This is a genomic window from Uliginosibacterium sp. 31-16 (assembly GCF_030730865.1).
Taxonomy (GTDB): Bacteria; Pseudomonadota; Gammaproteobacteria; order Burkholderiales; family Rhodocyclaceae; genus Uliginosibacterium.
This window is the reverse complement of sequence record NZ_JAVALZ010000005.1, coordinates 1-56280: the sequence shown is the minus strand read 5'-3', so window position 1 is coordinate 56280 and position 56280 is coordinate 1. Positions and strand designations below refer to the sequence as shown.

At 60.9% G+C, this 56280-nt stretch carries 55 protein-coding genes (1 of these 55 only partly in view); 39 read left to right on the top strand and 16 right to left on the bottom strand.

The features are described from left to right. Positions 1 to 2013 carry the beginning of a carboxypeptidase regulatory-like domain-containing protein gene (locus Q9Q94_RS16390; RefSeq protein ID WP_305981210.1) on the bottom strand. The gene continues 5757 nt to the left of window position 1, outside the view, so only the first 2013 of its 7770 coding nucleotides appear in the window; it begins with the start codon at positions 2011 to 2013; its stop codon lies off the left edge, out of view. A gap of 341 nt (positions 2014 to 2354) precedes the next feature. Here Q9Q94_RS16390 and gspG point away from each other — a divergent pair, with 341 nt between their 5' ends. The 3 genes from gspG to Q9Q94_RS16375 are packed head-to-tail and all read left to right on the top strand — an operon-like array spanning position 2355 to position 5629. Next, positions 2355 to 2780: a type II secretion system major pseudopilin GspG gene (gene gspG / locus Q9Q94_RS16385; RefSeq protein WP_305981209.1), complete on the top strand. Its 426-nt coding sequence runs from the start codon at positions 2355 to 2357 to the stop codon at positions 2778 to 2780. A 12-nt stretch (positions 2781 to 2792) separates the two neighbouring features. Then, the gene (locus Q9Q94_RS16380; RefSeq protein WP_305981208.1) at positions 2793 to 3974 is read left to right on the top strand and encodes a type II secretion system F family protein; all 1182 of its coding nucleotides are present in this window, start codon (positions 2793 to 2795) and stop codon (positions 3972 to 3974) included. Further along, positions 3971 to 5629 carry a GspE/PulE family protein gene (locus Q9Q94_RS16375; protein ID WP_305981207.1) on the top strand — a complete coding sequence of 553 codons (1659 nt, stop codon included), beginning with the start codon at positions 3971 to 3973 and terminating at the stop codon, positions 5627 to 5629. The genes Q9Q94_RS16380 and Q9Q94_RS16375 overlap by 4 nt, the downstream gene beginning before the upstream one ends. A gap of 82 nt (positions 5630 to 5711) precedes the next feature. Here the strand turns inward: Q9Q94_RS16375 and Q9Q94_RS16370 are convergent, their stop codons facing one another. Next, positions 5712 to 5879 carry a hypothetical protein gene (locus Q9Q94_RS16370; protein ID WP_305981206.1) on the bottom strand — a complete coding sequence of 56 codons (168 nt, stop codon included), beginning with the start codon at positions 5877 to 5879 and terminating at the stop codon, positions 5712 to 5714. 455 nt (positions 5880 to 6334) lie between these two features. Between Q9Q94_RS16370 and Q9Q94_RS16365 the strand changes: the two genes are divergently transcribed. The 6 genes from Q9Q94_RS16365 to Q9Q94_RS16340 all read left to right on the top strand — a co-directional run bounded on the left by Q9Q94_RS16365 (position 6335) and on the right by Q9Q94_RS16340 (position 11346). Then, positions 6335 to 6910 carry a hypothetical protein gene (locus Q9Q94_RS16365; protein ID WP_305981205.1) on the top strand — a complete coding sequence of 192 codons (576 nt, stop codon included), beginning with the start codon at positions 6335 to 6337 and terminating at the stop codon, positions 6908 to 6910. 41 nt (positions 6911 to 6951) lie between these two features. Further along, positions 6952 to 7506: a hypothetical protein gene (locus Q9Q94_RS16360; protein ID WP_305981204.1), complete on the top strand. Its 555-nt coding sequence runs from the start codon at positions 6952 to 6954 to the stop codon at positions 7504 to 7506. Then, positions 7503 to 8030 (top strand): hypothetical protein, encoded by a 528-nt coding sequence (locus Q9Q94_RS16355; protein WP_305981203.1) that lies wholly within the window; start codon positions 7503 to 7505, stop codon positions 8028 to 8030. Before Q9Q94_RS16360 ends, Q9Q94_RS16355 begins: the two co-directional genes overlap by 4 nt. A gap of 1 nt (position 8031) precedes the next feature. Then, positions 8032 to 10320, top strand: a complete 2289-nt coding sequence (locus Q9Q94_RS16350; protein ID WP_305981202.1) for a secretin N-terminal domain-containing protein — start codon at positions 8032 to 8034, stop codon at positions 10318 to 10320. A gap of 1 nt (position 10321) precedes the next feature. Beyond that, positions 10322 to 10801, top strand: a complete 480-nt coding sequence (locus Q9Q94_RS16345) for a type II secretion system protein (protein WP_305981201.1) — start codon at positions 10322 to 10324, stop codon at positions 10799 to 10801. Positions 10802 to 10881: 80 nt separating this feature from the next. Next, positions 10882 to 11346, top strand: coding sequence for a type II secretion system protein (locus Q9Q94_RS16340; RefSeq protein WP_305981200.1), 465 nt, complete (start codon positions 10882 to 10884; stop codon positions 11344 to 11346). A 1010-nt stretch (positions 11347 to 12356) separates the two neighbouring features. Here Q9Q94_RS16340 and Q9Q94_RS16335 read toward each other — a convergent pair. Further along, positions 12357 to 12491 carry a hypothetical protein gene (locus Q9Q94_RS16335; RefSeq protein ID WP_305981199.1) on the bottom strand — a complete coding sequence of 45 codons (135 nt, stop codon included), beginning with the start codon at positions 12489 to 12491 and terminating at the stop codon, positions 12357 to 12359. A 26-nt stretch (positions 12492 to 12517) separates the two neighbouring features. Here Q9Q94_RS16335 and Q9Q94_RS16330 point away from each other — a divergent pair, with 26 nt between their 5' ends. Both Q9Q94_RS16330 and Q9Q94_RS16325 read left to right on the top strand, forming a co-directional pair. Further along, entirely contained in the window at positions 12518 to 13315 is a 798-nt protein-coding gene (locus Q9Q94_RS16330; RefSeq protein ID WP_305981198.1) for an endonuclease, read from the top strand. 807 nt (positions 13316 to 14122) lie between these two features. After that, positions 14123 to 14527: a TnsA endonuclease N-terminal domain-containing protein gene (locus Q9Q94_RS16325; RefSeq protein WP_305981197.1), complete on the top strand. Its 405-nt coding sequence runs from the start codon at positions 14123 to 14125 to the stop codon at positions 14525 to 14527. Between the two features lie 350 nt (positions 14528 to 14877). On the opposite strand, the gene glmS is transcribed toward Q9Q94_RS16325, so the two are convergent. Then, a complete protein-coding gene (gene glmS / locus Q9Q94_RS16320; RefSeq protein WP_305981196.1) occupies positions 14878 to 16704 on the bottom strand; it encodes a glutamine--fructose-6-phosphate transaminase (isomerizing) in 1827 nt (608 codons plus the stop codon). A 429-nt stretch (positions 16705 to 17133) separates the two neighbouring features. Here glmS and Q9Q94_RS16315 point away from each other — a divergent pair, with 429 nt between their 5' ends. The 11 genes from Q9Q94_RS16315 (at position 17134) to Q9Q94_RS16265 (ending at position 24693) form a co-directional block, all read left to right on the top strand. Beyond that, on the top strand, positions 17134 to 17553 hold the full coding sequence (locus Q9Q94_RS16315; protein WP_305981195.1) for a ribonuclease E inhibitor RraB: 420 nt from the start codon (positions 17134 to 17136) through the stop codon (positions 17551 to 17553). Positions 17554 to 17686: 133 nt separating this feature from the next. Then, a complete protein-coding gene (locus Q9Q94_RS16310; protein ID WP_305981194.1) occupies positions 17687 to 18073 on the top strand; it encodes a hypothetical protein in 387 nt (128 codons plus the stop codon). Between the two features lie 99 nt (positions 18074 to 18172). Beyond that, positions 18173 to 18670, top strand: a complete 498-nt coding sequence (locus Q9Q94_RS16305; protein WP_305981193.1) for a hypothetical protein — start codon at positions 18173 to 18175, stop codon at positions 18668 to 18670. A 7-nt stretch (positions 18671 to 18677) separates the two neighbouring features. Then, complete coding sequence (locus Q9Q94_RS16300) at positions 18678 to 18932, top strand: hypothetical protein (protein WP_305981192.1); 255 nt, start codon at positions 18678 to 18680, stop codon at positions 18930 to 18932. 18 nt (positions 18933 to 18950) lie between these two features. Then, positions 18951 to 19580, top strand: a complete 630-nt coding sequence (locus Q9Q94_RS16295) for a chloramphenicol acetyltransferase (protein WP_305981191.1) — start codon at positions 18951 to 18953, stop codon at positions 19578 to 19580. Positions 19581 to 19686: 106 nt separating this feature from the next. Then, positions 19687 to 20364 carry a dihydrodipicolinate reductase C-terminal domain-containing protein gene (locus tag Q9Q94_RS16290; RefSeq protein ID WP_305981190.1) on the top strand — a complete coding sequence of 226 codons (678 nt, stop codon included), beginning with the start codon at positions 19687 to 19689 and terminating at the stop codon, positions 20362 to 20364. Beyond that, positions 20364 to 20840 carry a hypothetical protein gene (locus Q9Q94_RS16285; RefSeq protein WP_305981189.1) on the top strand — a complete coding sequence of 159 codons (477 nt, stop codon included), beginning with the start codon at positions 20364 to 20366 and terminating at the stop codon, positions 20838 to 20840. Before Q9Q94_RS16290 ends, Q9Q94_RS16285 begins: the two co-directional genes overlap by 1 nt. Positions 20841 to 20851: 11 nt before the next feature. After that, positions 20852 to 21316 carry an Lrp/AsnC family transcriptional regulator gene (locus Q9Q94_RS16280; protein WP_305981188.1) on the top strand — a complete coding sequence of 155 codons (465 nt, stop codon included), beginning with the start codon at positions 20852 to 20854 and terminating at the stop codon, positions 21314 to 21316. A 130-nt stretch (positions 21317 to 21446) separates the two neighbouring features. Beyond that, positions 21447 to 22247 (top strand): hypothetical protein, encoded by an 801-nt coding sequence (locus Q9Q94_RS16275; protein WP_305981187.1) that lies wholly within the window; start codon positions 21447 to 21449, stop codon positions 22245 to 22247. Positions 22248 to 22543: 296 nt separating this feature from the next. Further along, positions 22544 to 24463 (top strand): radical SAM protein, encoded by a 1920-nt coding sequence (locus Q9Q94_RS16270; protein ID WP_305981186.1) that lies wholly within the window; start codon positions 22544 to 22546, stop codon positions 24461 to 24463. Then, positions 24460 to 24693, top strand: coding sequence for a DUF3820 family protein (locus Q9Q94_RS16265; protein ID WP_305981185.1), 234 nt, complete (start codon positions 24460 to 24462; stop codon positions 24691 to 24693). Before Q9Q94_RS16270 ends, Q9Q94_RS16265 begins: the two co-directional genes overlap by 4 nt. Before the next feature lie 111 nt (positions 24694 to 24804). Here the strand turns inward: Q9Q94_RS16265 and Q9Q94_RS16260 are convergent, their stop codons facing one another. After that, positions 24805 to 25434 (bottom strand): HEAT repeat domain-containing protein, encoded by a 630-nt coding sequence (locus Q9Q94_RS16260; protein WP_305981184.1) that lies wholly within the window; start codon positions 25432 to 25434, stop codon positions 24805 to 24807. 133 nt (positions 25435 to 25567) lie between these two features. On the opposite strand from Q9Q94_RS16260, the gene Q9Q94_RS16255 reads away from it, so the two are divergent. Beyond that, a complete protein-coding gene (locus Q9Q94_RS16255) occupies positions 25568 to 26959 on the top strand; it encodes an MATE family efflux transporter (RefSeq protein ID WP_305981183.1) in 1392 nt (463 codons plus the stop codon). Between the two features lie 10 nt (positions 26960 to 26969). After that, on the top strand, positions 26970 to 27353 hold the full coding sequence (locus Q9Q94_RS16250) for a VOC family protein (protein ID WP_305981182.1): 384 nt from the start codon (positions 26970 to 26972) through the stop codon (positions 27351 to 27353). Between the two features lie 24 nt (positions 27354 to 27377). Here Q9Q94_RS16250 and Q9Q94_RS16245 read toward each other — a convergent pair whose 3' ends face one another. The 4 genes from Q9Q94_RS16245 to Q9Q94_RS16230 form a co-directional block, all read right to left on the bottom strand. Continuing rightward, positions 27378 to 28733, bottom strand: a complete 1356-nt coding sequence (locus tag Q9Q94_RS16245; protein ID WP_305981181.1) for a DEAD/DEAH box helicase — start codon at positions 28731 to 28733, stop codon at positions 27378 to 27380. Between the two features lie 224 nt (positions 28734 to 28957). Next, positions 28958 to 29314, bottom strand: coding sequence for a translation initiation factor Sui1 (locus tag Q9Q94_RS16240; protein WP_305981180.1), 357 nt, complete (start codon positions 29312 to 29314; stop codon positions 28958 to 28960). Positions 29315 to 29525: 211 nt separating this feature from the next. Next, positions 29526 to 29852: a hypothetical protein gene (locus Q9Q94_RS16235; RefSeq protein ID WP_305981179.1), complete on the bottom strand. Its 327-nt coding sequence runs from the start codon at positions 29850 to 29852 to the stop codon at positions 29526 to 29528. 3 nt (positions 29853 to 29855) lie between these two features. Continuing rightward, the gene (locus Q9Q94_RS16230; RefSeq protein ID WP_305981178.1) at positions 29856 to 31508 is read right to left on the bottom strand and encodes a fatty acid--CoA ligase; all 1653 of its coding nucleotides are present in this window, start codon (positions 31506 to 31508) and stop codon (positions 29856 to 29858) included. A 193-nt stretch (positions 31509 to 31701) separates the two neighbouring features. Here Q9Q94_RS16230 and Q9Q94_RS16225 point away from each other — a divergent pair, with 193 nt between their 5' ends. Next, the gene (locus Q9Q94_RS16225; protein WP_305981177.1) at positions 31702 to 32139 is read left to right on the top strand and encodes a PilZ domain-containing protein; all 438 of its coding nucleotides are present in this window, start codon (positions 31702 to 31704) and stop codon (positions 32137 to 32139) included. Between the two features lie 121 nt (positions 32140 to 32260). Here the strand turns inward: Q9Q94_RS16225 and glmU are convergent, their stop codons facing one another. Next, the gene (glmU, locus tag Q9Q94_RS16220) at positions 32261 to 33631 is read right to left on the bottom strand and encodes a bifunctional UDP-N-acetylglucosamine diphosphorylase/glucosamine-1-phosphate N-acetyltransferase GlmU (RefSeq protein ID WP_305981176.1); all 1371 of its coding nucleotides are present in this window, start codon (positions 33629 to 33631) and stop codon (positions 32261 to 32263) included. A gap of 184 nt (positions 33632 to 33815) precedes the next feature. Between glmU and Q9Q94_RS16215 the strand changes: the two genes are divergently transcribed. The 3 genes from Q9Q94_RS16215 to Q9Q94_RS16205 all read left to right on the top strand — a co-directional run bounded on the left by Q9Q94_RS16215 (position 33816) and on the right by Q9Q94_RS16205 (position 37584). After that, positions 33816 to 35234 (top strand): bifunctional enoyl-CoA hydratase/phosphate acetyltransferase, encoded by a 1419-nt coding sequence (locus tag Q9Q94_RS16215; RefSeq protein ID WP_305981175.1) that lies wholly within the window; start codon positions 33816 to 33818, stop codon positions 35232 to 35234. A 22-nt stretch (positions 35235 to 35256) separates the two neighbouring features. Next, positions 35257 to 36450: an acetate/propionate family kinase gene (locus tag Q9Q94_RS16210; RefSeq protein WP_305981174.1), complete on the top strand. Its 1194-nt coding sequence runs from the start codon at positions 35257 to 35259 to the stop codon at positions 36448 to 36450. Positions 36451 to 36540: 90 nt separating this feature from the next. Next, positions 36541 to 37584, top strand: coding sequence for a sugar kinase (locus Q9Q94_RS16205; protein WP_305981173.1), 1044 nt, complete (start codon positions 36541 to 36543; stop codon positions 37582 to 37584). Between the two features lie 63 nt (positions 37585 to 37647). Here Q9Q94_RS16205 and Q9Q94_RS16200 read toward each other — a convergent pair whose 3' ends face one another. Next, a complete protein-coding gene (locus Q9Q94_RS16200; RefSeq protein WP_305981172.1) occupies positions 37648 to 38061 on the bottom strand; it encodes a hemerythrin domain-containing protein in 414 nt (137 codons plus the stop codon). A 179-nt stretch (positions 38062 to 38240) separates the two neighbouring features. Between Q9Q94_RS16200 and pepN the strand changes: the two genes are divergently transcribed. Next, entirely contained in the window at positions 38241 to 40922 is a 2682-nt protein-coding gene (gene pepN, locus Q9Q94_RS16195; RefSeq protein ID WP_305981171.1) for an aminopeptidase N, read from the top strand. A 12-nt stretch (positions 40923 to 40934) separates the two neighbouring features. After that, positions 40935 to 41183 carry a hypothetical protein gene (locus Q9Q94_RS16190; protein ID WP_305981170.1) on the top strand — a complete coding sequence of 83 codons (249 nt, stop codon included), beginning with the start codon at positions 40935 to 40937 and terminating at the stop codon, positions 41181 to 41183. A 106-nt stretch (positions 41184 to 41289) separates the two neighbouring features. On the opposite strand, the gene Q9Q94_RS16185 is transcribed toward Q9Q94_RS16190, so the two are convergent. Together Q9Q94_RS16185 and Q9Q94_RS16180 are read right to left on the bottom strand one after the other, a co-directional pair. After that, positions 41290 to 43890 carry an EAL domain-containing protein gene (locus Q9Q94_RS16185; RefSeq protein ID WP_305981169.1) on the bottom strand — a complete coding sequence of 867 codons (2601 nt, stop codon included), beginning with the start codon at positions 43888 to 43890 and terminating at the stop codon, positions 41290 to 41292. A gap of 119 nt (positions 43891 to 44009) precedes the next feature. Then, complete coding sequence (locus Q9Q94_RS16180) at positions 44010 to 44930, bottom strand: LysR family transcriptional regulator (protein ID WP_305981168.1); 921 nt, start codon at positions 44928 to 44930, stop codon at positions 44010 to 44012. Positions 44931 to 45245: 315 nt separating this feature from the next. On the opposite strand from Q9Q94_RS16180, the gene Q9Q94_RS16175 reads away from it, so the two are divergent. From Q9Q94_RS16175 to Q9Q94_RS16155, 5 genes are all read left to right on the top strand, one after another. Then, complete coding sequence (locus Q9Q94_RS16175; RefSeq protein ID WP_305981167.1) at positions 45246 to 45392, top strand: hypothetical protein; 147 nt, start codon at positions 45246 to 45248, stop codon at positions 45390 to 45392. Between the two features lie 208 nt (positions 45393 to 45600). Then, positions 45601 to 46368 (top strand): ABC transporter substrate-binding protein, encoded by a 768-nt coding sequence (locus Q9Q94_RS16170; protein ID WP_305981166.1) that lies wholly within the window; start codon positions 45601 to 45603, stop codon positions 46366 to 46368. Positions 46369 to 46432: 64 nt separating this feature from the next. Beyond that, entirely contained in the window at positions 46433 to 47188 is a 756-nt protein-coding gene (locus tag Q9Q94_RS16165) for an amino acid ABC transporter permease (protein ID WP_305981165.1), read from the top strand. Between the two features lie 23 nt (positions 47189 to 47211). After that, the gene (locus tag Q9Q94_RS16160; protein ID WP_305981301.1) at positions 47212 to 47946 is read left to right on the top strand and encodes an amino acid ABC transporter ATP-binding protein; all 735 of its coding nucleotides are present in this window, start codon (positions 47212 to 47214) and stop codon (positions 47944 to 47946) included. A gap of 47 nt (positions 47947 to 47993) precedes the next feature. Further along, the gene (locus Q9Q94_RS16155) at positions 47994 to 49304 is read left to right on the top strand and encodes a DcaP family trimeric outer membrane transporter (RefSeq protein ID WP_305981164.1); all 1311 of its coding nucleotides are present in this window, start codon (positions 47994 to 47996) and stop codon (positions 49302 to 49304) included. Positions 49305 to 49537: 233 nt separating this feature from the next. Here Q9Q94_RS16155 and Q9Q94_RS16150 read toward each other — a convergent pair whose 3' ends face one another. Then, positions 49538 to 50665, bottom strand: coding sequence for a class I SAM-dependent methyltransferase (locus Q9Q94_RS16150; protein WP_305981163.1), 1128 nt, complete (start codon positions 50663 to 50665; stop codon positions 49538 to 49540). Further along, a complete protein-coding gene (locus Q9Q94_RS16145; protein ID WP_305981162.1) occupies positions 50665 to 51150 on the bottom strand; it encodes a hypothetical protein in 486 nt (161 codons plus the stop codon). The genes Q9Q94_RS16150 and Q9Q94_RS16145 overlap by 1 nt, the downstream gene beginning before the upstream one ends. 79 nt (positions 51151 to 51229) lie before the next feature. Here Q9Q94_RS16145 and dusA point away from each other — a divergent pair, with 79 nt between their 5' ends. Then, the gene (dusA, locus tag Q9Q94_RS16140; protein ID WP_305981161.1) at positions 51230 to 52225 is read left to right on the top strand and encodes a tRNA dihydrouridine(20/20a) synthase DusA; all 996 of its coding nucleotides are present in this window, start codon (positions 51230 to 51232) and stop codon (positions 52223 to 52225) included. A gap of 59 nt (positions 52226 to 52284) precedes the next feature. Here the strand turns inward: dusA and tyrS are convergent, their stop codons facing one another. Continuing rightward, entirely contained in the window at positions 52285 to 53559 is a 1275-nt protein-coding gene (gene tyrS / locus Q9Q94_RS16135; protein ID WP_305981160.1) for a tyrosine--tRNA ligase, read from the bottom strand. A gap of 292 nt (positions 53560 to 53851) precedes the next feature. On the opposite strand from tyrS, the gene Q9Q94_RS16130 reads away from it, so the two are divergent. The 3 genes from Q9Q94_RS16130 to Q9Q94_RS16120 all read left to right on the top strand — a co-directional run bounded on the left by Q9Q94_RS16130 (position 53852) and on the right by Q9Q94_RS16120 (position 56088). Continuing rightward, positions 53852 to 54352: a DOMON-like domain-containing protein gene (locus tag Q9Q94_RS16130; RefSeq protein ID WP_305981159.1), complete on the top strand. Its 501-nt coding sequence runs from the start codon at positions 53852 to 53854 to the stop codon at positions 54350 to 54352. Continuing rightward, positions 54349 to 55563: a DUF1343 domain-containing protein gene (locus Q9Q94_RS16125; protein WP_305981158.1), complete on the top strand. Its 1215-nt coding sequence runs from the start codon at positions 54349 to 54351 to the stop codon at positions 55561 to 55563. The genes Q9Q94_RS16130 and Q9Q94_RS16125 overlap by 4 nt, the downstream gene beginning before the upstream one ends. Positions 55564 to 55749: 186 nt before the next feature. Beyond that, positions 55750 to 56088: a zinc ribbon domain-containing protein YjdM gene (locus Q9Q94_RS16120; RefSeq protein WP_305981157.1), complete on the top strand. Its 339-nt coding sequence runs from the start codon at positions 55750 to 55752 to the stop codon at positions 56086 to 56088. The last annotated feature ends 192 nt before the right edge of the window (positions 56089 to 56280 follow it).

Here is a 56280-nt window from a genome sequence, read left to right as displayed (position 1 = left end):
AACATCCGCATTCGCGAGCACGCTGGTTTTATCCAGCGCCAAAGCCCCTAACTGCAGCTTGCCGCTTTGCTGGGCCGAAAGAGTGAGATCGCGCAGCACATCACTCGCCTGATCAAGCTCCAGCGTGAGCATTTGTGAAACGTACCCAGAAGCGCTTACGCGAACATCAAAGCGCAAGCCGCCAAGATCGGCCAGGCTATAGGCCCCGTCCTCAGCAGATTTCGAAAACAGAAGTGGCTGGCTGCCTACAATTTCAACCTGCGCACCTGCAATTGCCGCGCCCGTATCGCTCACGACTCGGCCATGCACACTGCTTTTCAGAAGTACCGCTTTCAGCTTCACCACACCCGCTGACACGCTGCTACCCGCAGCGATAACAAATGTCTGACTAACAGATGAGTAGCCTGATCTGTTGTACTGAACTGTGTAGGCCCCTGGGGCAAGTTCTCCTGCGAAATAGCCACCGCCGCTCGTTGCCAAACGGACTGTCGCGGACCCCGTCACATCGACAGAAACAGCATCCAGCACAGCGTTTGTTGCGGCATCAATCACTTGGCCCGAAAATTTACCTGTCGTCGGGACTGGGCTACCGGCCGCGTAAAGAGACGGAGAGAACACCAAGGTTTGCCCAGCCACTACAGAGGCAGTCCCTGTCGCCGACGTGTAACCATTCAGGCTTGCAGATACGCTGATATTGCCGGGCGTAAGCGCGCTGAATTCAAAACGTCCGGAACTATCCGTAGTCGCTGCTTGCGATGCAGCGCCGGAAACAGAAACTGTAACGCCAGCCAAAGGCAAACCAGTGTCCTGAGCGGTCACAACACCGTTCAGGATGCCGGTACTCGTAGCCGGCGCCAGCTTTATCGAGCCAACATCGTATTTCTGCCCGATGGAAACGTTCAAAGCGAGAGTCTGACTGACGTAGCCTGCCCGCGAGAAACTCAACTGATATCCACCAGCAGAAAGTTTCTCAAACTGAAAGGCGCCTGCCAGGGTGCTTGGCTGACTCACCGCAGCACTACCTGCCAACGCCGACTGCAAGCTAACGGTCACACCGTCAAGAGCCTGACCAGATTTGGCATCAACAACAACACCCAAAACCTGACCATTTGCCGCACTATCAACGGGATTCGCAGGACGAACCGACAGCGCACGTAATGCGATAGCCGTCACATAGGGATCACTATTCCAGCTTCCATCGGCCTGCTGACGTCCTTCTAGAAAAGCTTGCGCTGTAGCTTTGTAGGTCGTATCCGTGCTAACCGGGCTGAGCGCCAAAAGAGCCCAAGCCGAACTCAGCGTATCTACTTGCCAGCCACCATCAGCGCCTTGAGCAGACAGCAGAAATTTTGTCAGCTGCTGCACGCCGGTCAAACTTGCGCTATCACTTCCTGTTTGGAGGGCGATACTAGCAATCGCCGCGATCGAGACCTTCGCTGCACCGGTGAGCGCAGCACCGCCGGAGGTATGCGCGTCGACGCCCGCGCTAGACACATGAGACGCGAGGTAGCTGCGAGCGCGAGACGCCTCAGATCCAGTCGCCCTACCATGCTGAGCTAGTGCAGCAATTGCCCATGCGGAATCGGTTGCATCGCTCTGGTATCCCTCTGCTCCAGAAAAGCCTCCGTCGTCGCCTTGCCGCGCGAGAAGTTTATTGAGCAGACCAGGGACGGCCGCGTCAGCTGGATCACGCTCCAATAATTGCCGCGCAAGAGACTCAGTATCAAGCTCTCCGTCCTGACTCTGTGCCGTTGCCACCGCTTGTGAAAGACCATCCGGAACACTTGCCAGAAGACGTAAGGTTTGCGCAGCTTCAGAACGCTCCTGATAGAGGTTTGCAACTGAGTCTGCGTTGCTTAGAAGTCCTGCTTCAGCAACTTTCGTCGTCAACCACGCCAAGCCTTTTTGCACTGAAGCGCTCAACTCCCCGTTTGCCATGAAGGGAAGCAACAAAGCAAAAACAGCGGCCAACACAATGCAAGTGGCCCGTCCAAAACGCGGCTTACGCAACATATCCAACCCCGGATAACTTATATATTCACAACAAAATTACGTTGTGGTGAGCAAGGAAATCCAGAGAGACTTTATGCAAAAAGGCTTTCCTGCGCTGAAGGTGCCGGAGATTAAATGACGATGCAATTCATCGTCAATACTTGTAAAGAAAAATTAATTTTCCAAATCGCCTAAACCAACAAAGACGCCAAATTCATTCATATATGAAATAGAGCTATCGGCAAACACTCCGATTTCATCTTTTCTAAGTACTTGCCATAGCCAACGTTCTCGGCTCTAATCCAGCGGCCTCAAAGTCCAATGCGATACTGAACACACCTCAAAGTAAACATTTAACAAGAATGCAAAAGCCATTTTCACGCACAAAAATACGAGGATTCACTCTGCTGGAGTTGCTGGTGGTCATGGTGATCCTGGGGCTTCTTGCAGGTTACGTTGCACCAAAATTTTTTGCGCATATTGGCAAGGCTGAAGTCAAAACAACTCAAGCACAGATCGACGGGCTGGAGAAAGCGCTGGATGCATATCGGCTGGATGTTGGGAGCTACCCTTCCAGCGAAGCTGGCTTGGTGGCACTCACACAACGCCCGGCTGGTGAGACGCGTTGGAACGGTCCCTATCTAAAGAAAGCAGTGCCAAACGACCCATGGGGGCACCCCTACCAGTACAAGCAGCCTGGTGAGCACGGTGAATTCGATCTGTTTTCCTTTGGCAAGGATGGTCAGCCAGGTGGCACGGGCGAAGCCGAAGACCTAGGTAACTGGTAAGCGTTTAGCACGATGCAATATCTAGTCAAAACGCTTGACATCACCCATGCCGTCATTGAACAGAGCATAGACGCAAGCGATGAAGCGGCCGCTCGCCAGCAAATCGCTGCGCGTGGCTTAACTGTACTAAGCCTGAAAAAGGGGCGCATGAGTAATGGCGGATTGCGCTCAAAGTTCCCGTTGCTACTGTTTTCGCAGGAACTGCTTGCACTGCTGAAATCGGGCCTGCCACTGGTGGAATCCATCGATACGCTGGCCGAAAAGGAGTCCCGCCCAATAGTCCGTGCAACGCTTGACGGACTCTCCGGTGGTATGCGCCAAGGAAAACCATTATCTGCAATGCTAGAAGCTCAACCGGGCGCCTTTCCGACCCTCTACGTCGCGATGCTGCGTGCGGCGGAACGGACATCGGATCTCGATCAGGCACTGGAGCGCTACATCGCATACCGTCAGCAAATGGATGCATTGCGCGGCAAGATTATCAGCGCTTCGATCTACCCCCTGCTGCTGCTCAGCGTCGGTGGACTGGTAGTGGTATTCCTGCTCGGCTTCGTTGTGCCGCGTTTCGCAGGGGTGTTCGAAGAGGTAGGGGGCGATCTGCCCTTCGCCTCAAAACTTCTGATCGACTGGGGCAATCTGATCCAGCAACATTCGCTACCAATGCTGCTTGCGGTGGCTTGTGTGGCAACCCTTCTCACAATGGCGGTGCGCAGCACAACGCTACGTGCAGCGGTCGGACGCAGCTTGTGGAAAATTCCAGCAATAGGAACTGAACTCAAAGTCTTTCAGTTGGCGCGGTTTTACCGCACGCTAGCCATGCTGCTACGCGGCGGCATTCCGGTTCTTACCGCGCTTCAGATGACTCGCGAACTGCTTTCAGCCACCCTTCACCGCGGTCTGGATACCGCAATGCTGATGGTGCGTGAAGGACGTAGCCTGACCGATGCGTTGAGCTTGCACGGCCTGACCACGCCAGTTGCCAATCGCATGCTGCGTGTAGGCGAGAAGGCTGGAAATCTGGGCGAAATGGCTGAACGCATCGCAGTGTTTCACGAGGAAGAAATCGGCCGTCGCGTTGAACTCCTTACTCGCCTCATTGGCCCAGCACTCATGCTGCTGATCGGGACAGTCATCGGTCTGATCGTAGTGCTCATGTATCTACCCATTTTCCAGCTGGCGGAGTCCATTCAATGACCGCACTTCCGCTACTCTCACCTGCGGATATCACGATCCTGCGCCAAGAAGCGGCCAGTGCCCAGTGCAGGATGATCGATCTGCTCGTCGACCGCCACGGAAGTAATGTTCTTGTCGAACTTTCCGTCCAATTACAGCTGCGCAGTGCCACCGCAACCGAGCTACTGTCATGCACACCCGATCTGGAAGCTTTGCGCTTTGAAGAGTGTTTGCGTCGCGAATGCGTAGCCGTTCGCGATAGCAACAACCAACTGTTGATTGCCGTCTGCGATCCTTTCGACGCTCATCTTCAAGACTGGCTGGGGGCACGCATACTCGAGCCCTTCCAATTGGTTTTGACCAGTTGTTCCGACATGACTGCCTGCCTGGCGCGTATAGAAGAGGATCAGCATCTTGTCGCCAACATGATTGGCGATGCACAGAACGCAGCGAGTACGGAGCACACAGAAGACATATCCGCCAGGCGCATATCGGAAGACGCTAGCCCTGTCGTGAAACTGGTGAATTCGACGCTCTACGACGCACTCAAACAAAACGCCAGTGACATTCACCTTGAGTCACTAGCGAACGGTATGCAGATCAAGTACCGCGTAGATGGCGTTCTCAATCGCGTCGGAGCTGTGCAGGGGGCTGATCTGGCGGAGCAAGCTATTTCTCGTATCAAGGTGATGGCCGAACTTGATATTGCCGAGCGGCGCGTACCACAAGACGGACGTTTCAAAGCAAATGCGGGAGGACGTGAGATTGATTTCCGCGTATCCATCATGCCCAGCATCCATGGCGAGGACGCTGTGCTGCGCGTCCTCGACAAGGAACACCTCACGCAGGAGCTAAGCGGCTTAACTCTTTCATCACTGGGTTTTGATGACACCACCCGGGCACAACTGCGCCACATGGCGAATGAGCCCTACGGCATGCTTCTCGTCACCGGCCCAACCGGCTCGGGCAAGACCACCACGCTCTACGCCACTATCGGTGAAACCAATCACGGACTAGACAAGATCGTCACGATTGAAGATCCGGTCGAATACCAACTACCCGGCGTACTACAAATCCCCGTCAACGAAAAAAAGGGTCTCACTTTCGCACGTGGTCTACGCTCAATCCTGCGCCACGATCCAGACAAGATCATGGTCGGCGAAATCCGCGACCCCGAGACCGCAGAAATCGCGGTACAGGCGGCCCTCACGGGTCATCTCGTTTTCACCACCGTGCACGCCAATAACGTCTTTGATGTAATCGGACGATTCATGCACATGGGACTAGACCCCTACAACCTCGTCGCTGCCCTGAATGTTATCGTCGCCCAACGACTACTTCGCATCAACTGCCCGCACTGCAGTTCGGATATCAAACCAGACGCAGCATTGCTCGCCGAATCACGCCTGGGGGACACGGCCGGTTACCGCTTTCGCGCTGGCACCGGTTGCGGGCAATGTCGCGGCAGCGGCTATCGAGGAAGACGCGCGATTGCCGAGATTCTCATGCTCAACGATGAATTGCGCGAATTGATCACGCAACGTGCGCCGTTACGCACACTGAAAGAGACCGCAGCGCGGTATGGCTTCCAGTCCTTGCGCAACGCGGGGATGGCGCTGGTCGCAGCAGGTGAATCCACTTTGCAGGAGTTGAACCGTGTCACGTTCGTCGCCTGACTGCTTACACCTCGCACTCGGCCAGCACGGGTGGCGCCTGGATGGTCAGAAACACTCGCAACACGAAAGGTGGTCAGCCCCCTCACTTGACGAGGCGCTCGGCACCCTTGTTCTTCCCAAGGGATACCATCGACTCGCCGTGGTACTTGAACACACTTTTGTGCGTTGCCTGCTCATCAGTTTTCCCAAAGCGGTCCGTACGACAGATGAGCGAACGGTCTTTCAGCAGACCGTGTTTCGCGATGTACATGGTATTGATCCGCAAGCTTGGCAAATCGCTACCGAAACAGCCTTGCCTGGCGAGCCGGCATTCTCCGCAGCAATCGAGCACAGAGCCTTGGCTGCCTTGCACAAATTCGCACAAGCACAGAAATTGAAGCTTGTTAGTGTGCAGCCAGCTTTCAGCGCGTGTTGGAATGCCTTGCACTCTGAAATGGGCGTGGCTCAAGGGGCCCTGGCTTGGCTGGCAGACGGGCGTGTGACGCTTGGGTTATGGCAGGCTGGGAGCTGGTTGGCGCTGAGGACGCAAGCGCTATCCTGTGGGGATGGCGTAGCACTGGGCGCAATGCTGAGACTACTACTGGCGAGCAGCGCCTATACGGCCGATACCGGTGTGCTCTACTTGGCTGGCGAGGTTGGGGACATGGCGCTTACCTTACCCACAGGCTGGACGAGCAATTTGCTCCAGCTTCGGAAAGGGAGTGCATGAAAAAACGCTTGAATCGGTTGGCGTGGCTAGACACGCAACCGGCCACCATAGCTTTGGACTTCATCCCGCAGCGCAGCCAACCAAGCCTGCTTGGCTGGCTGCTGCTTGCGGCTGGTTTACTCGCTACATCGGCCATACTCCTCGAATACCGCGACTTGGGAGAACAACTGAGAAACACGGAAGTGCGTCTGGCGCGTGAAACTCGCCACTTAGAACGCAGCCGCGCCCTGATGCTCGCGCAACAACGCGAGAAACTTCCCGAATCCGAACTAAAAACGGCAACCCAGCTCGCTCAGCGCCTGCATAACCGCAACCTAGATGTACTGGCTGAAATTGAAGCCGCAGGCAACGAAGATGTCGCTTTGCTCTCTCTGGTACAAACCGCGGGTAAAACACAACTCAAACTCACTGGCGAAGCGCGTTCACTAGACGCAGCCTTTGCCTTCGCCCGTCGCTTGGCTGCGCGCCCCAGCATACGCAGAGCACAAGTCGATAGTTACGAGTTCAAACCCAGCGGCAGTGTGGAAATCGTTGCCTTCACACTGGGCGCCAGTTGGAAGACTGGTCAATGAAGCGCGTCCCAGCCGTCTTCAAACCATTACGGAACGCCATATTGCACCAACTCATCAATGCAGGTTGGGCGGGTGTGATTGGCATGGCTCTGGTGATGTTCGCTACGGCCTTTGACTTCTCCGGCAATCGCGACCGCAAAGCGGAACTTGCGGGAATCACCAGCCAGCGAGCCGAACTAGCTATGCAACTGAGGAGTGGCACGCAGAGCGAAGCGTCACCGCGCGAGATCCTTGCGCGCTTCTATCAAGGTTTTCCTGCTGCCAACAATTTGCCCGAAATACTCCTGCAGCTTGATGCCAGTGCCCGTAAGCAAGGACTGGCCCCACGCAGAGCGGACTACGGAGACAGTGCCGAAAACGGTATCGAGTTGAATGGCGAGGCGCGCGACTCCATCCGCGGCGCAGACACACGCCGCGTGCGCATCAGTATGCCAGTCAAGGGCAGCTACTCAGCGCTACGCGCTTGGCTGATCGATGCGCTTGAGACGGTTCCCACACTTAGCATCGAAGCCATCGAACTGCAACGGCCAAACATTCAACAAACTGAACTGGATGCACAGGTACGCTTGGTTGTCTATCTGCGAGGCACACAATGAAGCGCCGACAACTCACACTCGGCATAGCTCTGCTTGTCACGCTTCTAATTGTTTGGTGGGTCAGCGGCCTCGACGAGGAGGACTCCGCGCGTCCTACGAGTAAGCGCCCACGCGGTCAAAACGCCCGAACAGCTACATCTCTGGGGCAGTCAAAGATAAGCAAACCTGCGAGCCGCACCAGCAACGTATCCCAGAGCTATCTTCTGGCACAGCTCGCATTGGCACACACGCCGCGCAACGCTCTACCCGCTATCGAAAACAATCCGTTCGCATCAGCAAGTTTTGAGCCGCCTCCACCTCAAGTTGAACCGTCGAAGCCAACGGCGCCACCGCTACGTTTCAAATATCTCGGCAAGGTAGCCGAAGGCACACACTCCGCAGTTTTTCTTGATGATGGAGACAGCATGCTGATCGCTCGTGAAGGCGACACCCTCGTGAGCCAGTACCGCGTCATTGCAATTGGAGAGCACAGCCTCCAACTGGAATATCTGCCATTGAATACGCCACAAACCCTGAATTACTGAAATGAGCCCGATCAAGTCCGAACACCCGAATGGCATTTATCGAAATTTGCTATCGACCGCACTCCTTTGTCTGCTGCTTGCCGCATGCTCACGCAGCCCGATTAGCCTCGGTAGCAATACTCCGATAGATGCAAGCGAGGTTTCACTCAACCACCTCAGCCAAGAAATGGCACTACATCCGGATGATGTCGAACTACGCGTGCGCTACTTCCGAACCCGCGATCGGCTCATTGCACAAGTGCTGACTACTGCCGAACGCGCACGCGTAGCCGGTCGTACCGGAGAGGCTGAAGCACAGGCCCAACAGGCCCTCAAGTACGATTCTAGCAACGCACGCGCCCAAGCAATTCTGCGCGAGATTGGTCGCAGCAAGCTGCACGCTCAACGTCGACAGAACGCAGAACAGCTTCTAGAAAAAAACCAAGCATCGGAAGCGGAAGGCATCGTACGTGCCCTTCTCGCAGAAGCGCCTAACGATGCAAGCCTGCGCGCGCTACTGCGCGAGATTGACGAAAAAATCGCCGCTAGTAAGCCCGCACAAGACAATCTCACGCTAAAGGGCGCCTTCAATACCCCCATCACATTGGAGTTTCGCGACACCCCACTTCGCAGTGTTTTCGAGGCGATTTCACGGACAGCCAACATCAATTTCGTCTTTGACAAAGACGTGAAGACAGACGCTAAGGTCACCATCTTTGTGCGCAACACAAATATCGACGAAGTCATGCGCCTGATCCTTACCACCAATCAGCTTGAGCGCAAACTTCTGAATGAAAACTCTGTGATCATTTACCCGGCGGGAGCGGCGAAGCAAAAGGACTACCAAGAGCTCGCCACACGCACGTTCTACCTCACAAATACCGAAGCCAAGCAAGCCCAAGCAATGATCAAGGCTGTAGTCAAATCCCGCGACTCTTTCATTGATGAAAGCCTCAACCTCTTGGTTATAAAGGACACGCCAGAAGCGATCCAGATGGCAGAACGTCTGATCGCGCAGCTCGACGTCGCTTCGCCCGAGGTTATGCTCGATGTAGAGGTAATGGAAATTCAACGCTCCAAGCTCATGAGCTTGGGCATCCAGTATCCAGATCAGGTTGGTTACGGGTTGCTCCAACCTACAACAACTTCCGCGGTCACCACCACCACAGGCACGACACAATCTACGAACATCGGCGGTCAGTTACTAGTTGGCAATGTGGATTTACGCAACACAGGCTCCCTTGTGCCTTATGTCTCAAACCCAGCACTGTTGCTAAATCTGAAAGATCAAAGCGGCGACAGCAATACGCTCGCCAATCCCCGCATTCGGGTCCGTAATAAAGAGAAAGCCAAGATTCACATTGGTGACAAATTACCAGTATTCACAACCACTTCAACCGCCAACGTCGGAGTTTCCGCCTCCGTCAATTACCTTGACGTTGGTCTGAAACTTGATGTGGAACCAACGGTGCGTCTTGATGACGAGGTTGAAATCAAAGTCGGACTCGAGGTATCCAGTGTCACGAAAGAAGTGGCAGGCCCACAGAGCTCACTGGCATATCAAATTGGTACTCGCAATGCGAGCACCGTATTGCGTCTACGTGATGGAGAAACTCAGGTCCTGGCAGGCCTGATCTCAGACCAAGAACGCAACACCACCGTTGGCATTCCGGGCTTGGGTCGCATTCCGGGCTTGGGACGCCTGTTCTCGAATCACAGCACAAATGGTTCCAAAACAGAGATTGTGTTGTTGATCACTCCGCATATCGTCAGCAACATCACTCCTTCAGCTGGTTCGCGCAGAGCCATCCCTGCTGGCACGGAGAGCTCTGTGGGGGCCGCACCGCTTGCTATCAACAGCACAACACCTTCGAACTTGCCAAGCGTGAGTACGGCTGGAGCCTCAAAAGCTCCAACAAGTCCCCCTTCTGTAGAGGCTAGCGCACCCGCCTCCAAAGCAGAGTCCGGTCAAAGAACGGCCTCGATCACGCTAGGCGCACCAAGGAACCTACGCCCCGGCCAGGAGTTCATCATTACCGCCAGTGTCTCTGCAGGTAATCTGGTCAAGGGCGGCGACGTTAGCGTCACATGGGACGAAACGTTATTCGAACTCGCAATTCCAGGCAGCACCGGAACGCTCAAGTTCGAAGGCGCAGGTAGCTTCGCAATCGGCAGACTGCAACTACGTGCCAAAACGGGCGCGAATGGGGAAGGCGTCATCACTGCCTCTTCACCACACATTGTTCTCGACGCAGGCCAGCCAGATCGAATCGTTTTGCCCGAGCCCGTAAAAATCAAGGTTGCACCCTGAAATGCGACGTCGAACTATCCGTGGCTTTACCTTACTGGAGGTAATCGTCACCGTAACAATCTTGGGAATATTGGCCTCCGCGGCCTTTCCTGTTGCACGTATTGTGAGTCAACGAGCTAAAGAGTCCGAACTACGCCTGGCGCTTCGCCAGATCCGCAACGGTATCGATGCATATAAACAAGCGGTAGACGAAGGGCGCGTCGCAAAAACAGTCGATGAATCAGGCTATCCACACACGTTGGACGATTTGGTTCAAGGCGCGAAGGATCAAACGTCATCCGACAAAGCCCTGATTTTCTTTTTACGCCGTCTCCCGCGTGACCCGATGAATCCAGACAGCACGCTAAGCGCAGCGGAGACTTGGGGACTAAGAAGCTACAACAGCCCGCTCGACGATCCGCAGTCAGGCGAAGATGTTTTTGACGTTTATTCTCTTTCCGAAAAAATAGGGCTCAATCGCATCCCATACCGAGAATGGTAAGCCCTGCTTCACCCTTATGCTTACTCATGCTTAACGACAATATGGTCACGCTCAGCAAGCCACCATCGAGAGGGTAAGACGTGGATATTTTCTGCATTCCATGCCACCACAAGCTCCATGCGAACGCATCAGCGAGACACTACCAGCCTCGCTCGACGGTACGTAATAGCTCATCAACCTTGAGTGTCGGTTTCACGCTGATCGAATTGCTGGTCGTACTGGCAATAGTCGCTCTTCTGCTATCAATCGCAGCCCCAAAATATTTCAATCATATCGAGCGCGCGAAAGAAAATACTCTTCGCCAAAGTTTGGCTGTCATGCGGGACGCTTTGGATAAGTTCGAGGCGGATCGTGGTGCGGAACCTGCCGCGCTTGAAGAGTTGGTCAGTCACGGCTACCTCAGACAACTCCCGGAGGATCCTTTTACTGGCACCCGTGACAGTTGGGTAATCGTCCCTCCTCCTGAGGGTGGCAGCCTCGTGCATGACGTTCATAGCGGAGCAGATGGCAACGCATTCGATGGAACACCGCTAGGCGAGTTGTGATCTATACGATGAAAAAAAGAAGGGGCTTTGCCTATCTTATCCTTTTGTTCTCTCTGTCAATCATGGGAGTATTGCTCGCCAGTACGGGCGTCATATGGAGGCACTCCGTTCAGAGAGCCAAAGAAACCGAACTGCTCGAAATTGGCAGAGAGTTCAGCGCGGCGCTCACCAGCTATGCGAAATCCACACCAGCAGGCCTTCCACTTACTCCTAGCACACTTGATGAACTGCTTGTGGATCCGCGGTTTCCTTTCCCCGTACACCATCTGCGCAAAATCTACATTGACCCAATCACAGGGACCAAAGACTGGGGAAAAGTCATCTTCGATGGCCGAATTCAGGCAATTCACAGTCTCTCAGAAGGGGTTCCAATACGGACAACAAAACCACCGCGCTGGGTAACCATCAACCCGCAACATGAGAACGGGCCGCTTTACAGGGATTGGCTATTCACTTCAATCAGCGCAAACCGCTCCGCAAGAAGCAACCCTAGTCAGCCCGGCCCCATGTAAGAATACTTTTGACGAAAAGCTGGCCCCCTCTTTTCATACCCCGTGCGTCAGGATGTTCTCCCGACGCTAAAGAGACCTGTGCGCGTTTGTCACCCTGCTCGGTGCAGACAGGACGTGAAACTCAGCACGCAATGTCAGGGCGAAATCTTGTCGGTGCTGGAGGGGTGGGACTGGCTCGCGCTTGTTAGGCGTGAAATTCTTTAAGGCCGGTTCCAACGCTTCAGCCGATCGCCTTGAGTTGTATGTGGCGCGGGAAGCGAAGAGCGTTGCGATGCGTTGCTAAATTTTTAGCATGTGCGATTTTTATCGCAACGCGTCGCAACGGTTAATGGTCGCCTCACCGTCCGTTCAGGCCGATATTCGGCAGCGTCCGCAGTAAGGCCCCTCAGATGCCGGCTGTGCCTGGCATCCGATCCTGATCGGCAGCGGCCATTCAGGCCTGTAGGCATCGGTTCCCGGCAAGACTGGCTGTTGGCCTCCCGCCGCAGACCTTCGAAATCAGCCGCCGGTGATGGAAAACCAGCCAAAACTGAACCACCGGCTCCTCACCTGAGTGCTGGTAATTTGCACAGCGCCTACCAAGTTCAGCAGAAAGACAAAGCCTGATTCTTCAGCATCAAGCTTGTCCCGCATGAATCCCCTGCGTAGACTGCGCGCCGATGCGCTACTTGCTTCTGTTGTTCGCCGTACTACTACCCATTGGCAGTCACGGCAAAGGTTGGCAATCCCCTCGGAACCCACCGAACATCCTTCACGCAGCCCAGGCGCCTGCGGATACGGTGACGCCCGTCGAACTGGTCAATAGCAAGAAACAGGTCGGTCATCGCAACTTCAGTTCTGCCAAGAAGGTCCTTCCCTCGCTCTACGAGGGAATGGGCGAAGAGTTCTACTGTGGGTGTCGCTACACCGGCAAAGCCGTCGATCTTCAATCCTGCGGTTTCATCCCCCGAAAGAATGCCAACCGCGCGAGCCGGATCGAGTGGGAGCACATCGTGCCCGCCGCACATATGGGCTCACAACGTCAGTGCTGGCAGAAAGGTGGTCGGAAAGGGTGTAGTGGCAAGGATCCGCTCTTCGACATGATGGAGGGCGACCTCAACAATCTCGTTCCCGCCGTCGGGGAAGTGAATGGAGACCGTAGCGACATGAGCTACGGCATCTGGACCACCCATCCTCAGCCTGTGTATGGCCGATGCCAGAGCCTTCCGGATTTCAAAGCCAAGCGTTTCCAGCCCAGGCCCGAGGTTCGAGGACGTGCCGCGCGGATCAGTCTCTACATGCACACCCGCTACAGATTGGCTGTGAGTAATCAGGATAGAAAGCTTTGGTGTGCCTGGGCCAAGGCTTACCCGGTTGATCAATGGGAGCAGGTCAGAAACCGGCGGGTGATTCAGTGGCAGGGCGAAGGGAACCCGTTGGTGGAGGATGCTGCCAAGCTGGAAGCGTTGTGTCGGTAGCCTTCCGGTCGCCGATGCCTACAGGCCTGAATGACCGTTGCCGATCAGGATCGGATGCCAAGCACAGCCGGCATCTGAGCTGACTAACCTGCTGGAAGCTGCCGAATGTCGGCCTGAACGGACGGTGAGGCGACCATTAACCGTTGCGACGCGTTGCGATAAAAATCGCACATGCTAAAAATTTAGCAACGCATCGCAACGCTCTTCACCTCCCGCGCCCCATACAACTCAAGGCGATCGGCTGAAGCGTCTGAGCCGGCCTTAAAGAATTTCACGCCCAACAGGCGCAAGCCGGTCCCACTCCTCCAGTACCGGCAAGATTTCGCCCCTTTTGGGCAACAAATCCACCAACCGGTATCGGGGGCGAGATTGAATCACGGCAAACCAGGTTCGGCATTTCCGTTTGCGTTTGATAACAACCCGGCGATTCATGCTTTTTCTCCTTTCCTGACGATGCAGACAGGCTTATTGATACACAATGGAGCATCAGGCTTATCGATGCTGTCACATAGGTATCAAGGAGCCGAAGCGGCCGGTCAAAGCAGTAACGGAGAAAGGCCACACAGTCCGAGCCCAGGCGCTGAGGCCCGAACAGGCCGATGGTGCAACAGGCCTCAGAGCAATGGCCGACTCATCGCCCGCCATTGCGGCCAGTCTATGAGCAAACTTCTGGCGGCTGCCTGTTGCCACTTACCAGTATCTAGGTCAGGCCGTCATGCCTGTGAGACTTAAGAAAACCTGCTCTCACGAGAATCAGGGCGTTTCAGCCAGACCGGACTCACGTCGGTTGGGGTGCGAGTCGCTTTGATGAACCTGCGACTTGTCGATCTGCGCGAACAGTATCCACTGGATCTGGATTCGGCGCCTCTCGATCTCTATCTCTATGAGCCCCAAGGGCCCTTGTGCGCTTATCCCGGCACGCTTCAAATTTCCAAAGATCTATCCATTCGCCATCCTTTCTTGCGGGAGAACGGCGGCTTCAAGGTGCCATGGATCATGACGACTGACCTGCTGCTGACGGTCGAGCAGAAGGACGGGAGGCTTGGGTTCTTAGCTATATCTTGCAAGTACCGCAAAGACACTCTGACGCCTCGCAAACGACAGCTTCTGGCCATCGAGCGCGCGTACTGGCAGGCGCGTGGAGTGTCATGGCGTTTGGTCACAGAGGATCTAGTGCATCCGCTGCTGATTGCGACGCTCGTGCGGACATGACCTAGCAGCCCTTGGCTCGCATGCGGTCGTAAGTGGCCAGAACATAAACAGATTGCTTCAGCAGCCCCCGCCACTTCGCCACCCGCGCTTCAACGCTCCACCCAAGCGTAACAACTTACGCTCGCGTAAGTCTGAACAGGCGAAACGCCCACAGGACAAGGCTTTCAGCCTCTTGTTTTCGACTTTAAACCTGCTTTTCCGTCAACCACCTAGGCTGCTTGTTAATCCCTAAAAAACCAAGCCCCGCAAGCCTTTGAGGGGCGTTTGCGGGGCCTTCGCTTGTTTTCGACTTTAATGACCTGTTTTCGACTTTAATTGTCTGGAACAATTGCCACGGAACAACGGCACAGCTACTCGACAGTGACCGACTTGGCCAGATTGCGCGGCTTATCAACATCGGTGCCGCGTGCGCAGGCGGTGTGATAGGCGAGCAGTTGCAGCGGCACCACGTGCAGGATCGGCGACAGCGCGCCATAGTGTTCCGGCATGCGGATCACGTGCACGCCCGACTCGCTTTCTATGCGCGAATCCGCGTCGGCGAACACATACAGCTCGCCGCCGCGTGCTTTCACTTCCTGCATGTTGCTCTTGAGCTTGTCGACCAGCGCGTCATTCGGCGCGACAGTAACCACCGGCATTTCGCTATCCACCAGCGCCAACGGGCCGTGCTTGAGTTCGCCGGCCGGGTAGGCCTCAGCATGGATGTAGGAGATTTCCTTGAGCTTGAGCGCGCCTTCCAGCGCGATCGGGTAGTGCAGGCCACGTCCCAGGAAGAGCGCGTTGTGCTTCTTCGCGAAGTCCTGCGACCAGGCGATGATCTGCGGCTCCAATGCCAGCACGCCTTGCAGCGCGACCGGCAGATGGCGCATCTGGCGGATGTAGTCGGCTTCCTGCGCATCCGTCAGGCGACCACGCGTCTGCGCAATCGCCAGCGTGAGCAGGAACAGGCCAGCCAGCTGGGTGCTGAAGGCCTTGGTGGAGGCCACTCCGATCTCCACGCCCGCACGGGTGATGTAGGCCAGCTTGCACTCGCGCACCATGGCGCTGGTCGACACGTTGCAGATCGTCAGCGTGTGTTCCATGCCCAGTGATTTGGCATGCTTGAGCGCGGCGATGGTGTCGGCTGTTTCGCCGGACTGCGAGATCGTCACCACCAACGAACGCGGGTTCGGCACGCTGTCGCGGTAGCGGTATTCGCTGGCGATCTCCACCTGGGTGCTGATGCCGGCAATCGACTCCAGCCAGTATTTCGCGGTGCAGCCCGAGTAGTAGCTGGTGCCGCAGGCGAGGATCAGCACCGAGTCGATATCCTTGAACACCTTGTACGCACCGTCGCCGAAGAGTTCCGGCGTGATGCCTTCCACGCCCTCCAGCGTGTCGCCGATGGCGCGCGGCTGCTCGAAGATTTCCTTCTGCATGAAGTGGCGATACGGGCCCAGCTCGGCCGCGCCGCTGTGGGCGTACACCGTGCGCACTTCGCGCTCCACGCGCGTGAAACTGTCGCCTTCACGCGCCTCAATCCAGAACTTGCCGACCTGCAGGTCGACCATGTCTCCCTCTTCCAGATACACGATCTGGTTGGTCACGCCGGCCAGCGCCATCGCGTCCGAGGCGAGGAAGTTTTCCCCCTCGCCCACGCCGAGGATCAGCGGTGAACCGGCGCGCGCGCCGACCACACGATGCGGCTCGTCGCGGCAGAACACGGCAATCGCATACGCACCCTTGAGCTGCACGATGGCGGTTTTGACGGCCGCGAACAGGTCGCCGTCGTAATGGTGATCCACCAGATGCGCGATCACCTCGGTGTCGGTCTGGCTGCTGAATTCGTAACCCTTGGCGCGCAGCTCGGCGCGCAGCTCTTCGTGGTTCTCGATGATGCCGTTGTGCACCAGCGCGATGCGCTCGCGCGAGAAGTGCGGGTGCGCATTGCACACCGCCGGCACGCCGTGGGTGGCCCAGCGCGTGTGGGCGATGCCGGTGAAACCGGCTACGCCGTCTTCCGCGATCAGCGCATCCAGCTCCGCCACCCGCGAGGTGGAGCGCGCCCGGCGCAGCGCGCCATCCTGATGCACGGCCACGCCGCAGGAGTCGTAACCCCGGTACTCAAGGCGCTTCAGGCCCTCGACGAGAATGGAAACGATGTTGCGCTGGGAAACGGCTGCGACGATGCCACACATGGAAGGCTCCGCATCAGAAAGGATTGGGATGCCGCGCATCCTAGACCTGAGGAAGCGGCAGATGCTTTCAAAACAAAACTTGTTTTGGATTTATATTGCACACACCACACTTCGTGAAATATTATTTCACGCAATCACGTTGAGTCGCATCCACCCGCCACCCGAAAAACCGCGCCCAGCCTTGCTGTGCAGACATGCAGCCTGAAGAAGAAGGTGCGAAGCGGCTCTACAGGCAGGCCTGCGGCTTATCGCAGCGAATCGAAATCTGTAGAGTGAGGTTTTTGTCGATTCTGTTACTGCTGTTCAAATGAACAGTAGAACCGTGAAAAGCCAAGCTGCAAGCCACTTTTCGCTGATCGGTCGTGCCATGTCAGGGAGCAGGCGCCGATGTTATGCAGCAAAACTGCTCCCTATAACAAGTTGGGCGTCATGAAATACGTACTCGCTCTGATCATTGTTATTCTTGCCATCGGATTTGCGGTTTCTCTCAGAGCCGCAGACGACACAAAGATTACGCCTGAGTCCTTAGAGGAGATGTTTGCCAACATCAAAGCAAATACCCCTTGGGATACAACAAAGCCTTTGCTCTGGGGCTACTTCTTTACTGATCACGACCCCAAAAAATTTGAGCGTCTAAAAGAGGCGCTCGTGGCTCAGGGCTACCGATACGTAGAGGTTCTTGAGCCAGAAGCTACAGATGTTGAAAAGATATATATATTGCATGTTGAGCGTGTTGAACAACATACACCGCAAACTCTACATGCCCGAAACCAAGAGTTTTACAAACTCGCCAGGAAATTCGGGGTGGAAACCTACGACGGCATGGACGTAGGGGCGGCAGCACAATGACGCCCAACAATTCCGTCGAGAGGGACCGCCCACAAGCTGCGCTTGTGGGTTCCCTTCGCGGCTTCGCCGCTACGGCGGTCCCTCACGTCATTCGTAAGGGTTCATATGCCCCCTTGCGCAGCCTCTCCCCATCATGACCCACAAAACAAGCGTCGTCGCCGAATTCAATGAGTTCCAGATCGTCGAGGTGTCAGACCCAGCCTTGGGCGCACGGCGATTTTTCGGCCAGCTCGACGGTGAAGTCATTACGAAGGGATATCCCTCAGAAGATGCCGTGCGCACCGAACTGGAGATGCGCGCGACGGCCAGAAGCCTCAAGAACAACCAGTGGCTACCGGGACCGGGCCTGCTGGCGATTGCCCCGGGTGCGCTGCTGACTTACCCGCTCGGCCGCCTGCTGCTTCTGGCAATTACGTTTGGCCGATATCCAAAAGAGAAGCACAACAAGACCTTCGTCGCCTTTTTCCCCGGCATTGTCTTGCTGCTGGTGTTCGCAGTCATTTCGATTATCTACAGCTGACTTTTCAGTGCAGCCCGCACGCTGAAGAGCCGCGTCTGACGGACTTCTCCAGCCACCCTGCCCGCTCAGGCCCACCCCAAGCCCTTCTCCACCACGCTCATGCCAGCCACCGTACCGCTCACCGCTGACGAAATCGCCGCCCTGCGCCGGGATCGGCGGCGCCTGCTGCCCGGCGTCGTGGTCATGGCGCTGGCCGGTGTGCTGTCGGCTGCAGCGGCTTTCGTTTTCCTGTTTTCGGACAGCACGCACAGCGAAGTTTTTCAGGGCGGACTGTTTGCCTTCGTCGCCTTCGGTTGCACACGGGAAGCCGTGAAGATGCGGCGCTGGGGGGTGCAGATCGGCGCCATCCTGCTTGCGAACACCAAGCGCGTGACCCACACGCAGGTCGTACGCATCCATTCGTTCGGCAGCCTCCGCAACCCGCAGACCCGGATCGAGCTGGCAGGACTCGGCGAACTGCTGTTCGTGTCCGTCGGCAGCCTGATTGAAACGCCGGTGAGCCAGCTCCAGACGGGAGATGCGGTCGAGGCACATCTGGTAGGAGAGGCGCCGCTGTTCCTGCGTCTGACCCGCATCCCGCCCACGCCACAGGCCTGACACGCTCATGCGCAAAACCGCCCTCTTCGTCGGACTTCTTGCCACAGCCTGTCTCTGTAGCGGCGGCTGGCTGCTGTGGGCAACGCACCGGTTCTTCAACGGGGCGGATTACGCGCCACATGTCGTCACGATGCTGAGCTACGAAGCCGGCGCGGTGGAGGCAGACGGGTCGGGGATCTTTCTGCCGGCCGCGCTGTTGCTGGGAATCGGACTGGTGCTTGGTCGTTTCGCCGTCAAGCTGTGGCGAAACAAGGCGGAGTGAGCATTTGCGGAGAATGAAATGAAGGAAATCGATCTGGAGACCTGGCCGCGCCGGGAGCATTTCAACTTTTTCGGGCGTCTGGATTACCCGATCTACAACGTTTGCTTCGAACTGGACGTGACGCGCCTGCATGCCTTCGCGAAGCGCACCGGCCTGTCTTTCACGAACACGATGCTGCATGTATCGACCGCCGCCGCAAACCGGGTGGATAACCTGAAGTACCGCATCCGCGGCGAGAAAGTCGTGCTGCACGAGGTGCTGCACCCGTCCTTCACCTGCATGGTGGAAGGCTCGGATCTCTTCAAGCTGGTGACGGTGGATTTCGATGCCGACATCGCCCGCTTCGACGCGCAGACGAAACAGGCTGTGCAGGCACAGCGGGAGTATTTCCCGCTGGACAAGCTGAAGGGCCGCGACGATTTCATCTTTTTCTCCTCGTTGCCCTGGATCGCCTTCACCGGGCTCGACCACACCGTCAACCTCAAGCGCGACGACACCATCCCGCGCATCACCTGGGGCAAGTTCCAGCCGCGCGCGGGCCAGCTGATGCTGCCCTACAACATCCAGGTGAATCACAGGGTGGTGGATGGTTTCCACCTGGGGCTGTTCAGGCAGGCGCTCGACGAGATCATGGAGACGCTGCCTTGAACAGCGCACAGCGCCCATGCCGGAGAGCGGCTTCTGGCGGGCTTCTTCGGGCATTTCCAAGCCATCACTCCGCGCGCCACACCGGCGTGCCAAACAAGCAGAAGGAATGAACATGCAGGTTTTCATCGTCGGCAGCGGCAAGCTCGCACGCGAACTGCTCACGGAGATGTGCCTCCCGGCGCCGCTGGAACAGGCGGCCTGGCCGGCCACGCCGCCCGCAGCGCGCGCCATCGTCGTACATGCCGGCTCCGGGCGCGAGCTGGCGGAGGTCGTCGCCTTCTGCGAGCGCAGCGGCTCGCCGCTGCTGGAGCTGTCCACCGGCTCGGCACTCGAAGCGCAGGCGCCACGCTACCCGCTGGTGTTGTGCCCGAACACCAACATCCTGATGCTCAAGGTGATGCACATGCTCTCGCGCTGCGGCGGACTGTTCGCGGGCTACGCCATCGGCGTGACAGAGTCGCACCAGGCCAGCAAGACCTCGGTCGCCGGCACGGCGGTGGATATCGCCCATTCGCTGGGACTGGCGCCAGCGGCCATCAGCTCGGTACGCGACCCGGCTGTACAGCAGGGCGAGCTGGGCATCGAAGCGGCCTATCTGGCGCGCCACGCCTTTCACCGCATCGAGATCGCCGACGCGGCCTGCCGTGTGCGGCTGGAGACCCGCGTCACCGGTGATGCGCCTTATGCAGCGGGTGTGGCGCAGATCGTCGCGGCCGTGGCGGCGCACCCGCTCGAAGCGCGACGCTACGCGATCGACGAATTCATCGCCAACGGGTGGCTGTGATGAGCATGCCGGAGAGCCGCGCCGGACGGGCATCTACAGGCATGCCGCCGGGAAATGTACGTCTGCCGCCGGGCCTCGACACCTCCTTGCAGGAAGCCAGTACAGGCGCGGATCACCGCAAGGGCAAGGCGGCCGCTGCTTTTGCACTGCTGCTGTCGCTCGGTTTCGGCATTGCCGCAATCATCGTGCTGCAACACGCACTGGAGGCCAGCGCCGCCGGCCAGCTGCAGTACTTTGTCGGCAAGACAACGCGCCGGCTCCTGCAGCGCGAAGGCCATGCCTTCGAGTTCTGGCTGCGCAACTGGCTGCCGTTCGCGTTCTACTGCGCCATGAGCGCCGCCCTGTTCGGCATGGCCGGTGCGTCCTTGAAAAAGGGCTCTCCTCCCGCTCTCTTTGCCTTGCCTGGCGCGCTGGGTCTGCTGAGCCTCTTCTTCCTGATCGCACCGGCCTTCGCGCTGCTGATGATCTTTTTCTGAGTCCCGACGCCATGGACAACACCGACCTCCGCATCCTCGCCCAGCTCCAGACCGACGCCTCGCTGACCAATCAGGAGCTGGCCGAGCGCGTGCATGTCTCGCCCGCCACCTGCCTGCGCCGTGTCAAACGACTGGAAGAGGCCGGCATCATCGAGCGACGCGTGGCGATTCTCTCGCCCGAGAAGCTCGGCGCCGGGCTGACCGCCATCATCGAGGTGACCCTGGACCAGCAGGCGGCCGAGCGGCTGGCGGCGTTCGAAACGCGGGCAGCGGCAGACGCCGCCGTACAGCAATGCTACCGGGTGTCGTCGGGGCCGGATTTCGTGCTGATCCTGCAGGTGCGCGACATGGAAGCGTACAACCAGACGGCGCAACGCTTGTTCGCCGCTGACGCGAATGTGCGCAATGTGCGAGCGTTTTTCTCCGTCCATCGGGCCAAATTCGGCACACAGATCACACTTGCGCCGCCTGCTTGAACCTTGCCTGATCATCAGGGTCTGTGCATGGGCTGCCTGCACGTTCCACACGAGACCTGCGGGTGGTGAGTTTGTTTGCAGCCAAATACAATCAGGCACTTGGCCGATCATTGAATTGCAGGGGCAGAACATGGAACCGCTATACCGCATTGTTTTCAGCGGAGAGATTCGCGAAGGGCTCAGCCCGACGAAGGTGCAGGCCCATGCGGCCAAAAGCCTGAATATCGCCCTGCCCCAGATCGAGCGGATGTTTTCGGGCAAGCTCGTCGTGCTGAAAAACAATCTGTCGGAAGAGGATGCCCTGGCTTACATGGCTCGCCTGTCCAAGCTCGGCATGCAGGCCCAAATGGAGCAGATGCCCAAGGCCGGCGGCAAGTCGCCACGCGTCACGGTGGTACCGCCTTCCGTGGTGCGGGTGCCCGAGCCACCACAGCCCAAACCCGTTTTCTCGCCGCCGCCCCCAGCCTCTCCGCCCCGTTATCCTTCGGCGGAAGAAAGCTGGCTGAGCAGTTCCAGCTTTGCGAATCTGGCGCGTACGCACCTGAATCTGGCCCGCGCCGAAGCCCTGCTGAACAATTCGGAGTACACCGGCAGCGTCCCCGGCAAGAACGCGGATCTCCCGTGGCCCGAGCTCAACACGGACGATGATGACGAGGACGACGTGCATTTCCCCCCGGCAGTGGAGGCTCCTGCTCCGCCGGAACCCGCCCCCGCCCCGATGATGGCCGCCGAGCCCGCTCCGGAGGCCGCCCCACCCGCGGCAGAACCGGAACCCGAGCCTGCCGTACCGGTGCTGCCAACCAATCTGGTCATGCAGCTGGATGCCGGCACAGGCGGCTCGATCACCCTGAACGGATCTTTTCTCTGCTCCCATTGCGGCACCCTGCATCAGTTGCAGACACGTCTCCAGATCAGTCCGGAAACAGACTGAGACCCGGCCCTTGCCAGCCGTGATCACGGCCGCCCTTTTCATGTGCATGCCCTGAAAACGGGGCGCCGTGGCCACTCCGTGCGCGCCGGGCGCCGTAGAATGGCGGCTCCCGACCCGCCCACACTCAAGCCTATTTGATCCGGCCCGATGAAGTTTGAACTCTGTTCCCTAAAAACCGTTCGTGCCGAGTGCCGGCCGCAGGCCGGTGTATCGAGGCGTGAGCCCCACCCTCGATACACGCCCTGCGGGCGCACTCGGGTCGAACGGATTTCAAACAAAACCTGGCCGGATCAATAATGCCTGTCACCCCGCAACGCGTGCTCTCGGTCATCCCGCCGATGACCCAGCTGAACACGCCCTACCCTTCGACGGCCTACCTCACCGGCTTCCTGCGCTCGCAAGGCGTGAGCGCCGTGCAGGAGGACCTGGCCATCGCGCTGGTGCTGCGCCTGCTCTCGCCCAGCGGGCTGGATGAAATCCGCGCCCACATCGAGACCACGCCGGCAAAATCACGCAGCGGGAACGTCGCCGCCTTCCTCGAAAACTTCGCTGCCTACCGCGCCAGCATCGGTCCGGTCATCGCCTTCCTGCAGGGGCGTGATGCGACGCTGGCCTATCGCATCTGCGGCGGCACCTGGCTGCCCGAGGGCAGCCGCTTCGATGCGTTGGACGCCTATGTCGACCCGGACGGCGGCGATCCGCTGGCCTGGGCCTTCGGCTCGCTGGGCCTGCAGGATCGCGCCCGCCACCTCGCCACGCTGTATCTGAACGATCTGGCCGACGTGATCCGCGAGGGCGTCGATGAGCGCTTCGAGTTCGTGCGCTACGCCGAATCCATCGCCATGGCGCAGGCGACGTTCGCGCCGCTGGCGGCTGCGCTGGCCGCGCCGACGAACCTGATCGACCGCATGCTGCAGGCGCTGACGCAAGAAGCCCTCGCCCGCCATCAGCCGCAGGTGGTGCTGATTTCCGTGCCCTTCCCCGGCACGGTTTACGCGGCCTTCCGCATCGCCCAGACGATCAAGGCGCACGACCCGGCGATCACCGTGGTACTCGGCGGCGGCTTTGCCAATACCGAGTTGCGCGAACTCACCGAGCCACGCGTCTTCGACTACTTCGATTTCATCACCCTGGATGATGGCGAGCGTCCGACGCTGGCCTTGCTCGAGCACCTGCGCGGCCAGCGTGGCAGCGGCCGGCTGGTGCGGACCTTCCTGCGCACGGAAGGCAAGGTCAGCTACGTGAACTTCCCCGAGCCGGATGTGCCCTTCGCCGAGGTTGGCACGCCGACCTGGGACGGCCTGCCGATTGACCGCTACCTGTCGGTCATGGACATGCTCAACCCCATGCATCGCCTGTGGAGCGACGGGCGCTGGAACAAGCTGACCGTTGCCCACGGCTGCTACTGGAAGAAGTGCAGCTTCTGCGATGTGAGCCTGGACTACATCTCGCGCTATGAGACGGCCAATGCCGAGATCCTAGTGGACCGCATCGAAGCGATCATCGCGGAGACCGGCCAGACCGGCTTTCACTTCGTCGATGAGGCCGCTCCGCCCAAGATGCTGCGCGCACTGGCCGAAGAACTGCTGCGGCGTCAGGTTTCGATCACCTGGTGGGGCAATATCCGCTTCGAGAAATCCTTCACCCCCGAGCTGTGCGAGCTGCTCGCCCAGAGTGGCTGCATCGCCATTTCCGGCGGGCTGGAAGTGGCTTCGGACCGCCTGCTCAAGCTCATGCAGAAAGGCGTGTCGGTCGATCAGGTGGCACGCGTCACGCATGCCTTTGCCGAGGCCGGCATCCTCGTGCATGCCTATCTGATGTATGGCTTCCCGACCCAGACCGTGCAGGACACGGTGGATGCGCTGGAGTATGTGCGTCAGCTCTTCGAGGCCGGCTGCATCCAGTCCGGCTTTTTCCACCGTTTTGCCTGCACAGTGCATTCCCCAGTCGGCAAGAATCCGCAGGACTACGGCATCAAGCTCCTGCCCCTGCCGCCGGTGAGTTTCGCCAAGAATGACATCCGCTTCATTGACCCCACGGGTGTCGATCACGACGAGCTGGGCCGCGCGCTGACCAAGGCACTGTACAACTTCATGCACGGCATCGAGCTGGAGCGCGATGTGCGTTCATGGTTCAGCACCCGCGTGCCACGCCCGCAGGTGCCGAAGAACTTCATCGCCCGGGCGCTGACACAACAGGAGCCCGGCCTCCGATGAACCCCGAACTCCTCGAAAAACTCCTGAGCCGTGAAATGCCCTACGGCAAGTACAAGGGCCGAATCATTGCCGATCTGCCCGCCCACTATCTGGGCTGGTTCGCCCGTGAAGGTTTTCCGAAAGGCGAGCTGGGTGCCCTGCTGGCGCTCGCCTACGAGCTGGATCACAACAATCTGAAGGGGCTGCTGGAGCCGCTGCGGAAGAAACACCCGGTGCGTAGCCTGCCTTGAAGACCCGCACCCCGCCTTGTTCTTCAGGCAGGCGCCGCCACAAGCAGCGTCAGGAAAGCCTCTGCCGGCAGACAGGCTGAAGACGCCCGCCACATGCGGCTCTACAGCACATCACTCGCGGCTCTTCGGGCTGTCGAGAAAGCGGCTGGCCAGTTTACAGGTCTGCGCCACCCGGCGATTCCCGGTGTCCCAGCTGTGCAGTTCAGCGCGGATCAGGGCGCCATGTTTCTTGCTGATGTCCCGCAGCGCGTTGCCGACTGACTTGCGCACGTATTCGCTGTCGTCTTCGCGCAAGGCGGCGAGCAGCGCAATAGCCACCTCCGGATGCGTCTTGAAATAGGGGCGGCCGGTCCAGATGCGCAAGCCTTCGGTGACGGCACGACGCACGTTCGCCAGAGGATCGGCCAGCCAGTCACGAATCACCGGTAAGGCCGCTTCATAACCCGTGTCGGCACAGTAGCGGTCAAACGCCTTGGCCAGGATTTCCTGTACCCGCCAGTCCGCATCGCGGCTCACGCGTTCGCGCAGGAAGCGCAGGCTCTCCGGCTGCGTCGCAGCCAATCGACCGAAGAGAAAAGTGGCTAGCGAACGTACCGGATAATCGGCTGCGACAAACAGCTCCGTCGCCAGGCGAAACACGTCGGCCGCGCTGTGGCTGGCATGAATTTCATCCGCCACTTTCTGGATTTCCAGAAAACCGTGCTGCGTTGCGCATACGCGCTGCAAAAGCGCTTCGTCCATGGCATCCTTTCCGCTCAGCGCCGGGCAAACCTGACACGGCGCGCGGACGATTGTCCGCAATATGCACATTCCGATCAAATCCGGCCGCCTGGTTCGGGCGAAACTATGCGGCCCTCCGAAGCCCCGCCTCCCCATGACGCAACACGCGAAACACGCCTCCCCGCAGCTGGACCTCTTTCACCTTTCCTGGCCGCTTTTCGTGGAGATGGCCCTGTTCATGGCCATCGGCACGCTCGGCCTGTGGATGGCCGGCCAGGTCTCGGCAGCGTCCGTCGCCGTATTCGGCATGGCCAACCAGTTGCGCATGGTGTTCGACCGGATCTTCCGCGTGGTGAGCATGGGCGCCAGCGTGGTGGTCACGCAACAGCGTGGTGCCGGTGATGAGGCCGGCGCCCAGGCGCTGGCCCGTGCCGGATTCTCGGCGTCGGCCTGGCTCGGGCTGATCGCCGCCGCGCTGGTCGGGGCCTGGCCGGAGCCGCTGCTGCGCCTGCTGCAACTGCCGGCGGAACTGCTGCCAATGGCCGTGCCCTTCATGCGGGTGATCGCCGTGGCCATGGCGCTGGAGGCGATCAACGTCACGATGTTTGCAGTGCTGCGGGCCTTCACCTTCACACGGGTCACCATGCGTCTGGTGCTGGCAATGAACATCCTGCATGTCGTCGTCAGCGCGCCGCTGGTTTTCGGCCTCGGGCCGATGCCGGCACTGGGCGTCATGGGGCTGGCCTGGGGTCAGCTGGCCTCACGCCTGCTGGTTTTTTCGCTGCTGGTGTGGGTGTGGCGGCACGATCTGCGGGTGAAGCTGCGCCTGCGCGATGCGATCCGCGTGGCGCGCGAGCCGTTTGCCGCGATCCTCGCCATTGGCCTGCCGAGCGCAGGCGAAAAGATCGGTTACCGGGTCTGCTACATGGCCACCGTCGCCATGGCCGGCAGTCTGGGCACGGCAGCGCTGGCCGTGCACGCTTATGCCGCCCAGATCAACGGCATCGTGAACATGGTGATGAACGCGGTGGCGTCGGGCACCGAGATCATCATCGGCCACAAGATCGGTGCCGGTGAGTTGCGCGGCGCGAATGCGCTGATGCGGCGTAGCGTGCGCATCTGCCTGCTCGCCACCGGGCTGGGAGGAATCGCCGCCTGGTTGCTGGCGCCCCAGGCCATCGCGCTGTTCTCGGACAATCCGGCGGTACCCGCGCTGCTGACCAGCATTCTCGCCATCGAAATTTTCGCCGGGCAGGGTCGCAGCCTCAACGTGCTGGTCACCGGCGGGCTGCGCGCCGCGGGAGACGCACGCTTCCCCGCCAAGGTTAATATCTACATCAACGTGCTGGCGGGCACGATGCTGGCTTGGCTGCTGGGCATCCACTTCGGCCTGGGTCTGGTTGGCATCTGGCTCGCCTACATGGCTGACGAATGCCTGCGCGGATTCGGCATGCTGGCACGCTGGCGCTGGCGCGGCTGGGCACCTCTCGCCCGCGTCGCGCGCCGCCGGGCACTGCAACGACAACACGCAGCCGCAACGATCTGAAAGGAAAGAGATGATCGATCACACTGGCATCAACGTCGCCGATCTGGCGCGCAGCAAGGCGTTCTATCAGCAGGCGCTCGCGCCACTGGGCTACACCATCAAGCTCGAACTGAAGAATGCCGCCGGCTTCGGAGAGGCCGCTGGCAGCGACCCCGGCGGTGACTTCTGGATTTCGGCCGGCACGCCCTTCACGCCGCGCAGTCACATCGCCTTCCATGCCGCTAGCGAGGCGCAGGTGCACGCCTTCCATGCCGCCGCCCTGCAAGCCGGCGCCCGGGATAACGGAGCGCCCGGGCTGCGGCCCCACTACCACGCCGACTACTACGCCGCTTTCGTCCTTGATCCGGACGGCTACAACATTGAAGCGGTTTTCCACGGCCAGAAACCGCGCTGACTGTCAGCCGGCCCGGCAAGCCGCCTAGCGGCCGCGCGGCTTGCCCGTGGCTTTGGCCGGCCGCTTGCCCGGCGCTTTCCCTGCTGATTTCCCCGACGGCGTCTGCTTGGCGGCGGCCCGTGCGCCGCTGCGCCCCTGCCTGGGCGGCTTGCGGGCCGGCACGGCAGCTCCCGGTGTCTGCGGCTTTTTCGGACGCCGCACCGGCTTGGCCTGCTGACCTTCCGGCGCGGTTTGCGGCACGCGGTGCTCGGGCAGGAAGCCCGGCTCTTCGATGCGCTTGATGGTCTGGCGGATCAGCGCTTCGATGTCGCGCAACTGGCCGACTTCATCGGCGCACACCAGTGACATGGCCATGCCACTGGCACCCGCGCGGCCGGTGCGGCCGATGCGGTGCACATAATCCTCAGCCACCGTGGGCAGATCGAAATTCACCACCAGCGGCAGATCGTCGATATCCAGCCCACGCGCCGCCACATCAGTGGCAACGAGCAACTGCACTTCGCCGCTCTTGAACCGGTTCAACGCACGCAAGCGCTCGACCTGAGCCTTGTCGCCATGAATCGCATCGGCGCGGAAGCCTTGGTGTTGCAGGGTTTCGAGCAGGGCGTCGACTCCATTCCGGGTACGCACGAAGATCAGGGCCTGGCCCCAGCGATGCTTCTTGAGCAGGTGGCTGAAGAGCTCGGTCTTGCGCTTCTTGTCGCAGGTAACGAGCCATTGCTTGACGCCCTGCACCGTGGAATTGCGCGGGCTGACTTCGATGCGTTCCGGGCTGTGGAGCAGCTTGCCGGCCAGCGCGCGGATCGCATCCGAGAAGGTGGCGGAGAACAGCAGGGTCTGGCGCCGCCGGGTGAGTGCGGCGAAAACCTGATCCAGCTCGCGCGAGAAGCCCAGATCGAGCATGCGGTCGGCTTCATCGAGCACCAGAGTCTGCACTTCGTCGAAACGCACGGCCTTCTGCCAGAGCAGGTCGAGCAGGCGACCTGGGGTGGCGACCAGCACATCCGCGCCACGGCGCAGGCGCGTGACCTGCGGGCCGATGCCCACACCACCATAGGCGACAACGTAATTCAGCGGCAGGAAGTGGCCGTAGTCGCAGAAGCTGTCGAACACCTGCTCGGCCAGCTCGCGGGTGGGCACCAGCACCAGCACGCGCACCGCGCCGGGCCCGACCGGCGTGCTTTGCTCGGCGAGGCGCTGCAGCAGCGGCAGGGCGAAAGCGGCGGTCTTGCCGGTGCCGGTCTGCGCGGCGGCCATGATGTCACGCCCCGCCAGTACGAACGGGATCGCCTGCGCCTGCACAGGAGTCGGCGTGGTGTAGCCAAGCACCTCCAGCGAGCGCATCAAGGGTTCGATCAGGGCGAGTTCGGTGAATTGCATGGGAGGGGTGAAGGGTGAAGGGTGAAGGGTGAAGGGTGAAGGGCGGAGTGTGCCAGATCAGGCTGGCTTATGTTGTCTGGGCGTGGCCTCCGCAAAACCAAACCACGAGCGCTGCTTTCGTCGGCTCGCTCTGGAAGTGAGGACAAGGCGCCCCGCCGCAGACAGTACGCCAGTACGGCAAGGCGGAGGTAAGGCTGTCATCGCTTTCAGAGCGAGCCGACGCTTTAGCCGCCCGCGCGCTTGACGGTATAGCCCAGCGCCTTGAGCTTCGCCATCACCGCTTCGCAATGGTCGCCCTGAATTTCGATGACGCCATCCTTGGTGGTTCCGCCCGTGCCGCAAGCGGCCCTGAGGGTCTTGCCCAGCGCGGCCAGTTCAGTCGCCGCAAGCGGCACACCCTTGACGACGGTGACGCACTTGCCGCCACGACTCTTGGTGTCGCGCGACACGCGCACGATGCCATCACCGGCGGGCACGATGGCCTGCTTGCAGGAGCAAGCGGACAGCGGCTGACGGCAGCCGGGACAGGTACGGCCGTGTTCGGTGGAATAGACAAGGCCGCCGGAGCTTTTCGATTTCATGCTGTTCGGATCAAAAACGATTTTCAAAAGAAGGCTGGCTGGAGAGCCGCGTCCTGTCTTGCTGTGACGGCAGGCTGGCTGAAGAAGTCCGCCCTGCTCACTTCTTCACGCCGATGTGGATTGGAAACGAGAGCAAGACACCCCGACGAAGACAGTGCTATTGCACGGCGAGGAGGGGAAACGCAGCTATCGTTTTCAAGGCACATCGGCGTCAGGCCTGCCACACGCCGTAACCGGCCTCGCGCAGCGCAATCCCGAGCTCAACTTCCATCTCCGCTGCGGCATGATACGGCATCGGGTTGTAACACTCGTAGAGCGCAGGCAGCAGGCGCAAGCCATATTGGGTAACGAATCGGTTGGCGCGGATGCCGGCCTTGTGCTTGTCGAAGCGCTCATCCGGCTGCAGCCCGGTCATGCCCACGTACACGCAGGGCTTGCCGGGCTGGTAATCCGGGTTGGATTTCATGAAGCGCGGCTCCAGCAGCACGTCCCACGACAGCTCGATGACGTAGACGTGATGATGGTGCCGCTTGGCCACAACTCACCCGCCGACGCGTGCCTCGCGCATCCCGCGCTTGTTGATCTTGCCGACGCTGGTCTTCAGGAGTGCTGGCACGAACTGCACCTGCAGCAGCACGCCGTGGCGCGAGACACCCGTGGTCTCGATCAGGTGAGCAGAAAAATTGCGGATCGCGTGTTCGGTCACCTTGCCATCGAAATCCGGCTTGAGCACCACCAGTGCCAGCGGGCGCTCGCCCCACTTCGCATCGGGGATACCGATCACCGCGACTTCGTGCACCGCCTCGTGCTTGCCGACCACATCCTCCAGCGCCAGCGAAGACGTCCACTCGCCAGCGGTCTTGATCACATCCTTGATGCGGTCGGTGATCTTGAGGAAGCCGCGCGCGTCGATGTGGCCGATGTCGGCAGTGTGCAGATAGCCGCCTTCCCACAAGGCCTCGGCAGCCTCGGGCGCCTTGAGGTAGCCCTGGGTCAGCCAGGGGGAGCGCACCACCACTTCGCCGGTGGCGATGCCATCGTGGACCACGTCATCCATTTCGGCGTCGACGATGCGCAGATCGACCAGCGGCATCGGCCGACCCGTCTTGGCGCGCAGCACCGCCTGATCTTCGGCAGACAGATCAAGGTCAGCTGTATTCAGGTTGGCCAGGGTCAGCACCGGACAGGTTTCGGACATGCCGTAGCCGGTAAACAGATCGATGCCACGCTTCATCGCGGCCAGCGCCTGCGCCTGCGGCATGGCCGAGCCACCGATGACGATCTTCCAGCCGGAGAAATCGATCTCGGCGGCCAGCGGGTGGGTCAGCAGCATGTGCAGGATGGTTGGCACGCAGTGCGAGTAGCTGACTTTCTCATCGCGGATCAGGCGCAACAGACTGTCCGGCATGTATTTGCCGGGATAGACCTGCCGCAAACCGAGCATGGTCGCCAGATACGGGAAGCCCCAGGCGTGCACGTGGAACATCGGCGTGATCGGCATGTACACGTCTTCGCGGTGCATGCGCCCCTGCCCCGGTGCGGTGCCCAGCGAACTGGCCAGCGACAGGGTGTGCAGCACAAGCTGACGATGGCTGAAATACACGCCTTTCGGGTCGCCGGTGGTGCCGGTGGTGTAGAAGGTGGTGGCCTGCGCGTTCTCGTCGAAATCCGGGAAATCGTAATCGGGCAGCGCCGCGGCGAGCATGGCTTCGTACTCGGACGCCAGCGTCACCGGCGCCTCGGGCGCTTGCGCATCGTCGCTGATCAGCACGAATTTGCGCACCGTCGTCAGGCGCGCGGCAATCGGTGCGAGCAACGGGAAGAATTCACTATTGATCAGCAGCACATCGGCCTGCGCGTGGTTCAGCGTGTACAGGATCTGCTCGGCCGACAGGCGCACATTCACGGTCTGCAGGATCGCCCCCATCATGGGCACGGCGAAGAAGCATTCGAGGTAGCGGTGGCTATCCCAGTCCATCACCGCCACGGTCTGGCCCGCTTCCAGCCCCAGGCCCGCCAGCGCGTTGGCCAGCCGCCCGAGGCGCTGGTTGAATTCGCGGTAGGTGTAACGCACCCGGCCCTGATAGCTGATCTCCTGATCCGGCGCGATCGCCAGCGGCGTGTGCAGCAGACTCTTGATCAGCAGCGGATAGGCGTAGGCGGAAGGAGTGGTCTGGATGAGCTTGACGGGCATGGTGTTGTCTCGTGATTTATTGATCGTGACACGTGCAGAAATCGTGCGCAGCGCGATATTAACCCGCCCCGGGGCTGCCAGTCAGGAGCGTATGGCGGCCCGGAGCGTGAAAACCGTCACAAGGGCAGTTTTACCCTGATGGCCGCCGCACAAACCGGATACTAGGCTGGACCAGACACCCCGGCACAAGGCCATGACCCACTCCATCCAGCACCGCGATCGCGCCTATCTGCGCCACCCCTCGGAAATGCCCATCCACATCCATTGCGAGGGGCAGCTGGGGCGAAGCCTGCGCCACCTGCGCGACGTAAGCCTGGGTGGTCTGGCCTGCCGTTCGGAGGAGCCAATGGTGGTGGGCAGCGAAGTCTCGGTGGAAATTCCGGTCGGCCAGCGTCCCTTCCGCGCCCGGGGTGCGGTGGTGTGGTGCCGGCACGCACACTCCTGCTACGAGCTGGGCATCCAGTTTGTCATGCACGAAGATGCCTTCGCGGCCCGCATGGTCGAGCAGCTCTGCTATATCGAACGCTACCGCCGCGAGGTTCGCGAGCGGGAAGGACGCGAGCTGGACAGCACGCAGGCGGCAGTGGAGTGGATCACCAAGTACGCCGCAACATTTCCGCATATCGATTAAGAAACGGACGCATGCCGCAAAGCCGCAGCTGGCGGACCTCTTCAGTCTGGCAGGCTGAAGAGCAAGGACGCATGCGACCTTGCAGGCTGACCGGCCGAAGAATCAAGCCACAAGCGGCTCTTCAGCCCTCCTGCTTTTTTCCTTTTACCGGTCGCTGCCAGCCAGTGATGGTGAGCTGACGTGTCCGCGAGATCGTCAATGCCTCGGCCGGTGCATCCTGCGTCAGGGTAGTGCCGGCACCGATGCTGGCGCCCTTGCCGACGCGCACCGGGGCCACCAGCTGGGCGTCCGAGCCGATGAAGGCATCGTCCTCGATCACCGTGCGATGCTTGTTGGCGCCGTCGTAGTTGCAGGTGATCACCCCCGCGCCAACATTGACACGGCTGCCGACGGTGGCATCCCCCAGATAGGCCAGGTGGTTGGCTTTGGAATGAGCGGCGATCTGGCAATTCTTCACTTCGACGAAATTGCCGATATGCACGTCTTCTGCCAGCACCGTGCCCGGGCGCAGGCGCGCATACGGGCCGAGCACGCCGGCGGCGCCGATTTCGGCGCTCTCGAAATGACAGAAGGGCTTGATCACCACATCAGCGCCCACCTTTACGTCTTTCAGCACGCAGTTCGCGCCCACCCGCACACCGTCGCCGAGCTCCACGCGGCCTTCGAATACACAGCCGACATCGATTTCCACGTCGCGACCACAGCTCAGCTCACCGCGGATATCGATGCGCGCCGGGTCCAGCAGGGTCACCCCGGCTTCCAGCAGGGCATCCGCCTGATTGCGCTGGTGAATGCGTTCCAGCTCGGCGAGCTGGGCCTTGTTATTGACCCCCAGAACTTCCCATTCATGTGCGGGCTGCTGCGCAACGACCTCCACCCCGTCGGCGACCGCCATGGCGATCACGTCAGTCAGGTAGTACTCGCCCTGGGCATTGTTGTTCTGCAGACGCCCCAGCCAGGCACGCAACAGGGCAGCCGGCGCGCACAGGATGCCGGTGTTCACTTCCCTTATGGTCTTTTCGGCGGCCGAAGCATCTTTTTCCTCTACGATGGAAGCGACACGGCCCTCAAGGTCGCGCACGATGCGGCCGTAACCCTTGGGGTCGGCCAGCGTCACGGTCAGCAAAGCCACGCGGGAGCTTCCTGCCGCATCCACCAGAGCCTTCAGGGTATCGGACCGGATCAGCGGCACATCGCCATAGAGCACCAGCACCGCACCTTCGTCGCCCAGCCAGGGCATGGCTTGCTGCACGGCGTGACCGGTGCCCAGTTGCTGCGCCTGTTCCGCCCATGCGATATCCGGGGCATCCAGCGCCGCACGCACCTGGTCCCCGCCATGGCCGTACACCACACACAGCGTCCGGGGTCCGAGCGAACGCGACGTTGCAAGAACATGAGCAAGCATGGCCTGCCCGGCAATCGGCTGGAGCACTTTGGGCAGGCGCGAATTCATGCGTTTGCCCTGACCGGCGGCGAGAATCGTGATTTGCATGCTGGTTTGTACGGAAACAGGTAGTTGGCGCTCCCGCAAGGCGGCGCGCAGAGGCCGGAATTCTAGCACCCACGACACGGGCTGCCGTTTTGCCGCAGCGCGGCATAATTCGCGGCCCGATTTGATGAACATCACCAAAAGGGCAGGTTTCGATAGTTACTATTGATACAAGAGGAAGAAGGTCATGGATATCACCAATCCCCCACTCGACACGCTGGAAAACATCACTTACGACGAAATGAAGGTCGGAGACAGTGCTGTCCTCTCGCGCACGGTGCGGCGCGAGGACATCCAGTTGTTTGCCGTGGTTTCCGGCGACGTGAACCCTTCCCACCTGGATGATCAATACGCCAGGGAAAGCCAGTTTGGCGAGGTCACTGCCCACGGAATGCTCTCGGGCGCGATGATCTCGGCACTGCTCGGCAACCAGTTCCCCGGTCCGGGCACTGTGTACGTGGGGCAGAACCTGCGCTTCAAGGCGCTGGTGCATATCGGTGACACGCTGACCGTCAAACTGACCTGCGCCGAAAAGATTGCCGGAAAAAAACACCTGATCATCGCCTGCACCGTCACCAATCAGGATGGCGTACTTGTCGTCGAGGGCGAAGCGGTTGTCGCCGCCCCCACCACCAAGATCCGCCGTTCGCGCGCCACCCTGCCTGAAGTCACCGTCACCGATCAGCAGCGCCGCTACGACGAACTGCTGGCCCAAAGCGAAGGTCTGCCTGCAATCAAGGTGGCTGTCGCGCATCCCTGCGATGCGGAATCCCTCAAGGGTGCCCTGCAGGCCATGCATGAAGGCCTGATCATCCCTTACCTGATCGGCCCGGAAGCCAAGATCCGCAAGGCGGCTGAACAGATCGGCGAAGACCTGAAAGACTGCCGGATCATCGACACCGAGCATAGTGTCGAATCCGCCGAACGTGCCGTTGCCCTGGCCAAGACCGGTGAAGTCGATGCCCTGATGAAGGGCAGCCTGCACACCGACGAGCTGATGAGCCAGGTCGTCAACAAGGTCACCGGCATCCGCACCGCACGCCGCATCAGCCACGTCTTCGTGGCCGATGTGCCGCGCTATCCGCGCACCCTGCTGATCACCGATGCGGCGATCAACATCCAGCCCGAGCTGGCAGACATGGTCGACATCGTGCAGAACGCCATCGACGTCGCCCACGCCATCAACATCGCCCGTCCCCGCGTGGCACTGCTCTCGGCAGTCGAAACCATCAACCCGAAGATCCCGTCCACCCTGGTCGCCGCAGCTTTGTGCAAAATGGCAGAGCGTGGCCAGATCAAGGGCGGTATCCTTGACGGTCCGCTGGCTTTTGACAACGCGGTATCGCCTTTTGCCGCGCGCACCAAGGGCATCACCTCGGAAGTGGCCGGCTGTGCCGACATTCTCGTGGTGCCGGATCTGGAATCCGGCAATATGCTCGCCAAACAACTCGAATACCTCGCTGGCGCGCTGCTCGCCGGCGTCGTGGTGGGCGCCCGTGTGCCCATCGTGCTGACCAGTCGCGCAGACCGGGCAGAAGCCCGCGCCGCGTCCTGCGCTGTCGTCAAGCGTCTCGTAGCTCACCGCCTTGCGGCGGCATCCCTGTAAATTGTTGGAGAAAGAGAATCAAATGAAGTCCCTCCTGATCATCAACGCCGGCTCTTCGAGCCTGAAATTCGCCGTCTTCAACCTGCCGCTGGTCAAGGACGCTCCCTCGGTCTACCGCGGTCAGATCGACGGCATCGGCGCCAATACCCAGTTCGTAGCCAAGGACATCGACGGCAAGACGTTGCTCGACACCGTCATCAAGTCGCCCGAAGGCACCCCGCTGGAAGCCCAGCAGGAACTGGCCCTGACCAGCCTGCTGGACTGGGTGGAAGCCCAGAAGGTTGAACTGGCTGCCGTGGGCCACCGCGTGCTGCAAGGCGGCGAGAAGTACAGCGCCCCCGTGGTGGTCACGCCGGAAGTGTTCAAGGTTCTGGAAACCTTCATTCCGCTCGGCCCGCTGCACCAGCCGCACAACCTGCGCCCGATCCGTGTGCTGGCCGCCAAGTATCCGAACCTGCCGCAAGTGGCCTGTTTCGATACCGCCTTCCACCGCACCCAGCCCTGGCAGGCCCAGACCTACGCCATTCCGCGCAAGATCACCGCAGAAGGCGTCAAGCGCTATGGTTTTCATGGTTCCTCCTACGACTACATCGCACGTCAGTTGCCTGAAGTGATTGGCGACAAGTCGCACGGCTGCGTGATCATCGCGCACATGGGCAATGGCGCTTCGATGGCGGCCCTGCGCGACGGCAAGTGCGTTGCCACCTCGATGGGTTTCACCGCCATCGAAGGCCTGATGATGGGCACCCGCACCGGTTCGATCGACGCCGGCGTGCTGCTGTACATGATGGAAACCCACGGCTACGGCCCGAAGGAAATCTCCAACTTCCTGTACAAGGAATCGGGTCTGCTGGGCGTGTCCGGTATCAGCCAGGACATGCGCACCCTTGAAGCCTCCGACGCTCCGGAAGCCAAGGAAGCGCTGGAACTGTTCTGCTACCGTGCTGCTCGCGAAATCGGCTCGCTGATGATGGCGGCCGGCGGCCTGGAAGCACTGGTATTCACCGGCGGCATCGGCGAAAACTCGCAATACGTGCGCAACAAGGTGATCGGCTACCTCGAATGGATGGGCGCCAAGCTGGATCCGGAACTGAACAAGGTCCGCGGCAAGGCTCACTGCATCCACGCTGCCGACTCCAAAGTCGCACTGGCCGTGATCCCCACCAACGAAGAGTGGATGATCGCGCACCACACCACCTCATTGCTGGGTCTGTAAGCCCTGCATGCAGTACTGAAAAGGCCATCCCCGGATGGCCTTTTTCATTGCACCACCCGCTTCCCCCTCAAACACAAAAAAGGTCCAAAAATGGAACATCGTATCGTTACCTTCGGCGAAGTTCTGCTTCGCCTTACTCCGCCCGGCTACCTCAAGCTTTCGCAGACCAACATGTTTGCGGCCACCTTCGGCGGCAGCGAAACCAACTGCGCTGTATCCCTGGCGCACTTCGGCCTGAAGAGCGAGTTCGTCACCCGCTTCCCCAAAAACGACATCGCCGATGCCTGTCTCGCGGAACTTCGCTCGCATGGCATCGAAACCGGCAACATCGCGTTCGGTGGCGAGCGTCTCGGCCTTTATTACTATGAAAATCCGGCAGCCCAGCGAGTCTCCAAGGTTGTGTACGACCGGGCCAACTCGTCCTTTGCCACACTCAAGCCAGGCATGATCGACTGGACGCATGTACTCAAGGGCGCCACCTGGCTGCACTGGTCAGGCATCGGCCCGGGTCTGTCGCAGGACATCGCTGATGCGACGCTGGAAGCAATCCGCGCCGCCAAGCAGGCCGGGCTGACCGTTTCCTGTGATCTGAATTACCGCAAGAACCTGTGGCAATACGGCAAGCCGGCGCAGGATGTCATGCGTCCCCTGCTGGAACTGACCGACGTGCTGTTCGGTACCGGCAGCGAATACAAGGTGGTGTATGGCGTCGAGCCCGTCGTCTTCAAGGCGCGCAGCGCGGATGAGGCCATCGACCTTGATCGCTATCAGCGCTTCTTCGAGGAAACGAATGCCAAGGCCGGCGGCGACAAGAAACTGTTCCTCGCCCTGCGCAACACACTGGATGCCAACCACCACGTATTTACCGGTCTGGTCTATTCCGGCGGAAAGATGATCAAGGCCCGCACCCATGCCATCGAGCACGTGGTGGACTGCGTCGGCGTGGGTGATGCGTTTGCGGCAGGGATGATCTACGGTCTGATCCACTACACTGGCGACGACGCCTCGGCACTGGAGTTTGCCGTGGCTGCGGGCACCTTGAAGAACACCATTTATGGCGACTTCAACCTCGTAACCGCCGAGGAAGTTAAGGCGCTGATGAAGAGCAGCGACGGCGAGAACATCTCACGCTGACTCCGCGCGGGCATGCAAAAGGGCGGTCCGCTGGCCGCCCTTTTCCTGTTGCCGCAGAGAAGTTCAGGCGTTTGCGGACAACCCCGCATCACCCGCCTCAAGTGCCGCATCCAGCACGTCCCAAACTTCGTTTTCTTCGAGCTCCACGTGCTTCTCGAGCATATGCACGAATTCAATCAGCATCGCGGTGGTCGGATGATCGAGAGCCCTGTCCATTGCCCGCATCTTTTCATGCTGGGCAAAGACCTCGTCAGCCAGGGCGGCATGACCTGCTTCGCGCAGCATCGGCAAGGCATAGCGTTCTTCCTCGACAAAATGCGGCTCCAGGTCGGAGGCGAAGACTCGACGCACGCGCTGGGCAATCTCCGGCAGATCGGCTTCGGTCTCGGGCGTAACCTCACGGATCGCGGACACGAAATGCATCACAGCCTGATGCTCCTGCGCCAGATGCTTGAGTCGAAGGCTAAGTTTTCTCACTGTTTCTGTCTCTCGAAATTGTCTACAGGGCTGACAACGCCATGACGCTGTCTGTTTGTTGTGTGCGAAGCTAAGCACACCCCGCGCCACTAGCCGTTGATGCCGATCAAAGCACATCCTCTGAACCACCCATCCGGCCGCTCGGTTACACTTCTCCTGTCCCTTACGCAGCCTGAAAAATGAACACCACTCCTGCCACCATCTATCTCAAGGATTACACCGCGCCCGCCTGTTTCATGGACACGGCAGAGCTGGACATCTCGATTCACGCAGGTTTCACACGCGTCGCCAGCCGCCTGATCATGCGCCGCAATCCGGCAGACACGAGCGGCGCGCTGGTGCTCAACGGCGAGGATCTGCAACTCGAAACCCTGAGCCTGGATGGCCGTGAGTTGCAACCCGGAGAATACAGCCTGAAGGACGATCTGCTCACGATTCCTCAGGTGCCAGATACCTTCGTGCTGGACACCGTCGTTCGCATCGAACCGGATCACAACACCCAGCTCTCCGGCCTGTACCGCTCGAAGGACGGGTATTTCACCCAGTGCGAGGCGCAAGGCTTCCGCCGCATCACCTTCTATCCAGACCGTCCGGACGTCATGGCGAAGTTCAGCTGCACACTGCACGCCGACAAGGCCAGTTTTCCGGTCCTGCTCGCCAACGGCAATCCGGTCGCCAGCGGCGATGAGGAGAACGGTCGTCACTGGGCCCGCTGGGTCGATCCCTTCCCCAAACCCGCCTATCTCTTCGCGTGCGTCGCGGCAAAGCTGGAGATGCTGGAAGACTTCTACACCACAACTTCCGGCCACCGCGTCCGCTGCGCGGTATACGTAGAGCCGGGCAAGCTTGATCAGTGCGATCACGCCATGGCCGCACTGAAGAAATCCATGAAGTGGGACGAGGATGTTTTCGGTCTGGAGATGGATCTGGACCACTACATGATCGTCGCGGTCGGCGACTTCAACATGGGGGCGATGGAGAACAAGGGCCTCAACATCTTCAACACCAAGTACGTGCTCGCGCGCCCCGACACGGCCACCGACACCGACTACCAGAACATCGACCGTGTAGTCGCCCACGAGTACTTCCACAACTGGACCGGCAACCGCGTGACCTGCCGCGACTGGTTCCAGCTCTCGCTGAAAGAAGGTCTCACGGTCTTCCGCGATCAGCAGTTCGGCATGGATGTTCATTCCGCCGGCGTCACCCGCATCCAGGAAGTACGCACCCTGCGGGCGGCACAGTTCCCCGAGGACGCAGGCCCGATGGCCCACCCGATCCGTCCGGAGAGCTATGCCGAGATCAACAATTTCTACACCGCCACGGTGTACGAAAAGGGCGCGGAAGTGATCCGCATGATTCACACCCTGATCGGCAAGGATGCTTTCCGTCACGGCATGGATCTCTACTTTGCCCGCCACGACGGCCAGGCCGTGACCTGCGAGGATTTCGTGGCGGCCATGCAGGACGCTTCGGGTCTGGATCTGACCCAGTTCAAGCGCTGGTACAGCCAGGCCGGCACCCCGCGCCTGATCGTGCGCAGCCAGTTTGATGCCACCACTAACCGCTATACCCTGGAGGTGGAACAACAGTTCGCCCCCACACCTTACGAAACCCGGATGGCGCAGGATGGTCTGGAGTTGCCGCGCGGGCCTTACCACCTGCCCATCGTGCTTGGCCTGATTGACGCGGATGGCGGCGAACTGCCGTTGCAACTGACCGGAGAAGCTTCACCAGCAGGAACCCAGCGCACGCTGCAGCTACGTGAAGCGAAACAGGTCTTCGTTTTTGAAAACATCGCAGCAGAGCCGGTCCCCTCGCTGCTGCGCGGTTTCTCGGCCCCCGTAATCCTGGACTATCCCTACACCACCGCCCAGCTGACACACCTGATGGCGCACGACCGCGACGCGGTGAATCGCTGGGAGGCCGGTCAGCGTCTGGCTACCGACATCCTGCTCGCCGGGACGGCGGCATTCCAGCAAGGCCGTGGAGAAAGCGCCGACTGGATTCCGCAGGACTACGTGCTGGCCATGGCACGCCTGCTGGGCGCAGCGTTTGTTGACGGAGGCGACCCCGCACTGGTGGCGGAAGCCCTGATGCAGCCCTCCGAGAATGTGCTGGCCGAGCAAATGGAAGTCGTCGATCCGGACGCCATCCACGCCGCCCGTCTCGGTCTGCGCCGTCATCTGGCGCGCGAGCTGCGCGAGGCCTTCCTCTCGGCCTACCTCGAATTGAAGGAGGACGCTCCGTACTCGCCTGAAGGTGTGCAATCCGGCAAGCGCGCGCTGCGCAATGCCTGTCTCGGCTACCTGGCCGAGCTTGATGAACCGGGCGCACAAGCGCTGGTGATCGGCCATTTCGAGACCGCCGGCAACATGACCGACAGCATTGCCGCGCTGGGGGCGGTGGCCAACTTCGACATTCCGGCCCGTCATGCCTTGCTCGACAGCTTTTACACCCGCTGGCGCGACGAAGCACTGGTTGTCGACAAATGGCTGCAGGTGCAGGCCACTTCGCGCCTGCCCGGCACCACGGCCGATGTGCGCGCCCTGATGACTCACGAGGCCTTCGACATCCGCAACCCGAACAAGGTGTATGCGCTGGTGCGCGCATTCTGCGCAGCCAACCCGAAACATTTCCACGCCGCCGACGGCTCGGGCTACAAGCTGGCTGCCGACGTGATCCTGCAGCTCGACCCGCTCAACCCGCAGGTCGCTTCGCGCATCGCGCGCTGCTTCGATCGCTGGAAGAAGTTCGACAGTACCCGTCAGGTCCAGGCCCGTACCCAGCTCGAACGCATCCATGCGCAAGAAGGGCTGTCCAGCGATGTCGCCGAAGTTGTCGGCAAAGCTTTGAGTTGAGAGGAACCCACGATGCGCAAACCTATCATCACCGGTCTGCTGGCCATCCTGCTCACGGCCTGCAGCGCAGTGACCGCCGACAACTACGCCAAGCTGCACACCGGCATGAGCATGGCCGAGGTGCAGGCCGTGCTCGGCCAGCCCACGCAGTGTTCGGAAATCCTGATGATGAAGAAATGCACCTGGGGCGACGCCCGGCGCTACATCTCGGTGAGCTTCGCCGCCGATGCGGCGGTCGCCACCAGCGCAGACGGACTATAACCCGCAAAGCGGCTCCGGACGGACTTCTCCAGCATACCACCCCGGACAGCCAGCACAGATGAGGATCTCCAGCACGCCATACTGGAGACGCCCGCCCCATGCGGCTTCACACGGCAACAGTCTGCTGCGTCCAGGCTCTGGCTGCGGCAGGCAGCAAGGGCGCGCTGAGACTGTCTCCCTGAATGTAATCAGTGCCCAGGCGGCGCAGCATCTCCAGCTGCGCCGTGCTTTCCACCCCTTCGGCCACCACCCGGCACCCGAAACCCCGGGCCATGCCCAAGATGGCGCGCAGCATCTGATCGCCATCATGATCGGCTGCCAGCACAAAGCTGCGGTCGATCTTGATCGTGTCGATAGGCAGGCGATTGAGGTAGGACAGCGAGGAATAGCCCGTCCCGAAATCATCAATCGCGATATGCACACCCATCTCGCGCAGACTGCCCAGCACCCGGGCGATCGCTCCGATATCGTGGACAAACACGCTCTCGGTCAGCTCCAGTTCCAGCCGCTCTGCCGGCAAGCCGGTTTCCTGCAGGGCGGCCCGCACATCCTCCAGCAGCTCGCCTGACATGACCTGCAGAGCCGAAACATTCACGGAAATCACGGTGGCATCATCCCATGCCAGCGCTTCGCGGCAGGAGTGCACCAGAACCCAGCGGCCAAGCTTGCCGATCAGACCGGCATCTTCGGCAATCGCAATGAACTCCCGCGGGGACACCGCGCCACGCACCGGGTGCTGCCAGCGCAGCAGCGCCTCCATCTTCGGAGTCAGCCCCGGAACCTGCGGCACGATGGGCTGGAACACCACGTTCAACGCATCGCGCTCCAGCGCTTCACGCAGGGCCTGCCCCAGTTCATGCAGCCGCCGCAGCTGGTCACCCATCGCCGTATCGTAGATCTGCGCGCCCGAACGGCCTTTCAGCTTGGCCTGATACATCGCCACATCCGCCTGGCGCACCAGTGCGTCTACGTCCCGCCCTTGCTCGGGAGAAAGGGAAATGCCGATGCTCGCGTCAATGCGCACTTCGTTGTCACGTACCCGGATCGGATCAGCCAGACTGCTGCGGATCGCAGGCACCAGATTGCGCCCCGCCACCACCGGCACCACCGCCACGAATTCGTCGCCTCCCCAGCGCGCCACCAGCGCAGGTTCGGGCAGAGCCCGGCGCAAACGCTGGGCCACTTCAATCAGCACCTGGTCGCCAATGAAATGCCCCTGCACATCATTGACCTCCTTGAAACGGTCCAGATCAATGAACAGCACCTGCACGCCCATGCCCACTCCGGCAGCGCAGGCGAGGATCTCGTCCATCTGCTCGGCCAGCGCACGCCGGTTGAGCAGGCCCGTCAGCGGGTCATGCAGCGCCAGATCCTTGAGTTGCAAGGCATAGGCTTCCCGCGCATCCACTTCCAGTTCGAGCATGATGGTCCGCTCATGCACGCGATCTTCCAGAGAGGTGTTGAGATTCTCCAGCTCCAGCTGACGCGTCACCGACTCTTCGGCCAGACGCTTGTTTTCACGGCTCAGCAGCAGGGCCGAGAGGGTAATCCGCCGCGCACTGCTGCTTGAGTAAACCAGCAAGCCCAGCATACCTGCGCACATCACCGCTACCGTCAGATCAATGCGCGACCCCGCAAGCGCGAAGAACCCCACCTGGGGCAATAAAAGCAGGCACAGATACACCAGCGAAACCCGCCGCGACGGTGACAGCACCGCGCTGCCGGCCCCTGCCATCGCTGCATAGACAAAAGCCATGGCCATCCGCTGCACCTGAGTCGCCTCGGCAAAGAACAGGAAGGGGAACACCGCCCAGGTCACCGCCGATGCGACACTACCCGCACCGAAATTGCGGATTGCCGTCCGTCCATCAAAACTGGTTTCACGCACCCGGAACCAGCGCAGGTAGCCGGCCGTCCGGGTCGCCAGCACCCCCAGCGCCACCGCCCACCAGTAATACAGCATCAAGCGATTGGGGTGGCCGAGAAATACCGCGACCAGCGCAGCAGACGTCACCAGTGAGGCCAGGATCACGCTGCCTGTATAAGAGTGCATCATCAGCGCGATTTCACGCGACACCAGCACCTCTTCTCCGGGAGGCATCAGGGCAGACACCGACGGCAGGGCGATCTGGCGCAAGGCCAGCCCCAGAGCGATACCGATCAGGCAATAGGCAAACAGGGTCAGGCCGCCATAGCTGAGGCTTTCATCCAGAGCCTTCTGCTGAGCCAGCAGTTCCCGGCGGATGCCGTCGACATATGCAGCCATGTTCTGTTCCGCCGGGATCACCGACGAGTAGATCAGTGCCACCGCCTCATCGCGACGGCCTTGTCTGGCGGTCCGCGCGACTTCGTTCACCGCACCGAAAAACGCTCCCGACACTTCTTCGAGCGAGGCGGAGTCCATTCCCAGCCCACGCAGGCCGCTGACCGCCACCGACAGGCGTCCGACATGGCTGGCCACCCGTTCCCCCAGAATGTCGCGCAAGCGCTCATCCTTTTCAACGGACATGGCCAGCAACAGGGAGCGGACCTCCTTGTAGCTCGCGCTGATGTCGCTGACCGCCAGCAAGGCCGGAACCGAACGCTGGTTCATCGCATCCACGTCGGTTCGCATGCCCGTCCACGCAATCATTCCGCCCAGGCCGAGCAGGATGAAGGCAGCCATGGCCAGCACGATGAAGATGGAACGCAGTGAAGTAACCGGCATGCGGTGGCGCGTCTGCTAAAAAGAATCTTCCGGAACAATGCCGCATTCCAGCGAAAATTCAAGCATTCCGCGCCGATCGCAAGCAAAAACCCGTCAGAGCGATGCCCGCTCGCGACAAGCTACTCACGGGCCGGCTTCAGCGCGGGCCCCAGCACACCATCCAGAAAGCGCAGAAAAGCCCGCACCGGGGCCGAATTCTGTCGCCCGCTCGGATACAGCGCGAGCACCGCCGGACCAGGGCGCTTCCAGTCAGGCAACACCCGCAGCAGCTTGCCTTCCTGCAAATGCGGGCGCAGCAGGAAATCGAAATCCTCGTAAATACCCAGCCCGGCCAACGCACAGGTCAAGCCGGCACGGGCATTGTCGACGGCCAGATCACCGTCTGCCGTAACCGTGATCTTCTCGCGCCCCTTGACCAGCACATAATCAATTGCCCGTCCGGCATCAGCATCAAAAAAATCAATCGTCTGGTGCCGCAGCAGATCATTCGGGTGGCGCGGCACGCCAAACCGGGCCAGATAGGCCGGGCTCGCCGCCATCACGAAACTGACCTGTCCGAAGCGCTTGTAGCGGTACGCGGAGTCCTTGTTGTCCGACAGACGCAAGGCAACATCAATCCCCTCTTCAGCCAGGTCCGGCGCCCGCTCCGACAGCGAGATGCGCAAGGCCAGATCGGGATAGGCGCGCAGAAACTCGGCCATGCGCGGCAGCACCAGCGTATTGGCAATCGACTCGGTCATTTGTACATGCAGATGGCCCGCCACCCGCCCGGCGCGCTGCGAGAACTCGGCGTTCAACTCCTCCAGCCCGCTGACCAGCACCGCTGCGCGTTCAGCGTAGCGCTCTCCTTCGGCCGTCAACGACACATGGCGTGTCGTGCGGTGAAACAGGGGCAAGCCCAGAACCCGCTCCAGCGACTGGATCTGCGCACTCACCGTCGACCGCGCCAGCCCCAGGCGCTTGGCCGCCAGAGAAAACGAACCCAGTTCAGCCGCAGCAAGAAAAGTCTGCAACTCGGAGTAGTTTTGAAGAGCCGGCATTGTCTTGTATTTCCGAACAATGAATTAGCCCTATTCGACCAGAAGCACGCCTATAGTTCAAGCACATAGCTTCACAACACTGAGGTGACCCCATGTCCAACCGCACTTCCTGCGGGGTAAGCGCAAGGCGCCTGATGGCAGTCCACAGTTTCCTTGCCTCGATTCGCCGCGAATTGTCATTCCGCGATGCAGCGATGTGCCCCGAGCCATCGCGTCACCGTCCCTCGCACTGAATCCAATCACTCCCAGGGCGTCCGCAATGCCGTGCAGCACGCTGCGCATCGGCGAACCACGCCCCTCAGCAAGGAAATCATCATGAAACTCGCTCTTCACACCCAGATTCCGGCACAGCCTCGTCTACATCTGTCCACCCGGGCATGCGAAGTACTTTTCGCGCTCACCTGCACGCTGATCCCCTACGCCGTTGCAGCCATAGCGCTGTTCGCCTACCACGGACAATAGTTCGTCACAGACACATATCCCGGGGGCGCATCTCGCGAGCCCTTGGGAAGTACGCAGGCCTTGCGGCCACTGGTGCTCATTCGTTTTCCCGAATACCCGAAATTAAACCAAAGCGGTAGGTTTGCGCGTGGACAGTGCTGTGCGTTTTCCATACCATGGCGTACCTGCTTTAGTTTGCATTTCTTACCTTTTTCGGAGAAGCGACCCAATGCGTGCCATTCACACTCTCGCGTTAGCCATCGGCCTCGTCTGTGCCGCCACAACCGTTCAGGCTCGTGACTGGGCAAGCATCAAGCAGTCCGGCACCATCGTCGCAGCAAGCGAAGGCGCCTATCCTCCGTTCAACTATTTCCATGGCGCCAAGCTCACCGGTTATGAAATCGACGTGATGGAAGCCGTCGCCAAGAAACTCGGCCTGCAGGTTGAATGGCGTGCGCTGGCCTTTGACGCACTGATCGCCAGCATCCGTCAGGATCGTTTCGACGTCGCCATTGCCAGCCACGGCATCACGGAAGAGCGTCAGAAATCGGTGGACTTCACCACTCCTCACTACTGCTCGGGCGGCCAGATCATTGCCAAGACAGGCGGACCACTCAAGGCTGCGGAACTGAGTGGCAAGGTGCTCGGTGTACAACTGGCCACCACGTATGCCGACGCCGCCAAAAAGGTCAGCGGCGCCAAGGAAGTGAAAACCTATCCGAAGGATACCGACGCACTGCAGGCCCTGCTGGGCAGCCGTGTTGACGCCTGGATCACCGACCGTTTCGTCGCCAAGGCCGCTCTGGCCAAGAATGCCTCCGAAGGCCTCAAGGCCGGCGAGATGGTGTTTGTCGAACGCGACGCCATGATCCTGCGCAAGGGCAATCAGGAACTGCGTGAGCAGCTCAACAAGGGCTTGGCTGCCATCAAGGCAGACGGAACCCTCAAAGCCATTTCCGAGAAGTACTTCCAGGAAGATATTTCCTGCTCCAACTGAGCCGGAACGAACTCCTTGCTGAAACAGCGGGCAGCCTGGCGCTGCCCGCCGACTTGTTGAACACATGATCCATAAACTCAAAGATCGCGACGCGCTGATCCTCGTCGGCTCGGTACTTGGTCTGGGCCTGATTCTGTGGCTGATGGCCCTGCCGCTGGCAGCCCTGCCGGCCCCCATCGGCCCGGCAGCCCAGCAGTTTTCCGACGGCGCCCTGACTACCATCGAACTCACCCTGTGGGCCAGCGTGTTCGGCCTGATCCTCGGCGTGCTCGCCGCGCTGGGCAAACGCTCGCATCTGCCCCCCATGCGCTGGCTGGCAGACCTGTATGTATGGGTTGTCCGCGGTACTCCGCTGCTGCTGCAGATCCTGTTCTTCTTTCTGGCGCTGCCGGCAATGGTTCCGCAATTGCGCCTGTCGGAGTTCTGGACAGCTGTCATAGCACTCTCGCTGAACGTCGGAGCCTACAACGCCGAGGTGATCCGCGCCGGCATCAACGCCGTGCCGCTTGGCCAGGTTGAAGCCGCCCGCTCGCTGGGCCTGAGCTCGCTCTACACCTTCTGGGACATCGTCCTGCCACAGGCCGTACGCATTTCGCTGCCGCCACTGGCCAACAACATGGTTGCGCTGCTCAAGGACTCCTCACTGGCTTATGCGATTGGCGTGGTCGAGCTGTCCATGGCCAGCTCGCGGGTGCAGGCAGAAAGCTTCCAGCCGGTGCCGGTATTCATCACCGTCGCAGTGATCTACCTGCTGCTCACCACAACCTTCACTCAATTCGCCGCTGCGCTGGAGCGCAAGCTGGCAGTCGGCAAACGGTGACGAACATGCGCGACGGCAAACCCATCATCCACGTTGAACACGTGCGCAAATCCTGGGGCGCATTCACCGCGCTCAACGGCGTCTCCGTCACCTTCAAGGAAGGTGAGGTGGTGTGCATCATCGGGCCTTCGGGCTCCGGCAAATCGACGCTGCTGCGCACCATCAACCAGCTTGAAAAGCATGATTCCGGCCGCATCATGGTCGACGGTATCGAACTCGACAACGACCTCAAGCACATCGACGCGGTGCGCACCGAAGTCGGCATGGTTTTCCAGAGCTTCAACCTGTTTTCGCACATGACCGTGCTGGACAACATCACTCTCGCGCCGCGCCGCGTGCGCAAGTGGAGTGATGAAAAGGCGACTCAGGTCGCGCTGGAACTGCTCGAACGCGTCGGCCTCTCGGCCCACGCCCACAAATATCCGAGCCAGCTGTCCGGTGGCCAGCAGCAGCGCGTGGCGATTGCCCGCGCACTGGCCATGCAGCCCAAGATCATGCTCTTTGACGAGCCCACTTCGGCGCTTGATCCAGAAATGGTCAATGAAGTGCTGCTCGTCATGCGCGATCTGGCCAGAAGCGGCATGACCATGCTGATCGTGACCCACGAAATGGGCTTTGCCCGTGAAGTGGCTGACCGCGTGATCTTCTTCGACCACGGCTGCATTGTTGAAGAAAGTACCGACCCGCAACAGTTTTTCAGCAACCCGAATCATCCGCGCGCCCAGGCTTTCCTGAAGCAGATCAAGCACGCGGCCTGAGTTTCACCGCACCAACCCAACCACTGATACGCAAGGGAGTACGATCCATGAAGACGATGAGCAAGCGCGCACTGGTCGCCGCTGTCGCCGCAGCTCTGAGCTGTTCGGCATTCGCAGCAACCGACCCGATCCTCGACAAGCTGGAAAAGCAGATCGCCGAACTGCAGAAGCAGGTTCAGGATCTCAAGGCTGCACAAGCCAAGGATGCTGACGAGCGCAAGGAACTGGCCAACCAGATCGAGGCACAAGGCAAGGAAGCCGTCGTCAAGGGCGACACTCCGGGTTCCATCCGCCGCGCTGGCGAGGAAACATCCGTTCACGTCTATGGTTTCGCCCGTCTGGATGCCGTGCATAACTTCGGCGGCCGCAACAACGCCAGCATCGGCGACTACGCTGCCTATCAACCCTCGATCGCTCTGACCGGCTCGCCGGAAGCTTCCCGTCGCGGCGAGTCCTACATGTTCACCAAGGCCTCCCGCTTCGGAGTGGAAGCCTTCACCCCGACCAAGTACGGTTCGCTGAACACCAAGGTTGAAGCTGACTTCTACAACACCACCGGCAGCGGCATCTTCCGTCTGCGTCACGCCTACGGCCAATTGGGTTCCTGGCTGGTGGGTCAGACCTGGTCCACCTTCATGGATCTGGACTCCACCCCGGAAACCGTCGACTTCAACGGCCCGACCGGCAACACCTCGCTGCGCCAGCCGCAGATCCGCTACACCTATGTGACGCCGAACGCCGGCAACTTCATCGCAGCACTGGAAATGAAGGCGAATGGCGGCGCCACCAGCGGCGACGAAATGACCCGTACGCCGGATCTGGTCCTGCGCTGGGAAAAAGCGGCTGACTGGGGCCATGTTGCACTGCGCGGTGTGACCACCGAAAACGCGATCAAGAGCGAAAACACCACCGGCTCCAAGCGCGGCTATGGCGTCGGGCTTGGCGGCCACTACGTCCTGACCGACACAACCGCCCTGCTGGCCAGCACCAGCTACGGCAAGGGCATGGGCCGTTTCTTCAACGAATCGGTTGGCGCCGCTGCCGACAGCACCGAAAACAAGGTCTATCTGCCCAAGGAACTGGGCGTGGTCGTTGGCGTGCAGCAGAAGTTCTCCGACACCCTGCGCGGCAGCGTGACCTACGGTCAGCAACGCACCCTCGGCGGTGAGTACATCACCGTCGCCAGTGGCGATGCCAACCGCTCGGTGAAGTCGGGTACGGTCGGCCTGATCTGGGCGCCGATTGCCAATGTCGAGCTGGGCAGCGAATTCATGTGGTCGCACCGCGAGACGCTGGATGGTCGCAGCGGCACCGAACCGCGCCTGAACTTTGCTGCGACCTACTCGTTCGGCAACTGATCCGGTCTGTTCGCAGCAAGCAAAAAGCCGGCGCAAGCCGGCTTTTTCACATCTGTACGATCGCCCGGAGAGCCGCATCTGGCGGACTTCTTCAGACATGGCTCCCGAAGAGCCAATCCGCACGGCACTCTTCAGGCAGATGAGCTGAAGAATGCCGCTGCATGCGCCTCTTCAGACAGGCCGTCAGCAATCAGGCAGGCTGTTCGAAGTCTGGTTGGCTCGCGAAAATCGCCTCAGGCACCCAGCCGCCAAAGTGTCGTCATCTCGGCCGCACGCGCCACATGCAAGGGGTCGGAAGCATCCTTGCTGCGCGGATGTTGCGGACGGATATTGTGGCGTCCGAACACACGCAGACCGGCGGCGGCGATCCACTCCAGCAACTGCGTCCGCGTACGCAAGCCAAGATGTTCAGCCAGATCGGAGAGGATCAGCCAGCCCTCGCCCTTGGGCGTCAGATGCTCGGCCAAGCCAGCGAGATAGCCGCGCAGCATCTGGCTGTCCGGATCATAGACGGCGTGCTCCAGCATCGAAGTGGGTTTGCCCGGCAACCAGGGCGGGTTGCACACGATCAGCGGGGCACAGCCGGGCGGGAACAGATCGGCCTCGATCACCTCCACCTTCTTGGCATAGCCCAGCCGGGCGATGTTGTCACGCGCGCAGGCCAGCGCACGCGGAGCCAGCTCCGTCGCAATGACCTGCGCCACCCCCCGCTTGGCGAGCAAGGCGGCGATCACGCCGGTACCCGTGCCGATGTCGAAAGCCAGTTCGGTGGAGGGCAAATCAGCCTGCTGGATGAGATCCAGATATTCGCCACGCACCGGCGAAAACACCCCGTAATGCGGATGGATGCGCGCACCCAGCGGCAGGACCATCACACCTTTCTTGCGCCATTCATGCGCACTGATCAGACTCAGCAGTTCGCGCAGCGACACCACCGAATCCTCGGCGCCGGGGCCATAGGTTTCCAGACAGGCTACCTGCACCTCCGGAGCACGCCGCAGCGGCACCGTGTAATCCGCCGCCAGCGGCAGCAGCAGCATGCCCAGCGTGCGGGCACGCTGCGCCTGCGCCTGCCGGTGCAGGTGGAAGGCTTCGGGCATCGCAGCGGTGATCTTGCGCGGCTTGCGCTCGATACGCCGCTTCAGCGCATCCAGCAGCAGGCGGGCATTCTGGAAGTCGCCACGCCACAGCAGCGCAGTCCCTTCACAAACCAGACGATAGGCCGCATCAGCACTCAGGCTGTCATCGGCAATCTCGATACGCCGGGGAGGCAGGGCGCCGTTTTCCGCGCGCCACAAGGCTGAATGCGTCAGCCCGCCCTCCTGCCAGCTCAGACGGGGTACCTCAACGTTGCCGGCCATCACGGATAGCGCACGGATCGGGTGATGCGCACCACGCCATCGGCCACCGGATGGAACAGCACGCTAATCTGGTTCTGCGGCAGAGTCGAATCAGGCAAATCCAGCGGCCATTCCCAGAATTCACCGCCGGTCACACCATCTTTTGACACATGCCGCGGATTGCCCAGAATGCGCCGGACCTCCATCTTGGTCATCGCCAGACGCAACAGAGCCAGATTCTCGAGCGTAATCACCTCGCGTATCGCGCTCAGCCGACCCTTGTCGTCAAAGTCGAGCATCAGATTTTGATCGGTGTCGGGCCGGGCATCGTATTCCAGCGTCAGCGTGCCGTCGGCATTCTTCCACTCGGCCGAGGGCTTTTCGCGCGCCCGCACCTGCTCGATGCTCACCGTACCGGGCTTGAAATGTTCCACGCCCTGTATGCTGGCACACGCTGCCAGAACAACACTGACCAGCCCCAGACTCATCCACTTTGCCACGTTCATTGCAATTCTCCTCGGCCAAGGCTCAATGCTAACAGGCCCGCATGCTCAGGTTCCGCCTGCGCAACGTAAAATGCCGGCCATGAACTCTGCAGCCCTGTCTCCGCGCCGTATCTCGGTCGCCCCCATGCTCGACTGGACCGACCGTCATTGTCGTCACTTCCATCGCCTGCTTGCCCCGCATGCCTGGCTGTACACCGAGATGGTCACCACCGGAGCGCTCCTGCACGGCGATGTGCCGCGCCATCTGCGCTTCGGCGAGGCCGAGCACCCCGTCGCCCTGCAACTCGGCGGCAGCGAGCCCGCCGATCTGGCGCGCTGCGCGCAACTGGCTGAAGAATGGGGCTACGACGAGGTCAACCTGAACTGTGGCTGTCCCTCGGAACGGGTGCAGCGCGGGGCCTTTGGTGCCTGCCTGATGAACGAGCCACAACTGGTGGCCGATTGCGTCGCAGCGATGTGCGCCGCGACGAAACTGCCCGTTACGGTCAAACACCGCATCGGCATCGACCAGATCGAAACCTACGATTTCGTGCATGGCTTCATCGACACCGTCGCCAGCGCCGGCTGCCACACCTTCATCGTGCATGCCCGCAACGCCTGGCTGAAAGGCCTCTCGCCGAAAGAGAACCGCGAGATTCCGCCGCTGCGCTACGAGGTCGCCCATCAGCTCAAACAGGACTTCCCGCAGCTCGAAATTCTCCTCAACGGCGGGCTCGCCACCACCGAAGCCATCCGCGCACAACTGCAGCATGTGGACGGTGTGATGATCGGCCGCGAGGCTTACCAGAACCCCTGGGCGCTGGCCGAATGGGAACGCGCCTTCTGTGACCCGAGCTGGGCGCCCAGCCGCGAAACCATTATCGAGGGCATGGTCGAGTACGCGGCACGCGAAGCCACGGAACACGGCACTCCGCTGCGCGCGATCAGCCGCCATCTGCTCGGCCTCGCCAATGGCCTGCCAGGCGCGCGCAGCTTCCGGCGCCTGCTGTCCGATCCTGCCGAGCTGCGTGACGCCACACCGGATCTGCTGCGGCGCGCCTGGCGCGAGATCCGCCTGCCTGAATCAGCAGAATGACACGCCACACAGCACAAGGGCCGCAACTGCGGCCCTTGTGCTGTGTGGCGGAGGAACACTCAGTTCCAGCGAATCATCGCGTAATTCTTCTTGCCCCGGCGCAGCAGGCTGAAGCGGCCGAACAGGCGCTCCGCGTCGGCAAAGGCGTGATCAATCGCTTCGGCCTTGTGGCCGTTGATCGTCACCGAACCGCTCTGGATGAAGCTGCGCGCTTCGGTCTTGGACTTGGCCAGTTCGCTGGCAACCAGTGCATCGATCAAGCTGCTGAGGCTTTTGTCGAGCGCCACGCCCGGCACACCATCCTGCGCGAGCTGTTCCAGATCGCTCTCGGTGAGCGAGGCCAGATCGCCGGAGAACAGGCTGGCGCTGATGCGCTGCGCCGCTTCCAGCGCGGCCTTGCCGTGGACCAGCTCGGTAGCCTGCTCGGCGAGGATGCGCTGGGCCTGCGGGCGACCTTCGGCAGCCTTGTCAGCCGCTTCGATGGCGGCAATTTGCTCCACCGGGAGGAAGCTGAAGTAATGCATGAACTTGTACACGTCGGCATCCGCCGTGTTCAGCCAGAACTGGTAGAAAGCGTAGGGCGAGGTCTTCTTGGCGTCCAGCCAGATGGCGCCAGACTCGGTCTTGCCGAACTTGGTGCCGTCGGACTTGGTCACCAGCGGCAGCGTGAGGCCATAGCCCTGCTGCTGGTTCATGCGCCGGGTGAGCTCGGTGCCGGCGGTGATGTTGCCCCACTGATCCGAGCCACCGATCTGCAGCACGCAATTGTAGCGACGGTTCAGCTCGGCGAAGTCATAGCCCTGCAGCAAGGCGTAGGAGAACTCGGTGTAGGAGATGCCTTCGCCATCGCGGTTGATGCGCTGCTGCACCGATTCCTTCTTGATCATGGCATTCACCGAGAAGTGCTTGCCGATGTCGCGCAGGAATTCCAGCGCGCCCATGCCGCTGAACCAGTCATAGTTGTTGGCCATGATGGCCGCGTTGGGGCCCTCGAAATCAAGGAAGGGCGCGACCTGCCCACGGATCTTGTCCACCCAGCCGGCGATCACTTCCGGCGTATTGAGCTTGCGCTCGGTGGCCTTGAAGCTCGGATCACCAATCATGCCGGTGGCACCACCCACCAGCGCGATCGGCTTGTGGCCGGCCTGCTGGAAACGCTTCAGGACCAGCACCGGCACCAGATGCCCCAGATGCAGCGAATCGGCGGTCGGATCGAAGCCGCAATACAGCGTCACAGACCCCTTCGCGAGCATTTCGTCGAGCGCCTCGGCGTCGGTGGTCTGGGCAATCAGGCCACGGGCATGCAGATCCTGCAGAAGGGGGGACTGGTACATCAGAATTTCTCCACAAATGGCGGCGCGCGCTGCGCCGGATCAAGGCGTGATTCTAACAGGCCCCTGCCCGCGCGCCCGCGCCCATCTGCAGCGCATCCAACAGGCATGTCTTGCAGAGCCGCCCGCCACAAGCCTCTCCAAGCAAGCAGGCTGCAGAGAGCCGCCAGCAGCGGATCTGCGGGCATGCGCCAAATCGCGCAGCTCCGGTAAAGTAGCGCCTTCACTTTTCCCGTCCGCTGCCGTGACGCATCAACAGCTTCTGCTCTGCCATCCCGCCCAACCCTGCTCCGCAGTGAGCACGCTCAGCGCCGGGCTTGCGTTTGACCCGGACGGCTCACTGCACCTGCGCTACAGGCTGGAGGGCGAGATCGGTGCGCTGCGGATTCCTGCGCCGCGGCCGGATCCGGGTGCGACGGATGGCCTGTGGCAGCACAGCTGTTTCGAGCTGTTCCTCGCGGAGCAGGACTCGCCGGCCTATCGGGAATTCAACCTCGCCCCCTCTGGCGAATGGGCGGCCTATGCCTTCAGCACCTATCGCCAGCGCGCGGCCTGGCAACCCGCGGCCGCGCCCGAAATCAGCGTCCGCCAGAGCACCGATCTGCTCGAACTCGATGCCCGCCTGCCCGCCAGTTTGCTGCCGGCCTGCCCCTGGCAGATCGGTCTCAGCGCCGTGATCGAAACCACCGCAGGCGCGCTCAGCTACTGGGCACTCGCCCACCCCGGCGAGCGTCCCGACTTTCACCAGAGCAGCGCCTTCACGCTGCGTTTCGCCCCGGATATCCAAAAATCATGACCCAACCCGTTCTCTTCGGCCTCGACCGCCTGCTCACCGACCCCGCCCTGCGCGCCCCGCTGACGGGCAGACGGGTCGCCCTGCTGGCGCACCCGGCTTCAGTCACGCGGGATCTGAACCACGCCCTCGACGCGCTGGCCGCCTGCCCCGAGATCACGCTGTCCGCCGCGTTCGGCCCGCAACACGGCCTGCGCGGCGACAAGCAGGACAACATGGTCGAATCACCCGACTACCTCGACCCGCAACTGGGCATCCCCGTCTTCAGCCTTTACGGCACGGTGCGCCGCCCCACCGACGCGATGATGGCGAGCTTCGATGTGCTGCTGGTCGATCTGCAGGATCTGGGCTGCCGTATCTACACCTTCATCACAACCCTGCGTTACGTGCTGGAGGCGGCTGCGCACCACAGCAAGACCGTGTGGGTGCTGGATCGTCCCAATCCCGCCGGCCGTCCGGTGGAAGGTCTGCACTTGCGCGAAGGCTGGGAGAGCTTCGTCGGCGCCGGCGCCTTGCCCATGCGCCATGGCCTGACGATGGGCGAGCTGGGCCACTGGTTCATCGCCACGCTGGGCCTGCAGCTAGACTACCGTGTGATCGAGATGCAGGGCTGGCAGCCCGAAGCCGCGCCCGGCTACGGCTGGCCGGAGGAGCGGGCCTGGATCAATCCCAGCCCGAATGCCGCCAATCTGTCGATGGCGCGCGCCTACGCCGGCACGGTGATGCTGGAGGGCTGCACGCTCTCCGAAGGGCGCGGCACCACACGCCCGCTGGAAATTTTCGGAGCCCCGGACATCGACGCGCGCGCCGTGCTGGCAGAAATGCGCCGCCTCGCCCCGCACTGGCTCGCCGGCTGCGTGCTGCGCGAAATCTGGTTCGAACCAACCTTCCACAAGCATGTCGGCAAACTCTGCAGTGGCGTGCAGATCCATGTCGAAACCGCCCATTACGCGCATGCCGCCTTCCGCCCCTGGCGCCTGCAGGCACTGGCCTTCAAGGCCATCCGCAATCTGTACCCGGTCTATCCGCTGTGGCGCGACTTCGCCTACGAGTACGAACACGCGCGCCTCGCCATCGACCTCATCAATGGTTCGCCGCTGCTGCGCGAGTGGGTGGACGATCCCGCGGCCACGCCGGCCGATCTGGATGCCATCACGCTGCCCGATGAACAAAGCTGGCTCGCCGAACGCGAGGCGTTTCTGCTCTATCGCTGAAGACCCGCGCCCTGCCTGGGGCTGCAGGCAGGCATCGCCAGAGCCCTTTCCTGACAAGCCTCTCCGGCACATCAGCATGAAGACCCTTGTCAGAAGCGGCTTGGCGGCAGCCCTATCCAGATCAAGGCCTCATTGCGCGGGGCGGGTATACTGCGCGGCTTCTTAATGCATGCCGAGTTGAAACCCATGTCCGCCATTCCCGCCTGCCCCGTCTGTTCGATGGAAAACACCTACCCGGACGGCGAGAACTACGTCTGCGCCGATTGCGGCCATGAATTCCCGCAAGTCGCTGCGGCCACGGAAGAAGACAGCCGCATCGTGCGCGACTCCAACGGCACCGTGCTGCAGGACGGCGACGCGGTGGTGCTGATCAAGGATCTGAAGGTCAAGGGCTCGTCGATCACCCTCAAGCAGGGCAGCAAGGTGAAGAGCATTCGTCTGGTGGGCGACGGTGACCACGAAGTCGACTGCAAGCTCGACGAAGGCAAGTTCATGCTCAAGGCCTGCTTCCTGAAGAAGGTCTGAGCCACCGCTCGCGCTGCAACAAGAGGCCGCCCACGCGGCCTCTTGCGTTTTACCCCTAGCGCCGCCCGCCGCGCTCGCGCTCCTCATCCCGGCGCGGCTCGCGTGAGCGCTCCGACTGGCGCTGCTCCATCTGGCGCCGCTGTTCCTCGCCCCGGCGCTGTTCTTCCTGACGCCGCTGTTCGCCCTGCTGGC

Excerpts from the sequence above, each read along its gene's own strand:
- glmU (WP_305981176.1), bottom strand. The coding sequence starts at position 33,631 with ATGCAAATCACGATTCTCGCCGCCGGTCAGGGCAAACGCATGAATTCG.
- Q9Q94_RS16300 (WP_305981192.1), top strand. The coding sequence starts at position 18,678 with ATGCGCAAAACCGCCCTCTTCGTCGGACTTCTTGCCACAGCCTGTCTC.
- Q9Q94_RS16150 (WP_305981163.1), bottom strand. The coding sequence starts at position 50,665 with ATGGCCGGCAACGTTGAGGTACCCCGTCTGAGCTGGCAGGAGGGCGGG.
- Q9Q94_RS16285 (WP_305981189.1), top strand. The coding sequence starts at position 20,364 with ATGAGCATGCCGGAGAGCCGCGCCGGACGGGCATCTACAGGCATGCCG.
- Q9Q94_RS16260 (WP_305981184.1), bottom strand. The coding sequence starts at position 25,434 with ATGGACGAAGCGCTTTTGCAGCGCGTATGCGCAACGCAGCACGGTTTT.
- Q9Q94_RS16240 (WP_305981180.1), bottom strand. The coding sequence starts at position 29,314 with ATGAAATCGAAAAGCTCCGGCGGCCTTGTCTATTCCACCGAACACGGC.
- gspG (WP_305981209.1), top strand. The coding sequence starts at position 2,355 with ATGCAAAAGCCATTTTCACGCACAAAAATACGAGGATTCACTCTGCTG.
- tyrS (WP_305981160.1), bottom strand. The coding sequence starts at position 53,559 with ATGTACCAGTCCCCCCTTCTGCAGGATCTGCATGCCCGTGGCCTGATT.
- Q9Q94_RS16230 (WP_305981178.1), bottom strand. The coding sequence starts at position 31,508 with ATGCCCGTCAAGCTCATCCAGACCACTCCTTCCGCCTACGCCTATCCG.
- Q9Q94_RS16205 (WP_305981173.1), top strand. The coding sequence starts at position 36,541 with ATGGAACATCGTATCGTTACCTTCGGCGAAGTTCTGCTTCGCCTTACT.
- Q9Q94_RS16185 (WP_305981169.1), bottom strand. The coding sequence starts at position 43,890 with ATGCCGGTTACTTCACTGCGTTCCATCTTCATCGTGCTGGCCATGGCT.
- Q9Q94_RS16280 (WP_305981188.1), top strand. The coding sequence starts at position 20,852 with ATGGACAACACCGACCTCCGCATCCTCGCCCAGCTCCAGACCGACGCC.
- Q9Q94_RS16290 (WP_305981190.1), top strand. The coding sequence starts at position 19,687 with ATGAACATGCAGGTTTTCATCGTCGGCAGCGGCAAGCTCGCACGCGAA.
- Q9Q94_RS16355 (WP_305981203.1), top strand. The coding sequence starts at position 7,503 with ATGAAGCGCCGACAACTCACACTCGGCATAGCTCTGCTTGTCACGCTT.
- Q9Q94_RS16315 (WP_305981195.1), top strand. The coding sequence starts at position 17,134 with ATGAAATACGTACTCGCTCTGATCATTGTTATTCTTGCCATCGGATTT.
- Q9Q94_RS16245 (WP_305981181.1), bottom strand. The coding sequence starts at position 28,733 with ATGCAATTCACCGAACTCGCCCTGATCGAACCCTTGATGCGCTCGCTG.
- dusA (WP_305981161.1), top strand. The coding sequence starts at position 51,230 with ATGAACTCTGCAGCCCTGTCTCCGCGCCGTATCTCGGTCGCCCCCATG.
- Q9Q94_RS16380 (WP_305981208.1), top strand. The coding sequence starts at position 2,793 with ATGCAATATCTAGTCAAAACGCTTGACATCACCCATGCCGTCATTGAA.
- Q9Q94_RS16335 (WP_305981199.1), bottom strand. The coding sequence starts at position 12,491 with ATGCGGGACAAGCTTGATGCTGAAGAATCAGGCTTTGTCTTTCTGCTG.
- Q9Q94_RS16170 (WP_305981166.1), top strand. The coding sequence starts at position 45,601 with ATGCGTGCCATTCACACTCTCGCGTTAGCCATCGGCCTCGTCTGTGCC.
- Q9Q94_RS16365 (WP_305981205.1), top strand. The coding sequence starts at position 6,335 with ATGAAAAAACGCTTGAATCGGTTGGCGTGGCTAGACACGCAACCGGCC.
- Q9Q94_RS16165 (WP_305981165.1), top strand. The coding sequence starts at position 46,433 with ATGATCCATAAACTCAAAGATCGCGACGCGCTGATCCTCGTCGGCTCG.
- Q9Q94_RS16370 (WP_305981206.1), bottom strand. The coding sequence starts at position 5,879 with ATGTACATCGCGAAACACGGTCTGCTGAAAGACCGTTCGCTCATCTGT.
- Q9Q94_RS16350 (WP_305981202.1), top strand. The coding sequence starts at position 8,032 with ATGAGCCCGATCAAGTCCGAACACCCGAATGGCATTTATCGAAATTTG.
- Q9Q94_RS16250 (WP_305981182.1), top strand. The coding sequence starts at position 26,970 with ATGATCGATCACACTGGCATCAACGTCGCCGATCTGGCGCGCAGCAAG.
- Q9Q94_RS16180 (WP_305981168.1), bottom strand. The coding sequence starts at position 44,930 with ATGCCGGCTCTTCAAAACTACTCCGAGTTGCAGACTTTTCTTGCTGCG.
- pepN (WP_305981171.1), top strand. The coding sequence starts at position 38,241 with ATGAACACCACTCCTGCCACCATCTATCTCAAGGATTACACCGCGCCC.
- Q9Q94_RS16215 (WP_305981175.1), top strand. The coding sequence starts at position 33,816 with ATGGATATCACCAATCCCCCACTCGACACGCTGGAAAACATCACTTAC.
- Q9Q94_RS16275 (WP_305981187.1), top strand. The coding sequence starts at position 21,447 with ATGGAACCGCTATACCGCATTGTTTTCAGCGGAGAGATTCGCGAAGGG.
- Q9Q94_RS16145 (WP_305981162.1), bottom strand. The coding sequence starts at position 51,150 with ATGAACGTGGCAAAGTGGATGAGTCTGGGGCTGGTCAGTGTTGTTCTG.
- Q9Q94_RS16375 (WP_305981207.1), top strand. The coding sequence starts at position 3,971 with ATGACCGCACTTCCGCTACTCTCACCTGCGGATATCACGATCCTGCGC.
- Q9Q94_RS16265 (WP_305981185.1), top strand. The coding sequence starts at position 24,460 with ATGAACCCCGAACTCCTCGAAAAACTCCTGAGCCGTGAAATGCCCTAC.
- Q9Q94_RS16155 (WP_305981164.1), top strand. The coding sequence starts at position 47,994 with ATGAAGACGATGAGCAAGCGCGCACTGGTCGCCGCTGTCGCCGCAGCT.
- Q9Q94_RS16225 (WP_305981177.1), top strand. The coding sequence starts at position 31,702 with ATGACCCACTCCATCCAGCACCGCGATCGCGCCTATCTGCGCCACCCC.
- Q9Q94_RS16345 (WP_305981201.1), top strand. The coding sequence starts at position 10,322 with ATGCGACGTCGAACTATCCGTGGCTTTACCTTACTGGAGGTAATCGTC.
- Q9Q94_RS16120 (WP_305981157.1), top strand. The coding sequence starts at position 55,750 with ATGTCCGCCATTCCCGCCTGCCCCGTCTGTTCGATGGAAAACACCTAC.
- Q9Q94_RS16190 (WP_305981170.1), top strand. The coding sequence starts at position 40,935 with ATGCGCAAACCTATCATCACCGGTCTGCTGGCCATCCTGCTCACGGCC.
- glmS (WP_305981196.1), bottom strand. The coding sequence starts at position 16,704 with ATGTGTGGCATCGTCGCAGCCGTTTCCCAGCGCAACATCGTTTCCATT.
- Q9Q94_RS16305 (WP_305981193.1), top strand. The coding sequence starts at position 18,173 with ATGCCAGCCACCGTACCGCTCACCGCTGACGAAATCGCCGCCCTGCGC.
- Q9Q94_RS16210 (WP_305981174.1), top strand. The coding sequence starts at position 35,257 with ATGAAGTCCCTCCTGATCATCAACGCCGGCTCTTCGAGCCTGAAATTC.
- Q9Q94_RS16325 (WP_305981197.1), top strand. The coding sequence starts at position 14,123 with ATGAACCTGCGACTTGTCGATCTGCGCGAACAGTATCCACTGGATCTG.
- Q9Q94_RS16125 (WP_305981158.1), top strand. The coding sequence starts at position 54,349 with ATGACCCAACCCGTTCTCTTCGGCCTCGACCGCCTGCTCACCGACCCC.
- Q9Q94_RS16330 (WP_305981198.1), top strand. The coding sequence starts at position 12,518 with ATGCGCTACTTGCTTCTGTTGTTCGCCGTACTACTACCCATTGGCAGT.
- Q9Q94_RS16295 (WP_305981191.1), top strand. The coding sequence starts at position 18,951 with ATGAAGGAAATCGATCTGGAGACCTGGCCGCGCCGGGAGCATTTCAAC.
- Q9Q94_RS16270 (WP_305981186.1), top strand. The coding sequence starts at position 22,544 with ATGCCTGTCACCCCGCAACGCGTGCTCTCGGTCATCCCGCCGATGACC.
- Q9Q94_RS16175 (WP_305981167.1), top strand. The coding sequence starts at position 45,246 with ATGAAACTCGCTCTTCACACCCAGATTCCGGCACAGCCTCGTCTACAT.
- Q9Q94_RS16255 (WP_305981183.1), top strand. The coding sequence starts at position 25,568 with ATGACGCAACACGCGAAACACGCCTCCCCGCAGCTGGACCTCTTTCAC.
- Q9Q94_RS16310 (WP_305981194.1), top strand. The coding sequence starts at position 17,687 with ATGACCCACAAAACAAGCGTCGTCGCCGAATTCAATGAGTTCCAGATC.